The organism is Nocardia sp. NPDC004151 (assembly GCF_042874235.1).
GTDB lineage: Bacteria > Actinomycetota > Actinomycetes > Mycobacteriales > Mycobacteriaceae > Nocardia.
In genome coordinates this window covers 113,593-171,263 of record NZ_JBIAMR010000017.1, presented here as the reverse complement: position 1 = coordinate 171,263, position 57,671 = coordinate 113,593, and the positions used below count along the sequence as shown (strand labels likewise).

Sequence of the window (57,671 nt, the reverse complement as noted above, 5' to 3'; positions counted from 1 at the left end):
TGGAACACGCCGGGGGAGTTGGCGCCGCCGGTGGCAGGGATGTTCGGGTTGCAGTGGCCCGCGGTGATGTTCACGACATTGCCGTTGCCGTCCACGCCGTTGAAGCCCAGCGAGCAGCGCAGCGACATGCGACCGGCCACCGAGGCGAAGGCGTCACCGGCGGCCATGGTGCGCGGGCCGGCTCCGGCGATCTCCGCGGCCTTCGGGACGTCCTGGCCCTCGCCGCCGACCGGCGGGGCGGTCATGACGATGACGCGCGCCGGGTCCACGAAACCGGGCAGCGGGATGTCGGCCTTGTCCACGCGGACCGCGATGCTGTTGTTCAGGGTGTCGACGGCCACGCCACGGATCGACTTGGACACCGACTCCGGCTGGTCCTTGAGCCACTGCTGGAAGGCGTTCTTCTCGCCGCGCAGGGTGGTCTCGCTCTTGGCGACGTCCTTGGCGGTGAAACCGGCGTCCTGCACGGCCTTGCGAGCCTGCTCGTGCGCGTCGCCGGGGGCGAGCGCCACGATCGCCTTGCCGGTCTCGTCCAGCCAGGCGCCACCGAAGACATCCGGGAACTGGCGCTGCGCGGTGGTGGCGAAGGTGGCCACCTTCTGCGCGACGTCGGCGCGGTTCAGGTAGTCCTGCGGGGAGATCTTGAGGTCGCGGGTGATCGCGGTGATCAGCTCGGCCGGCAGGTTCGGGGTCGCGGGGGTCTCGGGCTCCGCGTGTGCGCTCGCCGCCAAGGGTCCGGCGACGAGAACCGCGGTGGCCGCGATCGCCGCAGTTCGGACAAGGGACCGCGGGCGTCGGCCCGCGGCAGGCATGGAGGCGCGCATACGTGGCAGGAGCATGGCCCCGACTATATGGTGTCCGGCCCGTTATGCCTACTTATTGCCAGATGACGTTTCGGTATTCGCCGAGCAAACGGCAGGCATGGGAGATTGACCCCCAATGCGGGGGATGTCCGATTTTCGCGGCCCGTCGCACCGGGCCGCGAATCCGTCACTCGGCGTGAATCGCTGACGGGTGAATCACTCACGTGTGCGAGCGAGTCCGCACCTGAATTCCGCTGCCGACGCCGCCGCCCGAATTGGCGTCGATTTCGTTCAGAATCGGGCGCAGCGGGATGCCCAGCGACGCGGTGCCGCCGTACTGCGCGAGCTGCGTGTTGGCCTCGTTGCAGTTCGGTGCGTCCGCCGCGTTGGAACCGCTGGTGATGCCCAGCGCCAGGGTGCCGGTGACGATGGCGCCGCCGCTGTCACCGCCCAGGGTGCAGGCGCTGGAGGCGAAGCCGCGGATCGTCTTCGAATTGCCCTCGGTGGTGTAGAGCTGGGTCTCGACCCGGTCCGCCACCACGAAACCGCAGGTGAACGTGGACGACTGGCCCGACTTGCAGACCGGCGCGCCGGTGATCGGGTCGGCCACACCGGTAATGGTGAGAGTGGTGCCGTTGGCGCCGCGCACCGACGGCTGATCCATGCCCGCCTTCACCGCGTCGTCATTGAGCTTGATGACCGAATAGTCCAGTGCACTGCTGCCGCCCAGGTTCGAGGTGACGAAAGTGCCGACCTTCGGACTGGACAACAGGTTTTTGACATTCGGCAGGTACACCTCGGCGCTGGTGCCCTTGTCCACATTCGGATTGCAATGCCCCGCGCTGATGTTCAGCGCATTGCCCGCGGAATCGACGCTGTTGAATCCGAACGAGCACACATCCACCCCGTGCAGCGAGGTGTCGAGCGGAGTCGGCGCGGTGATGTAGGTGTCGCCGCCCATCGGCCGCCGCTCCACCGGGCCGCCGGAGTTCGGCGACAGGATCACCTTGATATTGGCGATCAGGGTGGGCAGATTCAGCAAATGGCCGCCCGGGGTGTTGGCGACGCTGAGCACCAGCTGGCTGTTGAGGAAGTCGATGGCCACCGAATTGATCGCGCCCGAGATCTCCCGCGGCAGCGTGGTGATCCACTGGTTCAGCTGATCGACCGAGTTCTCCAGGCCGTCCGCGCTGATCGGGGCCAGCCGGGTCTGGTACCCGGCGGCCGCGGCGACCTTGGCGGCGTCGAGGGAGGTGACGGCCAGCACCGGCTTGCCGTCGGTCCCGATCCAGGCGCCGGCGAAGTCGTCGGGGCGCTGGGTGCGGAATTCGCTGGCGTAGTCCCGCAACTGCTGGGCCTTGGCCGCGCGGTCCAGGTATTCGGCCGGAGTCATCTTCAGATCGCGCTGGATGGCGGTCACCAGTTCGGCCGGAAGGCTCTCGGCGGCAAGCTGATCCGGGGAGGCCGGGTCTGCCGTGGCGGTGCTCAGAAGGGGCCCGATGAGAACGGTCGAGGCAACGGCGACGGTGGCTGCTCGGACCGCGGCGCGGCGCGCCATGAACTTGCGCATGGAGTCCCTTCGTAGTGCACCAGCAGACCGGCTTCGGCGGTGAAAGGTTCCCGGGTTACCTTCCGGAAGGTCGGTCAGCGCACCACTTTAGGGCACAAACCTCGGATGGTCGCTACGAAATCAGCGCTGACTCTGTCCCCACGGGTCCTGCAGCACCGGAGCAGGCGGCAGGCCGAATGTCGGTACCGGCGGGATCTGATAGATCGGCGGATACGGGCGGGTGGTGGTCGGCACCGTGGTCGCCGGAACCGGCGGCAGAGTGGTCGTCGGCTCCGGAGTGGTGGTGGTCGGCGGCGGCGTCGTCGTGGTCGGCGCCTCGGAGGTCACCGGGGCGTCGGCCGGATCGACGGGCGCGGCCGCGGTCGGATGCAGCGAACCGGTGGGCGGTAGCAGCGGCGGCGCCACTCCCGCGGTGGCGTCCGGTTCGTTGCGGACCTCGCCGCGCGGCGGGCCGGGGGTGGAGTCGTCCTGGCGCAACACCGCCGCCACTCCGACGCCAACGAGCAGCAAACCGATCAGCGCGGCCGCCCCGGCGATGATGTACGGGCCCCGGGAAGCGCGGGGCGCGTGCGTGACCGCGGCCGCCGGAATCGATCGGGTGACCACCGGCTCGGCGGCGGTGGCGGCCGGAACCGCCGCGACCGCGGCCGAATAGGCCTGCGCCAGCGGCTCGGACGACTTCAGCGCGGGCAGCACATCGGTGACGTCGGCGGCGTTCACGGCGGACGCGGTGGCATCGGGCGGGGTCAGCCCGGCCGGAGTGGACAGCACCGCCGCCAGGGCCGCACGGGCCGCGTTGTAGGCGAGGGTCTTGCCGGTCTCCGCGTCCGCCTGCGGTAGGTCGCGCTCACTGACCAGCACCACCGACTTCAGGCCCAGGTAGTCCAGGGCCTCGCGCAGCGAGCGCACGTGCGGGTCGGTCCAGCCGGTCGGGTGTGCGAGATAGAACTCGGCGGGCCCGTTGAGGTGTTCGGCGGCCTGACTGATCAGGCAGAACACCGCCGTGGCCATCAGGTCCTCGGCCCGGTACGCCTCCCCGTCGTCCACCGCCAGCCCGGCCGGGTCGCCGACCGCGCCGACGAAGCCGCGAATGGAGTGCGAATAGCCCTCCGGCGCGTCCCCGCCCAGCACGGCGTCCCCGTCGTCGGACATGTGCAGCACCGATTCACGCACGGTGTAATGCACCGGGAGCGTGGCGTCGTCGCCGGTCACCACGGCTACGACGGATTCGTCGTCCGCGATCCGCAGGCCCACGCCAGTGGCCATTCTCGTTACCTCACTCGGTGCGTCCGGTCTCTCCGCGTCCGGATCAGACCAGGAGTGAACCGTGACCCATGGCGCGGAGCATTGACAATAACTCCGAACGCGACCCCGCACCGATTCGACGTCTCATCCGGGCCACGTGATGTTCCACGGTTTTGGCCGAGATGTAGAGCCGGGCCCCGATCTCCCGGTACGTCAAACCCAGCAGCACCAGTTCGGCCACCTCGCGTTCGCGTTCGCTCAGCACGGTATCGGTGACCGGTTCCGGGCGTGCCTGCGGGGCCGCGGGCTCGGGCACCCGGACCGGCGATTCCGGCGGCCGGGACTGCGCCCGCACCGTGCGGGCCAGCTTCAGCAGGGCGGTCGCGGTGGCGGCGTCGCTCGCCGCCAGCGCGGCCTCACTGGCCAGACGGGCGGCGTCCCAGCGCAGGCCGAGCCCGGCCAGTCGCGCCACCGCGCCCTCGACCCGATCCCGCACCACCTGTCCGCGCAGCACCAGCACCCAGGTGCGGCCCGCGTCGGCCAGCACGGCGGCCTGCGGATCGCCCGCCGAGGCGGCCGTCTTCAGCCGATGGGCATGCGGCAGCAGCGCTTCCGGGCTCTCCTGGGCGATGGCGGCCTGAATCGCGTACCAGTGGAAGGCATTCGACCAGACCGGCGGTTCGCCGAGGCGGCGCAGCAGTTCGTCGGCGCCGGTCACCAGGGCGGTCATCCGCGCCTCGTCGCGCAAACGGATGCCGGCCAGCCACAGTTCGCCGATGGGCAGCAGCGCCAGCAGGTCCGCGCCGACCTCGTCGAACAGCGGGTAGGCCTGCTGCCAGGCCAGGGCCAGCGCGGCGTGGTCGCCGCTGCGGCGGGCCAGGCCGACGATCACGCCGTGCGCGAGCAGGCGATCACGCGGATCCAGTTCCGCCACCGGCACTTCCGACATGAGGGTGGCGGCCGAATGCTCGTCGCCGCCCAGCATGGCCACCCAGGCGCCGAGCACCAGGCTCTGCGGCGTGGGGCTCGCGCCGCGCAGGGCGTCGGCGGCGCGGCGGGGGTCACCCATGCTCAGGCACAGCAGCACCGCGATCGACACCGCCGAGCACGGCAGGAAGCGATCGCCGCCGTCGTCGGCCGGGGCCGGACCGGAGTGCGCCGCGTGGATCAGCGCCGACGCCGCCGACACGGCCGCACCGCGGCGAGCCTGCGCCGGATTGGCGAAACGCTGCCCGGCGAGGGTCGCCGGGGGGACAGCCCGCATCTCCGCGGTGAAACCGGTTGGGGCCGAGTCGGTTCCGAAGTCGCTGACCTGCGCCGGCGAATGCGGTCGGGCGCCCGTGACGGTGTGGCCGCGGTGGTCACCGGCGGCGAGCGCACCCGCACCGCCGGGTCCGCCGTTGCGCCCGGCGACCCCGTCGTGCGCGCCGCGGGCCGGGTCGGTCCCCGGCGCAGGGCGGTGGAAAGACGCGGGCGCCGAGGAGTATTCGGTTCCGGTGCGACCGTTGCCGGCCGCGCCGGGCGACGGTTGTCCGGTCCCGGAACGCCCGCCGCCGAGCGTTCCGGACGCGGTCACTCCGCGCTGCGCGGCACCGGGGCGGTGGGCCGGCTGGGCTCCGGGCGATCCGATCGAATCGGACAGGGCATGCGCGATGGACGCGGCCCGTGAGGTCGCCTCGGTGGGCGGCCACTGCCCGGCATTGACCGAGAGGGCCCGGGCGCCTCGGACATCGCCGGACAGGTACAGCACGGTGGCCGCCACCGCCCAGTCCGCGCCCACCCGGGCGGGCCCGAGCCACGTGTAGAGCTGCGCCGCTCGATCCGCCAGACCGCGCCGGGTCCAGACGCCCGCGCAGACACGGACCGCGACGGCCAGATCGGCGAGCGGGATCGCCGGATTCGCCAGGCTGGGCTCGGCCAGGCGCAGCGCGGTGTCGCCGTCGCCGCTGCGGGCCGCGGCGTCGGCCCAGCGGACCGCCAGCGCCTCCGGGTCCGCACCGGCGGCGGCCGCTGACGCGTAGTAGCGGACGGCCTCGTCACCGGCGCGTTCCGCGGCGACGCACAGGAACGCGGCCAGCCGCTCGTCGCGGAGTCCGGATTCGGCGAGCAGCAGCGCGGTGTGGTCGCGCAGCAGTCCGGCCTCCAGGCGGGCGTGCAGCAGGCGGCGGGCGACGGTCAGGAAACGGCGGTCGCCGACGAGGGTGCGCAGCGGCGCGACCGCCGGGGCCAGCAGGAGATCGGCATCGGTGACCAGGGCGCTGCCCCGGGCCCGGTCCACCAGGCTCTGGGCGTCGGCGGGGGAGAGGTCGAGGACCTCGGTCAGTTCGCCGGTATCCAGGCCCGCGCCGATGGCGGCCACCACCAGGGCGTCGAGCAGGTCCGGGTCGGAGTCGTCGAGCCGGGTCCGGGCCCACGCGGTCACCGCTTGATCGACGGCCGTCACGCCCGCGTCCAGGCGGGTCGCGCAGGCGGCGGTCAGGGCGGCCACCACGCCGCCGTGGATGCCGCCGGTCTGGCGATGGATGTGCTGGGCCAGGCCGCGCGGCACCATCATGCCCAATTCCCGTGCGAACGGGGCGATCTCGGTCGCACCCAGGGCGCGCAGATCGATCACGCGGCCGCGGCGGGCCACCAGATCGGTGAGCCCGCGCAGCCGGGCGTCGTGCGGCCGCGACCGCAGCGCGATGACGACCGGGTACTCCCCGGATTCGGCCGCGGCGCGGAGCAGATCGAACTCGGCCGCGCCGAGGGTGTGCGCGTCGTCGACGACCAGGGCGGTCCGGGGGCGGCCGGTCTCCGCGCCGCCGGGACGCGGGGCCTGTGCCGGATGGTCGGTGAGCGCGACGCCGCGGGCGCGTAGCCGCGCCCGGATCGCGCCCAGCAGGGTGGACTTACCGGTGCCGGAACGGCCGCGGATGAGGTACAGCACCGCGCCGGAATCGCCGGAATCCAAGTCCCGGAATATCTCTCGCGCGCCCGGAAGTGAATCGAGCGCGACTGGGGTAACGCCTGTCACGAGGAACCAACTCTCAGCCGTGCGTACCGGGAATTTTCCCGAGTCCGTCGACGGCGTTGTTCAAGGCTCCCGTCGGGAGCTGGGGCGCCGGCACCTGCACGGGGGCGGGCACGGGAGGCTGCGGCAACTGCATGGTCTGCACCGGCGGCTGCTGCTGCGCCGGGGCGGGCTGCGGCTGGGTCTGCGGTGCGGGTTGCGGCTGCGCCTGCTGGGTCTGCGGCGACTGCTCCGGCACCGGATTCTGTTGCTGGGCAGGGGTATCCGACTGGCCGCCCGGGGCGGCCGGAGCGCCCACGGGGGCGCCGGAGGCCGGTGTGCCGGGCTGGGCGCCGCCCGGCTGGGTGGCGCCGGGCTGCTGGGGCGAGTTCACCGCGGCGATCGGACTGCCCGGCACGGTCGCGGCGGGCGCGCCGGAGGGGGTGGCCCCGCCGTTCGGCGCGGCCTTGTCCAGGGCCACCGCCGAGGTCGAAGGGGTCGGCGTCCCCGCGGGATTCGCGGGGGTGGACCGGTCGCCGGTGCCCATGGCCAGCGTGCCGGTCGCCACGGCGGCCACCGCGATGGCGGCCGCGCCGAACACGGCCAGCCGCTTCCAGTGCCGGAAGCCGCTCCGGGGTTCCTCGACGGGCAGTTCGGGCAGCAGCGGAATACGCGGAGCCGCGGCGGATTCCGTCGTCTCGAGTCCGGCGGCTGCCGCCGGGGCGGCGTCGGCGGATTCGGGTAGGGAGCCGCCGCCGATGCGGCGGGGCATGCCCGCGGCGGTCCGGGGCGGAATGAGTGCGGTGCTGCCGTCGGCCTCGGCGTAGGTCGGGCCGCCGATCGCGATGGCCGGGTGGGCCTCGGTCTCGGTGATGTCGGCGAGCAGGTCGGCGGCCAGCAGGGCCGCGCCGTGCGCGCTCAGGTGGGCCGGGTCGGCGGCGGCCGCGACCGGGACGCCGAACTCGGTGGACAACAGCTCGGTTACCAGCGGGATGCTCGCGCCGCCGCCGATGAGCAGGAAGCCGTCCAGATCGGCGGCGGTCAGTCCGGCACGGCGCAGCGCCTCACGGACCAGGTCGGTCGAACCGAGGAGCGGACCCCGCAGCAGCTCCTCGATATCGTCGCGAACCAGTCGCACATCGGCGACGCCGAGCATGGGTAAACGTACCGGCACCATGGTGGCGGTATTTGTGGAGAGAGTTTCTTTCGCAATTTTGCAGCGTTCCCGGAGCGCCGCCAATTCTTGTTCCACTACCGGGTCGAAAGGATCGAAATCTTTTTCGCCGACCGCATAGGCGAGGACATATCTCATCGTCAGCAGATCGAATTCCGAACCCGCCACCGCGGTGCTGCGGACCGGTTCGCCGAGCAGGCCCGACATAGCGCCCGTGCGGGCCACCGAGACGGTCAGTCCGGTGGCTCCGAGGTCGTACACCACCATCGCGCCGTCATGGCTGGAGCCGTTCACGTCCTGCAGCCAGCGCATGGCCGCCGCCGGTTCCGGGACCAGGGCGACCTCGCCCAGTCCGGCCGCGTCCAGCGCGGTCCGCTGCGTTTCCACGGTGTGCTGCGACCACCAGGCCGGGTAGCAGGCGACCGAGGCGCCCGCCGGGCCCATATCCGTCACCACGCGGCCGATGGCGGTCGCCACCAGGTCCGCGGCCCGGACGACGGAACCGTCGCGGGTGCGGATGTCCACGGGATCCCCGACCCGGGACAGGAAACTCTCCGGAACCTCCGTCTCCGCGCCCAGCGTGCTGGGCCGGGTATGGAGCTTGTGCTGTCCCCCCGAAGTTGTCACGGCAACCGTGTTCGACGACCCGACCGTGATGCCGAGCGCCAGCCCCTGACTCATTCGAGTTCCCCTGTCATTACCGGACACGCGGTGGGTGTTGCGCGTGCCGCTCGAAAGCTCTTGGTCCGATATGTCTGAAAACCCTCTGTTAGGCCGGGCGGCCCACCGAGCCTGTCGGTTGCTGGGGGGTTCTCGTTACCGATTCCCCGGCAGGTTTGGGGAAATTCCCCTAATGGTCGCCGGACCCCCAAGGTGATCGATGGGGAAACCGGGGGAGTTCACCCCACACGCGTAACAAGTCGTCTTCCCAACGTGAAAGTCAATTCGAGCAGTGCGGGTCAACGGGGCCCGCCCCACCAGGGAGACGATTCATCATGAGCCCCAACGCAATTCTCGAGTTCATCCTCAACCTGCTGCGCGACCACGAGGCCGCCGTCAGTTATTGCACCAATCCGGGCGCGGCCCTCGCCGCCGCCGGCCTGGACACCGTGACCCCGGAGGACATCGCGGCCGTGGCGCCGATGGTGGCGGAATCCGCGCTGGTTGCCGGAGGTTCGCAGCTGTCGAGCATCATCGCCGCGGGCGGCGGGGCCGCCGGCCTCGGCGCCGCCACCGGTCTGGACGCCGGCCTCGGCGCGGACGCGGGTCTCGGCGCGAACGCCGGCGTCGGCGCGGTCACCGGAGTCGGTGCGAACGTGGGCATCGGTCTCGTCGACAACGCGGCTCTGAACCTCGGGGTCGCCACCCTCGCCGCCACCCAGGTCAACCTCGGCCCCGAGGTCGGCACCGGCCTGGAGCTGGGTCTCGCCAACAGCGTCGGCGCGGCCGTGGACGCGGCCGCCGGACTCGGTGCGGGCCTGACCGCCGGACTCGGCGGTGCGCTCGGCGCGGCCGCCGACGTCGCGGCCGGTGTCGAAGCCAATCTGGGCGGCGTCCTCGGCGCCCAGGCCGCCGCCGACCTGACCTCCGCCCTCACCGGCGGCCTGGCGGCGGGCGCGGGCCTGGAAACCGGCCTGCAGGGCGCGCTCGACGCGGTCGCCCACGGTGGCGCGGATCTCACCACCGGACTGACCGGAGCGATCACCACCGCCGCCGACCTGGAGGCCGGGCTCGGCGCGGGGCTCTCCACCGCCATCACCGCGGGCGCGGGCCTGCAGACGGGCCTGAACGGCGCCCTCGACACCGGCGCCGGTCTGCAGACCGGCCTCAATGCCGCGGTGACCACCGGTGCCGCCCTCGGCACCCAGCTCGGCACCGGCCTGGAGACCGGCCTCTCCGGCACCGCCGACGCCCTCCTCGGCGCGGGCACCCAGCTCGGCGCGGGCCTGGACACCGGCCTGCACGCGGGCGCGGACCTCGGCACCCAGCTGGGCGGAAACCTGGGCGCGGGCGTCGACACCGCTGTCGGTGCCGGCACCCAGCTGGGCGCGGGGCTGAACACCGGACTCCAGGCGGGCGCGGATCTCGGCACCCAGCTGGGCGGCGGTCTCGGCGCGGGGCTGAACACCGCGGTCGGCGCGGGCACGCAGCTGGGCGCGGGTCTCGGGACCGGCCTGAACACGGGAGCGCAGCTGGGTACGGGTCTCGACGCCGGGTTGCACACCGGTGCGGACCTCGGGACGCAGCTGGGTGCGGGCCTGGGTACCGGGTTGCACACCGGTGCGGACCTCGGGACGCAGCTGGGCTCGGGCCTGGACACCGGGCTGCACACGGGTGCGCAGCTGGGTACCGGTCTCGATGCCGGGCTGAACACCGCGGTCGGTGCGGGTACGCAGGTCGGTGCGGGGCTCGAGACCGGGCTCAATAGCGCGGCGAATGGGGGTACCGGGCTCGGCGCGCAGGTCGGAAGTGGTTTGGAGACGGGCATTTCCGGCGTGGGCGGTGCGGCGACCGGAATCGGCACCGGCGTGCAGGGCGTGCTCGACACCGGCCTCCACGGCGCTGTTGGTGCCGGGACCCAGGCCGGGACCGGTCTGGATGCCGGGGTGCACTCGGCGGTCGGCGCGGGTTCGCAGGTCGGCGCGGGTCTCGGCACCGGTCTGACCGGGGTCGGGAACGCGGTGGCCGGGCTCGACACCGGGGTCACCGGGGCGACGCAGGTCGGCGGCGGGGCCCAGGTCGGGACCGGTCTGGATGCCGGGATGCACGGCGGCGGCGCGGTGGACGCCGGGCTGCACGGCGCGGGTGCGAATCCCTGGGCCGGAGTGGATGTTTCGCAGGCCTTCGGTGGCGGAGTGCACACCACCGGTCCGGATGCGTCGCTGTTCGGCGACGGCGGCGCGCACACCGGGGTGGATCTCGGGGCCCACGCGGGCGGCGATATCGTCGGCGACATCCTGCACTCGTGACGCGAGGGGTCGCTCACCGCGGGTTCGCCGCGGTCAGCGACAGTCTCTCGAAGGTGCACTCGGAACACGGATGGCTGGAGCAGGTCGGTGAGCAAGCTGTGACAGGCATGGTGGCGGCGAATCCGCTGTTGACGATGGTCTCGGAGACCATTGCGGTGGCGCGGGCCGCGGAACGCGGCGACCTGGTCGCGCGGCTGGAGACGGTGGCGGGCAAGGTGCGCGATCCGCGCCGCCGGATCCTGGTGGCGGGCTTGGGGAATCAGGGCAAGAGCCGATTCGTCAACGCGCTGGTCAATCTGGATGTGTGCCCGGTCGCCGACGATATCGCCACCGCGGTCACCACCGTCCTGTCCTACGGTCCGCAACCGCGCGCGACGGTGGTCGCGGCGGGCGCGGACGGCGGCGAGAACACTCGGGAGGCGGTGCCGTTCGAGGCCGTCCCTGCGCTCACCGCCCGCGGCCCGCAGGGCCGCGCCGTGCTCCGCGTCGAACTCGAGGCCCCGAGTCAGCTGCTCGCCGACGGCATCGTGGTGGTGGACACGCCCGGGCTGGGCGCGCACGGAACCACCGGCGCGGCAGGCGTTCTCGCGCAGGCCCCGGCCGCCGACGCCGTCCTGGTGCTCACCGACGCCTCCACCGAGCTGACCGATCCCGAGGTGGATTTCCTGCGGCAGGTGCGGGAGTTGTGCCCGGCCGTCGCGGTGCTGGTCACCAAGATCGATCTGTACCCGCACTGGCGGCAGGTGTTCGAGGCGAACCGGAAGCACCTGCGTGCCCATGAGATCGAGATGCCGATCCTGCCGGTCTCGGCGGTGCTGCGCTCCCACGCCATGCGCCTGCAGGACGAGGGGCTCGGCCGCGAGTCCGGGTTCGGTCCGGTTTTCCAGTTCCTGCGGGAGCAGGTGGTGGCGCGGGATCAGGCGGCCATGCAACGCGCGGTCGCCCTCGACATTTCCTCCGCCGCGGAGCATCTCGCGCTGGCGTTGGGCAGTGAGCTGGTCGCCTTGCGGGATCCGGCGCGCGGCGCGGCCGCCATCCGGGAACTGCACGCCGCCAAGGCCGAGGCGGAGAAGCTGCACCGCCACACCGCGGCCTGGCAGCAGACCCTCGGCGACGGCATCACCGATCTGGCGGGCGATATCGACCACGATCTGCGCAACCGGCTGCGGGACATCTCCCGCACCGCCGAGGACTGGATCGACGACCACGATCCCGGCAAGCACTGGGACAGCATGGACGAATGGCTCACGGCCACCGTCGGTTCCGCGGTCGGGGACAACCTGGTGTGGACCGGCACCCGGGCGGTGAAGCTGGCCGAGCGGGTCGCCACCCATTTCACCGATCTGGGCGCGGTGGATCTGCCCGAGGTCCGCGACACCCTCGACGACGACTCCCGCACCGGGTCCTGCACTCTCGCCGATCTGGAACCGGATCTCGGCTTGAGTCACAAGCTGCTGGTGGGCGTGCGCGGCTCGTACGGCGGCGTGATCATGGCGGGCATGGTCGGCACCATGGCGGGGATGGCGCTGATCAATCCGCTCTCCCTGGGCGCGGGAGTTCTGCTGGGCGGCAAGGCGTTCAGCGACGACAAGAAGGCCCGCCTGGCCAAGCGCCGCGTCGACGCCAAGATGGCGGTGCGCCGCTATCTCGACGACATCGCCTTCCACAGCGGCAAGGAGACCAAGGACCGCCTGCACCGTATTCACCGGTTGCTGCGCGACCATTTCACCGCCATCGCCGACCGCACCCTGCGCTCCATCGACGAGTCCCTGCGCGCCGCCCAGGAGGCCGCCAATGTGGAGGCCGCGCGTCGCACCGAACGGGCCGCCGAATTGGAACGCCGCCTGCACGTCGTGGGGGAACTCCGCCGCCACGCGGGCGCGCTCCTCGGCCCGGAGTCGCCCGGCGCACTGCCGCCGGGCAATCACCCCCAGCTCCCGCCCGCCGCGCGCTGAACCCGTCGCGCGCGCCGAGCCTCAGGGGGCTTGGCGCGCACGGGGAGGCACCGGCGCCGGCCGGTGCGGCACACCGAGGCCGGGTCGGGGGATTCGCTCGGGGCCGGGCAAGATCAGGGTGTGGCGGACGGAGTCGTGTCCCCGGGCGGCGCGGGCCGATGCCCGGGCCTGGGAATCGGCTGTGAGACCCGGCGGGGTCTGATAACGATTCCGCGTGTCCCGGCGAATGCCTTGCGGATGCGTGGAGGTGCGGTGTGCTTCGGAATCGGGAGCCTATGAGGGACGACGCGAGCGGTGTCGGATACGGGCTGGTACCGGAGACGCGCGGGCTGCTGGCCGCGGCCCGGCGGGCGCTCGGCGAGCAGCCGCGGGTACGGGCTCAACTGGACGAGTGCGCGCGGCGGTTGGACGAGCCGCTGCGGGTGGCCCTGGCAGGTCAGCTCAAGGCGGGCAAGTCGACCCTGTTGAACGCTCTGGTCGGGCAGGACATCGCGCCCACCGACGCCACCGAGTGCACCCGCCTGGTCACCTGGTACCGCAATGGGACCGCGCCCCGGGTCACCGCGTACAGCGTGGACGGCGCCCGCGCCGATGTGGTGGTGCGCCGTGGCCGTGGGGCCGAGGGGCTGCCCGGCGCGCACGGTCTCACCTTCGATCTGTCGGCGCTGCGCTGGAATTCGCCGACCCCGCGCGAGGTGGATCAGCTGGCGGTGGAGTGGCCGTCGGCCGAGCTGGCGCAGACCACCATCATCGACACCCCCGGGATCTCGTCGCTGTCGCGGGAGGTGTCGGCCCGCACGTCGCGGCTGCTGACCCCCGGCGGCCCTGGCCCGGCGCTGCCGCCCGCCGACGCCGTGCTCTACCTCCTGCGCCGGCTGGACGCCGCCGATGTCGATTTCCTGGAGCGGATCGGCGGCGGTCACAACGGTAGTAGCGTTGCACCGCAGGGTTTCTCGGGGCCACTGGGTGTGGTCGGCGTGGTGTCGCGGGCCGATGAGATCGGTGCGGGCCGCATCGACGCCCTGCATTCGGCGCGCGACGTGGCCTCCCGTTTCGCGACGGAACTGGAGCGAACGGGCCTGTGCCAGTCGGTGATTCCGGTGGCGGGTCTGCTGGCCTTCGCGGCCGCCACCCTCCGGCAGCGGGAGTACGACGCCTTCGAGGCGCTGGCCGCCATCCCCGTCGACGACCTCACCACCGCCCTTCTCTCGGCCGACCGTTTCGCCCACCCCGACCTGCCCCTCCCGGTCCCCGCCGACCTCCGCGCCCACCTGGCCGCGCGATTCGGCCTGTTCGGTATCCGACTGGCCGTCACCCTGGTCCGCCTGGGCGTCCGCGGCTCGCAGGCGCTGGCCGCCGAACTCTCCAGCCGCAGCGGCCTCGACGAACTGCGCACCGTCCTGGATGTTCAATTCGCCCAGCGTGCGGACGAATTGAAGGCCCACTCGGCACTGACCGCGCTGGCCCGCATTCTCGCCGCCAACCAAGGCTCCCCGGCCGACGCCCTGCTCCCGCGCGTCCGCACCCTGCTGGCCGACGTCCACGGCTTCGCCGAACTACGTCTGCTGTCGCACCTCCGCTCCGACGAACTCCCTTTGCCCCCGGAGGATCTCGCGGAACTCAACCGCCTGATCGGCGGCACCGGCGTGGCCCCCACCCTCCGCCTGGGCCTGCCCGCCCACACCGACGTCCCCACCCAGCGCGAAGCGGCCTTGGCCGCGGTTCAGAAGTGGCGAAACCGGGCCCGCCACCCCTTGGCCGATCAGTTCACCGCGAATGCCTGCCTCACCGCCGCGCGCAGCGCCGAGGGCCTGCTGGAGATCCTCCACGAGCCCCCGACGACCCCGTTCCCGGCCCTGCGCCCCGGCCGATAACGTCCCCGGTCAGGGCGCGGTGCGGTCGCTGCGCGGGTCGATGAGGATCTTGGCGTGGTGCTCGGGGGAGGCGAGGGTGGTGAAAGCGGTGTCGATACCGTCGAGGCCCACGGTGCCCGTGATCAGCGGTGACGGGTCGACCTTGCCGTCGGCGATCATGTGCAGGGTGTCGCGGAATTCGCCGGGGTCGTAGCCGAGCACGAAGCGCAGCTCGATCTCCTTGTTGATCGCGGTGGCGGGATGGAACGCGTCCTGCTGCATGCACACGCCGACGACCACGACCCGGGTCAACGGCGGTGCGGCCGTGAGGATCTGGTCGATGATGCCGGGGACGCCGACGCATTCGAAGACGACCGGACCGGAGGGCCCGCGTTGGAGCGTGTGGGCCGCACGGAACAGGTACCACCACGGAATATTGGGGATGCGCCGCAGGCGTTCCATGGCGTCGAAGCCGAGGTTGAGAATGTCGGCGGCGCCCGTGATGCGGGACTTCTTCGGAGTCGACTCCCACGGGGATTCGGTGGCGGGGTCGACCACCACATCTGCTCCACAGGCCGCGGCCAGTTCCCGGCGGCGGGGGGAGAAGTCGCTGGCGACGACGGTGTGGACGCCCGCGGCCTTCAACATGGAGATGACGGCCAGGCCGATCGGCCCGCAGCCGATGACGAAAGCGGTCTGGCCCTTGGTGATCCGGCTCTTGCGGACCGCGTGCCAGGCCACGGCCATGGGTTCGGTGAGGGCCGCGTGGTCGGGGGAGAGGCCGTTGGGGACCGGGAAGGTCATGGGTTCCTGGATCAGGACCTGTTCGGCGTAGCCGCCCGGCGCGTGCGCGGACAGTCCCGTCAGTTCGGGCTGCCGCCCGGTGCGCAGGATCGGCAGGGCGACCACCGGGGTGCCCGGCTTCCAGCGCCGCCGGGTGCCGGGACCGTATTCCAGGATCTCCCCGGTGAATTCGTGCCCCATGACGATGCGCTGTTCCGACCGCATGAACCGGTCGTAGCCGGTGGCGGCGGCCAAGTCGGCGAGTTCGTCGCAGTGCAGGCGGGCGTGCAGGTCGGAGCCGCAGATGCCGCAGCGGGTGACGGAGATGAGCACTTGGCCCGGCCCCGGCACGGGAGTCGGGAGGTCCTCGACCTGGAATTCGCCCTTACTGACCACGGCCGCGCGCATGACTGGCTCCTGTCGGAAGTCGATGATTCGTCTGGATTCTTCCCCGGAAGCGGCCGCCGGTCAGAGGAATTCCCCGAACCGGCGGCCGTCGCGCGTGGCGGTCAGACCCCGAGGAGGTCCTCCTCGGCCGCCATCTCGTGCTGTTCGAGCCGGGTGTCGCGCGGCAGCGCCAGGAATCCGACGCAGACCAGGGCGATCAGCCCGATACCCCACCACAGCGTGTACTCGAAGGTGTGCGCGAAGTTGACCGCGTTGGCGTCTTCGCCCGCCCGCGTCAGGATCCCGCCGATCGCGGGGTCCGCGGGAGCCGACTCACAGCTGGGCGGAACCACCGATGGGTCCACCGCACCGGAGCGGTCCCGCACGCAGGCGGAGAAGCCCGCGAGAATCTGCTCCCGCGCGCCGTCCGGCACCCCGGCGGCGGCCAACTCCGTGCGGGTCTGTGCCGCGACGGAATCCACGCCGCGTGCCGAGTCGTGATCCAGCTGCCCGAAGAACAGGATCCCGACCAGCGCCACGCCCAGCGCCAGCCCCAGCTGCTGTCCGGTGTTCAGCAGCCCCGACGCGGCCCCGGCCTCACGGTCGGGAATCTGCCCGAGCAGCATGTCGATGGTCGGCGCGACCACGATGCCGAATCCGATACCGGTCACCACCAGCGGGAACACCATTTGCCAGGAGGCGAAATCGGATTCGTAGCGGGTGGCGAGCACACCGTATAAGGCGAATCCGCCCGCGGTGATCAGCCCGCCGACCAGCAGCACCCACTTGCCGAACCGCGGCGCGAGGGCGCTCACCGAGACGCCCGCCCCGATGCCCGCGCCGACCGCGAAGAATGCCGAGGTGAGTCCGGCCCGCATGGGCGACCAGCCGAGACCGGCCTGCATGAACAGGGTCCAGATCAGGAAGAACCCGCCGAAGCCGATCCAGAACAGCAGCCAGCTGGCCAAGCCGACCGTGAACGGCCGCGACCGGAACAGCTCCAGGTCGATCAGCGGCGACCCGGTGGTGCGGGCCCGCCACCGCTCGTAGACCAGGAAGGCCGCGAAGGTCACCGCCGCCGCCCCGATCATGACGAAAGTCCAGGCGGGCCAATCCAATCGGCGGCCCTCGGTGAGCGGGTACACCAGCAGTAGCACCGCGGAGATGGCCAGCACCATGCCGGCGATGTCCAGCCGCGGCGCGTGCGTGGACCGCGAATCCCGCATGACGACGGCGGCCGCACCCAGCGCGAGCAGCCCGACCGGCACGTTCACCAGGAAGATCGGCCGCCAGTCCAGGTCGAACAGATTCCACTCGACGAGCAGCCCGCCCAGTGACAGACCGACCGCCGACGCGGACCCGCCGACCCCGCTGTACACGGCGATCGCCTTGGCGCGCTCGTCCTTCGGGAAGGTAACCCGGATGATGGCCAGGATCTGCGGCACCATGAGCCCGGCCATCGCGCCCTGCACGAACCGGGAGCCGATGAGCATGCCGGGCGAAGTCGCCAGGCCGCAGGCCAGCGAGGCCGCGGTGAATCCCGCGACGCCGATCAGGAACAGGCGTTTGCGGCCGTAGATGTCGCCGAGCCGGCCGCCGGTGATGAGCACCGCCGCGAAGGACAGCACGTACGCGGCGATGATCCATTCGATCTGCGAGTAGGCCGCGCCCAGGTCCTTCTGGATGCTGGGGACGGCGACATTGACGATGGTGACGTCGAGCAGGTCCATGAATCCCGCGGCCAGCACGACGGCGAAGGCGATCCAGCGGCGTGGATCGAGGGTGGGGGTGTTGTCGGTATCCACTGCGAACTCTCTTCGATTCGGTGTGGGTGGAGGTCTGCCTCAAACTATGCACCTGAAGTGATTATCAATCAAGAGGGCAATCATGGATCGGGCATTGCTGTAGTCTGTGCCGGTGACCGATGCCGATCCCCAGCACTCGCCGCTGTTCGAAAGTCCCGCATTCCTCTTGGGGCAGTTGGGGTCGCATTCCGCGTACCGGTTCGATCAGCTGCTCGCGCCCCTGGGGATCAAGCCCCCGCAATACGGCACGCTGCGGCTGCTCGAGGCCAATGACGGCCGCACCCAGCAGCAGTTGTGCGACACGCTCGGAATCCACCGCAATGTCATGGTCAGCCTGATCGACGCACTGGAGCAGCGGGGTCTGGTCGAGCGCCGCCGCCACCCCGTCGACCGTCGCGCCCACGCCGTGCATCTGCTGCCCGCCGGCCGCGAGGCCATCGCCCGCGCGGCCGAGCTCGCCGAACAGCTGAACGCCGAGCTGCTGGCCCCGCTGGAACCGGAGGATCGGCCGCGGATGCTGGCGCTGCTGCAGCGCCTGGCCGTCGGCAATGGCCTCACTCCGGGCGTCCACCCGGGTCTGACGCTGAAGCCGGGCGCGATGTATGACCCAGGTCACAGCTGAGGGCTGTCACAAGCCGTCCGGGCGTGTGTCCAACCAGGTGTAGGCAACTCACCCGGAAGGACACCACGATGGCCACCATCGACGTTCTGGACTCGTTCATCAACTACACCGACACCGGCAGCGGGCCCGTCGCGGCCGGTACCGTCCCCGTCGTCTTCCTGCACGGCAACCCCACCTCGTCCTACATCTGGCGCGATGTGATCCCGCACGTGAGCGGTGAAACCCGCGTCTTCGCACCGGATCTCATCGGCATGGGCGCCTCCGGCAAGCCGGACAGCGACTACCGCTTCGTCGATCACGCCCGCTACCTGGACGCCTGGTTCGAGGCCCTGGGTCTGGACCAGGTCGTCATCGTCGGTCACGACTGGGGCGGCGCGCTCGGAATGGACTGGGCGGCAAGGCATCCCGAACGGGTGCGCGGCATCGCCGTGGTGGAGACCTTCCTGCGCCCCATGAGCTGGTCGGACATGCCGCCGCAGGGCGCGGAACTGTTCCGCCGCTTCCGTTCTCCCGAGGGTGAGGAGATGGTGCTGGAAAAGAACATGTTCATCGAGTTCAACCTGCCGGCCTCGACCCGCACCCTCACCCTGGAGGCGCTCGACGCCTATCGCGCGCCGTACCCGACGCCGGAGTCGCGCAAGCCGATGCTGGTGTGGCCCAGGGAGTTCCCGCTCGACGGCGAGCCCGCCGACGTGGTCGCCATCATCGAGAACTACGACGCCTGGATGGCGGCCAGCCCGGAGGTGCCCAAGCTGCTCATGCACGTCGAGGACGGGGTCGGCCTGGGTTCGCCGGAGGCGATGGAGTGGGCGGTGCGCACCTTCGCGTCCGCCGAGCTCGCCGACATCGGCCCGGCCGGACACCACTGCCCGGAGGATCAGCCCGACGCCATCGGCCTGGCTGTCGCCGGCTGGCTGCGCGAGCACGCCCTGCTCACCGCGCCCGTTGTCGCCTGAGTGGCGGCCGGCCTGACGGCCCCGCGATGTCGGACCCGGTCCCTATGCTGGCGGTATGGAGACCGGATCGGAGATCGACGAGCGCGATCTCGTCGCGCGGGCCGTCGGCGGTGATCGCGCCGCCGTCGCGGATGTGGTTCGGCTGCTGCAGGATCCGATCTACCGGCTGGCGCTGCGCATGGTGTGGCGGCCCGCCGACGCCGAGGATGCCACCCAGGAGATTCTGCTGCGCGTGGTCGGCAATCTGGCCAGCTGGCGGGGCGAGGCCAAGCTCACCACCTGGGCGTACCGCATCGGCGTCAACTATCTGCTGAATCTGAAGCGGCAGACGCCGCAGGAGCAGCGGCAGCTCAGCCTGGACGAGTTCGGCGAGGGACTGCGGGAGGGCTTGGCGGAGGAGGACTATCGCGGTCCGGAGGCCACGCTGCTCACCCACGAGGTCCGCCTCAATTGCAGTCAGGCGATGCTGCAATGCCTGGGGCGTGACGAACGAGTCGCGTACGTGCTCTCCGATGTGTTCGAGGTGAACTCGGAGGAGGCGGCCTGGATCGTCGGCGCGACACCGGCCGCGTATCGGAAACGGGTGGAGCGGGCCAAGAAACGGCTCGGCAACTTCCTGCGGTCGACGTGCGGCCTGGCGAATCCGCAGGCGTTCTGCCGGTGCTCACGGCGGGTGGAGAAGGCCGTCGAACTGGGGCGGGTGGATCCGAAGCGCCCGGCCTTCGCCGCACACGCGGTGACGCCGGGCGGCCGGAGTGTGGCGGAGGCGGAGCGGCAGATGATCCGGCTGCACGACGCCGCGGCCGTGCTGGGCGCGCACCCGGATTACGCTGCGCCGCAGTCGAAGATGGAGGCCATCGCCGGGTTGCTGGCCTCGGGCCGGTTCCCGCTCCTGGAGTGAGGTTCGCTGCGGGATGAGGCTCCGTCAGGAGCGCGACGCCGAGGTCCCGTACTTCAGTTCGTACGCCCACGGCGCGAGTTCCCCGGTCACGTCCGACAGCTCGGGTGTGGCATCGCAGTCCGAACATTCCAGGCGCAGGGCGACTTTCCCGCCGCAGCCGGTGTGCCGGTAGGTGACCGGCGGCCCGTCCGGCGCGGCCCAGCGGTCGCCCCATTCGGTGAGCGCGAGGATGGCCGGTTTCAGGTCGAGTCCCTTGGCGGTGAGCAGGTATTCGGGATGGCCGCCGGTGCTGCGCTGCTCGAAGATCCCGGCCTCGACGAATTCGGCGAGCCGTTTGGTCAGGATGTTCGGTGCGATGCCGAGCGCGCGCTGGAACTCGGTGAACCGGGTCATGCCCGCGAACATGGCATTGCGCACGATCAGCAGGCTCCAGCGCTCGCCGACCAGCTCCAGCGTGCGTGCCGCCGAGCAGACCTCCCCGTCGTACATGCGTCCCAACATGACTCCAGGGTGACTTATCCGCTTGTGTGATGCAAGCAACGCCGCTATCGTGATGCAAGTAAGTTCTCGCGAGACAGTCCCCCATCAACCCGCCGACCCCTGAGAGAAGAGCCGGGACCTGCCATGACTGATCAGAACTTCACCACCTCCATCACCGTTGACCGCACCCCCGCCGAGGTCTTCGCGGCCGTCCTGAACGCCCGCGGCTGGTGGTCGCCCGGTATCAAGGGCGGCACCGAACGGGCGGGTGACCGTTTCGTCTTCGAGGCTCCCGGCGTGCACCGCAGCGAGATCGAATTGACCGAGGTGGTGCCGGACGAGCGCGTGGTCTGGCTGGTGAAGGACAACTTCATGTCCTTCATCGAGGACCAGACCGAATGGGTGAACACCGAGATGCGCTTCGATATCGCCGCGACCGACGGCGGCACCGAACTCACCTTCACCCACGTCGGCCTGGTGCCGGACTACGAGTGCTACGACGCGTGCTCCCCGGCCTGGACCTTCTACATCACCGAGAGCCTGCGCGACCTGGTCACCACCGGCGTCGGCCAGCCCAGCGAGTTCCCGGGCCAGATCGAGGCCGAGGCCGCCGCCGCGGCCGCGGCCGCGCAGAACTGATTCGTCGCCGAGCGGAGCCGGATCAGAGCTCCGCCAACAGCTTTCGCGCGAGGGGCACCACCTGTCGCGCGAAGCGCTGCACCTGGTCGACATCGAATCCGGGCGGCCAGTAGATGAAGGTGTCGAATCCGCCCGTGTGCGCGAGGTTCGCGATGATGCTCGCCCATTCTTCGGGCGATCCGTGAATCGGGTCGGTGCCCTGCGGATTCGGGTGCAGCGCGCGGTCGCTGACCACTCCGGGCAGCGCGGCCAGCCGGGCGATGGAGCGGGGGTCGCGATCGTGTGCGCGGGCGGCGGCGTCGATGCGAGCATTGGCCGCGGCCCACTGCTCCCACGGCATCCAATTCGGCAATGGCGCGACCCATCCGTCGGCGGTCGCCCCGATCAGGTCGAGGGCGTGCGGGCCCATGGCGCCCAGCCAGATCCCGATCCGGTGTCTGGGCGCGGGCCCGCCCTCGATCCCCTGCACCGTGTATTCGGTGCCGACCACCGACACCGGCTGTCCGGGCCGCCATTCGGCCCGGATGATGGCGATGCCCTCGGCAATGGCCATGAGCGCGGCCCGGCCCTTGCGGGCGGGACCGCCCATGGCCACCACGCCGCTCTCGAAAGCGCCCGCCCCCAAACCCAATTCGAAGCGTCCGCCGCTGAGGATGTCGAAGGTGGCGGCCTGTTTGGCGAGCATGGCGGGTGTCCGCAGCGGCAGGTTCGCGACCCCGGGATAGAGGCTGACCCGCCCGGTCGCGGCGAGGCAGGCCCCGATGACCGCGAAGGCGTCGCCGAACTGCGCGTTGTACGGGTGGTCCTGGATGCCGACCAGATCGAGTCCCTCGGCGTCGGCGGCGAGGGCCATGTCGATGACGTCCGGCAGCGCGGACGCGACGGGCGGGATCGAGATACCGAACCGGGCCTGCATAGAACCTCCTCTACCAGGGGAAATCCATACTTCTGATCTTCGTGGGCCACAGAGCGCAACCCCGGCATTTCGGACCTCGACACGCATCCCGGGCGTGTCCGTGGGTATGCCGGGGGAAGAGAGGAGGCGATGCCGATGACCGCGCAGGACACCGTGCGCACGCTGCTGGCCCGGGCCGGGACCGGTTATGCCGCCGAGGCCGGAATCCGGCTGGCCGACAAGCCCGCGCCGCTCTACCAACTCCTGATGCTGGCCCAGCTGCTCAGTACCCGGATCTCGGCCCGCATCGCGGTGGCCGCCGCCCGGGAACTCCGCGAGTCCGGCTACACCACTCCGCACCACGTCGCCGAGGCCGAGTGGTCCGATCTGGTCGCCGCGCTGGGCCGGGCGCATTACGTCCGCTACGACGAATCCACCGCCACCCGGCTGATCGCCAATGCCGCCGAGCTGATCGAGCGGTGGCACGGCGATATGCGCGGGCTCGCAATCGAATCCGGGCACAACCCCGCCGCTCTGGCCGAGCTGCTGCAGGGTTTCCGCGGCATCGGCCCGGTCGGCGCGGACATCTTCCTGCGCGAGGTGCAGGACACCTGGACCTGGCTGCGTCCCTACTTCGACGAGCGGGCCCGTCGCGGCGCGCGTGACCTGGGCCTGCCCACCGATCCGGCCGCCCTCGCCGCCCTGGCTCCGGCCGGCCGCGACGCCGAACTGGCCGCGGCCCTGGTGCGCGTGACACTGGACCACGGCCTGAAGGACGATCTCCGCATCGGATGAGCCACATCTTCGGGCGTGGATAAGGCGCGCGACCGGACCGGAATCCGTCTACGATCCCCGCGTGAGCTCGAAAACGTCCGGATCGGCCGGGGATTCGCCCGCGGCCGGGCGTATGCGGGCGCGCGACATCGACCGCGTCAACGCGCGGACGCTGCTCGACGCCGCTTACGCGGAGGGCGAGCTCGGGGCCGACGAGTATCACCAGCGGTCCGATCAGGCCCAGTCCGCGCAGACCCTCGGTGAATTGCAACGGCTCATCGCCGATCTGCAGCCGAGCACCAAGACCGCCGATCTCACCCCCGCGCGCAAGTGGTCGCGGCGGCCCGCCTCGGGCGGTTACCCGCCGCGGACGCGGGCCCGCGACGCCGATCGGCAGGCCACCTGCGCCCTGCTCGACGCCGCGCTCGCGGACGGCCAGCTGACCACCGCCGACCACCGCACCCTCACCGAGCTGGCCGGCGAGGCCCGGACTCTGGGCGACCTGTCCCAGCTCACCGACGATCTGCAGCGGCACGCCGACGCCGCCCCCGACCCGATCCCGCCGAAGTCGCGGCGCGAGAACTGGTTCGCCGCCGGCGTCGCGGCGATGAGCATCGCGGTGGCGGTGGGCACCTTCATGGCCGTGGCCCGCCCGGCCACCCCGCCCGCCGGGCCGCCCGCGGTGGACCTCGGCATCATCCAGCCGCTGGTGCTCCCGCGGCCGAAACTCACCGAGGCCGAGGGCATCTCCTACTTCCGTGACGTCTACAAAGCGAAGTTCGGCGACACCCTGCTCGACGAGGTGGACTTCTACCCCGGCTACGCGGTGTTCACGCGCGCGACGCAGGCCAATCGGAAGGTGCACTACAACTACTTCGGCGGTTTCGACCAGACCGACCAACCCCAGACCCGGGACCCGAAGACCCCGACCGTGGACCTGGCGGCCTTGAACGTGCAGGCCGTCGCGGCGCTGGCGGCTCAGGCTCCCGCCCTCACCAAGGTCGATCAGGGCGTGGTCAACTACATCGATATCCAGGGCAGCGGCGCCGGGCCGGTGGTCCGGATCTATGTCGGCAACCAGGCCAAGGAGACTGGCTACATCGAGGCCGCCCTCGACGGCCGGGTCACGCGCACCGTGGCGTTCGGGGGATAGGCGAGACCATGTCTGACGCACGCTCCCGGGGAGTCCGGGCCCGCGACACCGATCGCGTGGACGCATGCACCCTGCTCGATTCGGCGCGCGACGCGGGCGAGCTCACCGAGGCCGAACACGCGAACCGGACCGCGAAGGCCATGGCGGCCAAGACCTTCGGCGATCTGGACGCGGTGCTCGACGATCTGCAGATCCCGGCCAATCTGGTGAATTCGCCGGTGGTGCGGGCGAATCGGCGCGGGCCGTCCACCCGCTGGAAGGTGGCGGCCGCGATCGTGGTGGCGGCCGCCCTGCTGGGCGCGTTCGCGGGCTGCGTGTCCCGGGTCGCCGCACCGAAGCCGGACCTGCCGGACCCGACCACGGGTCAGGGCCTGGCCAGTTTCGTCGAGGCCTACAAGGATCATTTCGGCGACACCAAGGCCGACGAGGTCACCCTGTTCCCCACCTACGCGGTCATCGAGCGGCGTCCAGCGGATCCGAACGCGCCGCGGGACGACTACTACCGCTATGACGGTAGTTTCCGCAGTACCGGCGACATTCCGAGGTCGCCTGGCACCGACATCATCGACCTGTCGGTCCTGGATCTGAAGAAGCTCGCGGGCCTGCTCGCGGGCGCGCCGAAGTCGGCGGGCGTGCCGAACGGCCGGATCAGTCACATCATCATCGGGCGCGGCGAGGACGGCGGGCCGATGGTGACCGTGTACGCCGTGGACGGCGCCAAGTCCGGCTACATCAAGGTCACCGCCACCGGTGAGCCGATCATGCTCAACTGGCCCTCCTGATCGGTCACGATCCGGATCCATCCGTGGTTCCAGACCGGCCGGTATGGACACAATGGCAGCGCCCGCGCCTCGGTCGCGGGCGTCGGGCCGCGCCCGCCCGCGAAGAAATTTTCTGCGACTCGTGGAATAGATGACGCGCGCCGCCCGTTGGGACAGGTCAGCAAGGTTGAGCGAGTTGGACTCAAGTTAAAGTTGCGCACCGCCGCCGGCGGAGGCAAGATTGAGCCGACCACGCTCAGTGTCACTGAGATGTAGTTCCAACTAGGAGGAATCACCATGGCTCGTGCGGTCGGTATCGACCTCGGGACCACGAACTCTGTCATCGCCGTTCTCGAAGGCGGCGAGCCGGTCGTCGTGGCCAACTCGGAAGGATCGCGGACCACCCCCTCGGTCGTCGCGTTCGCCAAGAACGGTGAGGTGCTCGTCGGGCAGCCCGCCAAGAACCAGGCCGTCACCAATGTCGACCGCACCATCAAGTCCGTCAAGCGCCACATGGGCGAGGACTGGTCGGTCGAGATCGACGGCAAGAAGTACACCCCGCAGGAGATCTCCGCGCGCACGCTGATGAAGCTGAAGCGCGACGCCGAGGCCTACCTGGGTGAAGAGATCACCGACGCCGTGATCACCGTCCCCGCCTACTTCGAGGACGCGCAGCGCCAGGCCACCAAGGAGGCCGGCCAGATCGCGGGCCTGAACGTCCTGCGCATCGTCAACGAGCCGACCGCGGCCGCGCTGGCCTACGGCCTCGACAAGGGCGACAAGGAACAGACCATCCTGGTCTTCGACCTCGGTGGCGGTACCTTCGACGTCTCGCTGCTGGAGATCGGCGAGGGCGTCGTCGAGGTTCGCGCCACCTCCGGTGACAACCACCTCGGTGGCGACGACTGGGACGAGCGCATCGTCGGCTGGCTGGTCGACAAGTTCAAGGGCACCTCGGGCATCGACCTGACCAAGGACAAGATGGCCATGCAGCGTCTGCGTGAGGCTGCCGAGAAGGCCAAGATCGAACTGTCGTCCTCGCAGTCGACCTCGATCAACCTGCCCTACATCACCGTGGACGCGGACAAGAACCCGCTGTTCCTCGACGAGCAGCTGACCCGCTCGGAGTTCCAGAAGATCACCTCCGATCTGCTGGACCGCACCCGCAAGCCGTTCCAGTCGGTCATCAAGGACGCCGGCATCTCGGTCGGCGACATCGACCACGTGGTGCTCGTCGGTGGCTCGACCCGTATGCCCGCCGTCTCCGATCTGGTCAAGGAACTGACCGGTGGCCAGGAGCCGAACAAGGGCGTGAACCCGGACGAGGTCGTCGCCGTCGGCGCCGCCCTGCAGGCCGGTGTGCTCAAGGGTGAGGTCAAGGACGTCCTGCTGCTCGATGTCACCCCGCTGTCGCTGGGCATCGAGACCAAGGGCGGCGTGATGACCAAGCTCATCGAGCGCAACACGACGATCCCGACCAAGCGCTCGGAGACCTTCACCACGGCCGACGACAACCAGCCGTCGGTGCAGATCCAGGTCTTCCAGGGTGAGCGTGAGATCGCCTCGCACAACAAGCTGCTCGGATCGTTCGAGCTGACCGGCATCCCGCCGGCCCCGCGCGGCGTGCCGCAGATCGAGGTCACCTTCGACATCGACGCCAACGGCATCGTCCACGTGACGGCCAAGGACAAGGGCACCGGCAAGGAGAACACGATCAAGATCCAGGACGGCTCCGGCCTGTCCAAGGAGGAGATCGACCGGATGGTGAAGGACGCCGAGGCGCACGCCGCCGAGGACAAGGCGCGTCGCGAGGAGGCGGAGACCCGCAACCAGGCCGAGTCGCTGGTGCACCAGACCGAGAAGTTCATCAAGGACAACGAGGACAAGGTCCCGGCCGACGTCAAGACCAAGGTCGAGGCGGCCATCGTCGAAGCCAACGACGCGCTGAAGGGCACCGACATCGGGGTCATCAAGACCGCGGTGGAGAAGCTCGCCACCGAGTCGCAGGCGCTGGGCCAGGCCATCTACGAGGCCTCGGCCGCCGACCAGGCCGCGCAGGGCAACGGCGCGGGCGCGCCCGAGTCCGATGACACCGTCGTCGACGCCGAGGTGGTCGAGGAGCCGGAGAAGAAGTGACGAACCAGAACCCGGACAACATGGTCGATCCGGCCACGGGTGAGGTCTTCGAGGCCGCGGCGGACGCCGCCGCGGCCGCGGGGGCCGAGGGGACTCCCGAGGTCAGCGAGGACGCCCTCGCCGACACGATCACGGCCGAACTGGCCGAGCGCACCTCCGATCTGCAGCGCCTGACCGCGGAATACGCCAACTACCGCCGCCGGGTCGAGCGGGACCGCAAGGTCACCATCGACACCGCCAAGGCCGCGGTGGTCAGCGAACTGCTGCCGGTGCTCGACGATCTGGACCGCGCCCGCGCGCACGGTGACCTGGACAACGGCCCGCTCAAGTCGGTCGCCGACAAGCTGGTCACCGCCCTGCAGAAGCAGGGCCTCGAGGAGTTCGGTTCGGAGGGTGAGCCTTTCGACCCGACCCTGCACGAGGCCGTGCAGCACGAGGGCAGCGGTGCGGACCCCGTGCTGGGCATGGTGATGCGCAAGGGTTACCGCTTCGGCGATCGCGTGCTGCGGCACGCGCTGGTCGGCGTCACCGACGGTGTGGCGGATCTGTCTGCGGCGCAGCCGGATTCGCAGAACGCTGGCACCGATGCCGCTGGCACTGATTAACAGCAATCGGACGCACCCCGCGTCCTCGACAACACCGACGCCTCCGGCGTCACCGACAACACGGAAAGGAGGAGATGCCCGGTGAATCGAGAGTGGCTCGAGAAGGACTTCTACAAGGATCTGGGTGTTTCCTCCGGCGCCAGCCAGGACGAGATCAAGAAGGCCTACCGCAAGCTGGCCCGAGACCTGCACCCGGACAAGAACCCCGGGGACAGCAAGGCCGAGGAGCGGTTCAAGGCCGTCAGCGAGGCGAACGCCGTGCTGTCGGATCCGGAGAAGCGCAAGGAGTACGACGAGGCCCGCAAGCTGTTCGCGGGCGGCGGTTTCGGCCGCGGCGGATTCCCGCCCGGGGGCGGCTACGGCCAGCCCGGCGGCGGGTTCTCCGGTGGCGAGTTCAACCTGGGTGACATCTTCGGGGCCGGCGCCGGTGGCGCGGGCGGCGCGGATGGCGGCCTGGGCGACCTGCTGGGCGGACTGTTCAATCGCGGCGGCACGCGGGCGTCCTCGCGTCCCCGGCGCGGTTCGGACGTGGAGACCGAGACGACCCTCGGCTTCCGCGAGGCCGCCCAGGGCGTGACCGTCCCGCTGCGCATGACCAGCCCGGCCGCCTGCACCACCTGCCACGGCAGTGGTGCCAAGCCCGGCACCAGTCCGCGGGTCTGCCCGCACTGCAATGGGACCGGCGTGGTCAGCCGGAACCAGGGCGCGTTCGGCTTCAGCGAGCCGTGCGAGGACTGCCGGGGCACCGGGTCGATCATCGACGACCCGTGCGTCGACTGCCGCGGCTCGGGCATCCAGAATCGGACCCGCACCATCACCGTGCGCATTCCCCCGGGCGTGCGCGACGGGCAGCGGATCCGGCTGGCCGGTCAGGGCGAGGCGGGCCTGCGCGGCGCGCCTCCGGGCGACCTGTACGTCACCGTGCACGTCAGTCAGGACAAGGTCTTCGGCCGCAATGGCGACGACCTGACCCTGGTGCTGCCGGTCTCCTACGCCGAACTGGTGCTGGGCACCACGGTGTCGGTGCCGACCCTGGACGGCCGCGTGGGCGTCAAGGTGCCGCCGGGCACCGCTGACGGCCGCACCCTGCGGGTGCGCGGGCGCGGTGTGCCCAAGCGTGACGGCGGCGCGGGTGACCTGCTGGTCACCGTGAAGGTCGCGGTCCCCCAGAAACTGGACGACGATGCCACCGAGGCGCTGCGGCGCTACGCGGAGGCGGAGAAGACCAGTGGATTCGATCCCCGTGCGGGATGGGCGGGTGCGTAATGAGTTCCGATCCGAAGCAGACCGAGGCCCAGTACTTCCTGATCTCGGTGGCCGCGCAGCTGGCGGGCATGCACGCCCAGACGCTGCGCACCTATGACCGGCTGGGTCTGGTTACGCCGCAACGCACGTCGGGCGGCGGGCGGCGCTATTCGAACCGGGATGTGGAGCTGCTCCGCGAGGTGCAGCGCCTGTCCCAGGACGAGGGCGTGAACCTGGCCGGCATCAAACGGATCATCGAACTCACCAACCTGGTGGACGAGCTGCAGCAGCGGGTGAGCGAGCTGACCGCCGAGGCGGAAAGGCTGCGGGCCGGGTACCGGCCCACGCACCTGACCCCTCAGCCCAGCACCGCTCTCGTGGTGTGGCAGCCCCGAAACCGGCGTAAGCCGCAGTAGGGCAAGACAAGCCGGAAGGCGGTGTCCCGAATGGGCACCGCCTTTCTGCTGTCTGGATACCGCCTGGGCACGTTCACCCGGTTGCGATTGTTGCGGCCGATGTGCTGAGTTGCGGCAGCGGGCTGTGTGATTGTTGAAGCCCGGTGGGACTGTTTATAACAAACGGACCGGTAGGTTATTAATTGCTGCCGATCGTGAGTTTTGTCCGTATGCTGCAGGGGAATTCATGGCCTGACGTAGTTGCGGCGGGATCGCTGTTTTCCTGAGCCTTGCAAAACGGATCAGCCAGAATCGACGACTGAAAACCCGTGTCGCGCGGCGTTTTCCAGTTGATCAGTCGGTTTTCTGCTCGGAAGGCCCGCAACGTTCACGTTTTCGAGGAATAAAGAGCCCGTTATTGAAACGTCCCGTTCCGTTGCTGACTAACCTCGCTTACACTTGCTTGGCAACGGCTGCTGTCGAGTGTCCCGCAGCACTTCACTCGCCGGTCACGCCTGCGTTCGATTGCGAAATGGGGTTGTGGCACAAATGGATTCGCGGACCGTCGCATTGATAAGAACAACGTTCAAGGCGGTTGCTGCGGAAGAAGGTGGCCCCGAGAAACTCGCGCGATCGTTCTACGCCATCCTCTTCACGGAGTACCCCCACGTGCGGGACTTCTTCCCCGCCGCCCTGGACGCCCAGCGCGACCGGCTGGTGAAGGCCATCGCCTACGTGGTCGACCGGCTGGAGGAACCCGACCGGCTGCTGCCCTTCCTCGCCCAGCTCGGCCGCGACCACCGCAAGTACGGCGTGGTGGCCGATCACTATGAGGCCGTGGGGAAATCGCTCAAGAGCGCGCTCGAGGCCTACGCGGGCACCGAGATCTGGACCGACGAGGTCGGCCACGCCTGGGACGAGGGCATCGGCATCATCGCCGGCACCATGATCAAGGCCGCCGACGGCGAGACCACCCCGCCGGTGTGGACCGGCACCGTCATCGAGCACCGCGAAGTGCTGCGCAACCTGGCGGTGGTGCGCCTGAAGCTGGACCAGCCCATGCAGTACGCGGCCGGTCAGTACATGAGCGTGCAGATCCCGTCCCGCCCGCGCATGTGGCGCTACCTGTCCCCGGCCATCCCCGCCAATGCCGACGGCGAACTGGAATTCCACATCCGCGGCGTCACCGGCGGCTGGGTCAGCCCGGCCATGGTCGGACACAGCCGGGTCGGCGAGCAGTGGCTGATCGGATCGCCGCTGGGCGGTCTCGGCGTGCCCCGCAACACCCGCCGCAAGATGCTGATGATCGGCTGCGGCACCGGCATCGCGCCGCTGCGCGCCCAGCTCATGGCCATGACAACGCGGCGGTCCAACCCCAAAGTGGACGTGTTCGTCGGCGGCCACTACCCGTGCGACCTCTACGACCTCGAGGTGCTCAGCCAATTGGCCTGTGCCAACAAGTGGCTCACCGTGCACCCGGTCACCGAGTCCACCGAGAACCCGTGGTGGCATTTCAACAATTCCGAGGAGACCCGCGAATACCCGGGCCTGCAGCCGCGTATGGTCGGTCAGATCGGCAAGATCGTGGCGAGCCATGGTTCCTGGGAGGATCGCGACGTGCAGATCGTCGGAGCCCCGGCCATGGTGCAGACCACCAAGTTCCGGCTCATGGCGGCCGGCACCTCCACCGAGAACATCCGCCACGACCCGCTGTTCTGACCCGCCGCTGCGGGACTACAGCGGGCGGCGAAGAGCCGTGGCCGTTTTCGAGTCGCCGCGTCGGCAACTGTCAAAAACCCTCATAGCGAATGGATTCGGCCGGCGCGCCGATCGCGACGAGCTGGTCGATGGTGTTGCGCACCATGGCCGCGCCGCCGCACACCAGGATCTGGTGGTGGTCCAGCGGGCCGAATCGCTCCGGGATGTCGGCGATGGTGCCCGGCATCATCTCCTCCGGGCGGAAGCCGATGTCGACGCGGCACTGCTCGTACCAGGTGTCGACGAAATCCGGGTCGTACTCGTCCTGCACCACGGGAACCACGGTGAGCCAGGGCATTTCGCCGGTCAGCAGGTAGAGCATGTCGGAGGCGTACAGGTCGCGCGGGTAGCGCGCCCCGACGAACAGGTGGGTGCGCGGCGGCTGCTCGCGGCGCGCGAGATCCAGCAGCAGCGCGCGCATCGGCGCCAGCCCGACCCCGTCGGCGATCATGACCACCTCGGTGGCGTCCGGCTCCACCGCCAGCCAGCCGCCGGGCGCGCTGATCCGCCATTCGTCACCGGGATGGGAGTCGGCCACGATGGAACCGCTGCACCACCCGCCCGGCAGAGTCCGCACATGGAACTCCAGCTTGCCGTCCAGCGACGGCGGCAGCGCGGAATACATGCGGCGCACCATGTTCGGATGCTGCGGCGTGCGCACCTCCACCGACTGTCCCGCCGCGAACGGCACGAACTCGCCGATCAACCGCACCACCGTGGTGTCCTCGCGCAACCGGTGCGCACCGACTACCGTAGCGGTCCACTCGGTCTGCGCGTCCACAGGAATAGCACCGGTCTCATCAGGGCCGATCGTCAAAACAACTCCTCATCGAAACACTTTGCGCCCCTGCGGACTCGATCCGCATCGCCCACCGGCTCGCCCCAAGGTTCATGGCCGTCCCGATTCCGGACTGCGGCTTGATCGACCTCCGCCTGGGAGCGGGGGAGCGAAGCGGAGGAGGGAGAATCGGGACCAGGGGCCGCGAACCCGCCCGGAGCGGGCGTAGGGCAAATCAAACGGGGTCTGAGCTTATTGCGGACTCGGGGGCTCCCACCGCGAGCAGGGCTCGCTTGGTGTCGGCGATCATGCGGGCCGAACCGGCGATCTGGATCTGCCGATCCGCCCAGGCGCCGAAGCTGGCCACTACCGCACCAAGGTTCCCGATCAGCCGACGGTGCATGCCGAAGGGTGGATCGGCGGGCGGGTAGGGGTGCCACCAGGGGTTGGTCTCGTTCTCGCAGACCGGGATCACCGTGAGCCACGGATTGGACTGCGAGAGCTGCCACATGTTCTCCACGTCGTAGAGGTCACACGGGTAGCGGCCGCCCATGAACAGGTGCACGCGCGGGTTGATGCCGCGCCGTCCCATCTCGATGAGCTGGGCCCGCAGCGGGGCGATGCCGGTGCCCGCGCCGATCATGAGCACGTCCTTGCGGCGGCTCAGGTCGACGTGCAGGCCGCCGAGCGGGGCGGCGATCATCCAGCGGTCGCCGACCTGGGTCTCGTTCACGATGCCGGGGCTGACCCAGCCGGTCCGGACCTTGCGCACGTGGAATTCGATCTCGCCGTACGGGTTGGTGGGGATGGCGGGGGACAGGTAGCGCCACATCTTGGGCCGCTGCGGGATGGCGACCGGCACGTACTGCCCGGCCTGGTAGGGGATCGGGGTGTCGGTCTGCAGGCGCACGATGGCCAGATCGTCCACCACCCGCCGGTGCCCGACCACGGTCGCCTCCCAATAGGGCTGCGACTTATCGGAATTCGCTCCGATGGCCATGGACGCCGAGATCAGGATGGTGATGTCGCGCCAGCCCGCCTCGAGCGGCCGCGACCAGTTCGCAACCCCGTTGTAGCTCCGGAAAGCATGCAGCAGGGCGCGCCCGGCGATGTCGTAGTGCGCCGCCTCCACCCCGTACTTGCGGTGGTCGCGGGCGAGTTGCTCCAGGAAGCGCTGGGCGCGATCCCAGTCCTCCAGGTTGTCGAGGACGAACGAGATGGCCGTGACCAACCGTTTCGCCTGCATGTCCATGGCGGAGGGGAAAAGTTCCCGCAAAGCGGGGATCTCCGCGAAAAGATGACCGTAGAACGCGCTGATCAGCCGTTCCGGCCCGTTGGGGGCCTCAACGACTGTCCGAAAGTTTGCGCGGACCAGCGCTGCCGAACGCGCATCCACGACGTCGAGCTTTCCTTCCTGTCCAACTACCCCGAACCGCCTGCTGCCAGGCGGCCCTCCGCGTCAAGTATCCCTTAAAACCCGGTGGTCGCACGGATATAGCCGGAGGTGGATCGATTTCCGTAACCCGGGGTTCAGATCACCAGCACCGTCTTGCCGCGCGCACCCGACGCGCCGATCATGGCGGGCGCGTCGGCCAGCGGCGGCAGATTGCGGATCGGCACCACCAGATCGCCGGTCGCGACCAGGCGCAGCAGTTCGCTCAATTCGGCCGTGCCGCCGCGGGATTCGAGGTTGCCGCCGGCGATGCCACGGGTCTTCAGATCCGCCTCGTCGGCCGATCCGATGGTCGAGTAGGCATGGCCGCCCGGCTGCACCAGGCTCGCGTTGTCGGCGAACACCGGCGGCGGGCTGACCAGATCGAAGACCGCGTCGATGCCTCCCGGATCGGTGATCCGCACCGAATCGGCGACCGACAGCCGTGCGGCCTCGGCATGGGTGGGCGAGTCGGTGACGGTCGTGCGGCCGTAGTTCACCACCTCGGTCGCGCCGAGCCGGATCATGCGGTCGGTGTCGTCGGGCCGGGCGGTCGCGATGACGTGCGCCCCGGCCATGGCCGCCAGTTGCACCAGGTAGGAGCCGACGCCGCCGGACGCGCCGACGATCAGCACCCGCTGCCCGCGCTGGACCCCGGCCGCGTGCAGCAGGTCCAGGGCGGTGATGCCGGCGGTCGGCAGCGCGGCCGCACGCACCGCGGTGACCTCGTCGGGGAGCTTGACCAGGGTGCCGCCGTCGGCGGCGACCACGTATTCGGCGAAGGTGCCGTGCCCGAGCGGCGGCGACAGGAACTTGCCGACCACCCGGTCGCCGATGTCGAAGTCGTCGACGCCCGCGCCCACCGCGCTGACGGTGCCGGCGCCGTCGACGCCGGGGATCATCGGAAAGTCGTGGGGCAGTTGGCCGTCCAGGAAGCCGTCGATGATCCGCTGGTCGACGGGGTTCACCCCGGCCGCCTCCAGATGGATCTGTATCTGTCCCGGTCCGGCCTCCGGGACCGGCATGTCGGCGGGTTCGGGGGTGCCACCGAATTCTCGGACGACGATCGCGCGCATTGCTGCTCCATTCGTTCGGGCGAGCCGGGATGGATGAGCTGGTGTGATGCGTCAACGAATGGGGCCATCGTACGCGTAGCGTGTGGAGGGGCCGCTGGTCGTGAGAGAAAGGGCCTTGGTCCCTGGTGCCGTCGCCGGAAATTGGTCAGACTTGAGCGGAACAGACTCAACTTCTACCGCGTTGTAGACAGCAACGACTAGTAGGAAGGTGACAGTGGACTCGTTCAATCCCACCACCAAGACCCAGGCGGCCCTGACCGCCGCGCAACAGGCGGCCTCGGTCGCCGGTAACCCGGAGATCCGTCCGGCTCACTTGCTGGTGGCGTTGCTGGATCAGACCGACGGCATCGCCGCACCCTTGCTCAAGGCCGTCGCCGTCGACCCGGCCACGGTCCGGCGTGAGGCCCAGGAGATCGTGGATCGCCTGCCGCGCGCCACGGGGGCCACCACCACACCCAACTTCGGCCGCGAAGCCATCGCCGCGCTCACCTCGGCGCAGCACCTGGCCACCGAGCTCGGCGACGAGTACGTCTCCACCGAGCACCTCGTCTACGGCTTGGCCGCAGGCGATTCCGATGTCCAGCAGCTGCTGCTGAAGTACGGCGCGACCGCGGACGCGCTGCGCGAGGCGTTCACCGCCGTGCGCGGCAACGCCCGCGTCACCTCGCCCGATCCCGAGGGCTCCTACCAGGCGCTGGAGAAGTACTCCACCGACCTGACCGCCGCCGCCCGCGAGGGCAAGCTGGACCCGGTCATCGGGCGCGACACCGAGATTCGCCGCGTCGTGCAGGTGCTGAGCCGCCGCACCAAGAACAACCCGGTGCTGATCGGCGAGCCCGGCGTCGGCAAGACCGCCATCGTCGAGGGCCTGGCCCAGCGCATCGTCGCGGGCGACGTCCCCGAATCGCTGCGCGGCAAGAAGCTGGTGTCGCTGGACCTCGGCGCGATGGTCGCGGGCGCGAAGTACCGCGGTGAGTTCGAGGAGCGGTTGAAGGCCGTGCTCGAGGAGATCAAATCCTCGGCGGGGCAGATCATCACGTTCATCGACGAGCTGCACACCATCGTGGGCGCGGGCGCGACCGGCGAATCCGCCATGGACGCCGGCAACATGATCAAGCCCATGCTGGCTCGCGGCGAACTGCGTCTCGTCGGCGCCACCACCCTCGACGAGTACCGCCAGCACATCGAGAAGGACCCGGCCCTGGAGCGCCGGTTCCAGCAGGTGCTGGTCGGCGAGCCGTCGGTGGAGGACACCGTCGGCATCCTGCGCGGGCTCAAGGAGCGCTACGAGAACCACCACCACGTGCGGATCACCGACTCCGCGCTGGTGGCGGCGGCGACCCTGTCCGACCGCTACATCACCTCCCGGTTCCTGCCGGACAAGGCGATCGACCTGGTCGACGAGTCGGCCTCGCGGCTGCGCATGGAAATCGATTCCCGCCCGGTGGAAATCGACGAGATCGAGCGCGTGGTGCGACGGCTCGAGATCGAGGAAGTGGCCCTGGCCAAGGAGACCGACGACGCGTCCAAGGCGCGCCTGGAGAAGCTGCGCTCCGAACTCGCCGACGACCGCGAGAAGCTCAACCAGTTGATGACCCGCTGGCAGAACGAGAAGCAGGCCATCGACGCGGTGTCGGTGCTGAAGGAGGAGCTGGAGTCGCTCAAGGGCGAGTCCGAACGGGCCGAGCGCGACGGCGACTACAACAAGGCCGCCGAACTCCGGTACGGGCGAATCCCCAAGCTGGAGAAGGAACTCGCCGAAGCCGAGGCCAAGGCGAAGACCGCCGCCGACGGTGACGTCATGCTCAAGGAGGAGGTCGGGCCGGACGATATCGCCGAGGTGGTGTCGTCGTGGACCGGTGTCCCCGTGGGTCGCATGATGGAGGGCGAGACCCAGAAGCTGCTGCGCATGGAGGACGAGCTGGGCCGCCGGGTCGTGGGGCAGAAGGAAGCCGTGCAAGCGGTGTCGGATGCCGTGCGCCGGGCGCGGGCCGGGGTCGCCGACCCCAACCGGCCCACCGGTTCCTTCATGTTCGTCGGCCCGACCGGCACCGGTAAGACCGAGCTGGCGAAGGCGTTGGCGGACTTCCTGTTCGACGACGAACGCGCCATGGTCCGCATCGACATGAGCGAGTACGGCGAGAAGCACTCGGTGGCCCGTCTGGTGGGCGCGCCCCCCGGCTACGTCGGCTACGACCAGGGCGGCCAGCTCACCGAGGCGGTGCGGCGACGCCCGTACACGGTGGTCCTCTTCGACGAGATCGAGAAGGCCCACCCGGACGTCTTCGACATCCTGCTGCAGGTGCTCGACGAAGGTCGGCTCACCGACAGCCAGGGCCGCACCGTCGACTTCCGCAACACCATCCTCATCCTGACCTCGAATCTGGGTGCGGGCGGTGATCGGGACACGGTCATGAACGCGGTGCGCCGCGCTTTCAAGCCGGAGTTCCTGAACCGGCTCGACGACGTGGTCATGTTCCACGCCCTCGACGAGGAACAGCTGGAGCGGATCGTCGACATCCAGCTGAACCAGCTGCAGAAGCGGCTCGCCCAGCGCCGCCTCACCCTGGACGTGTCCGACTCGGCCCGCTTCTGGCTGGCCGTGCGCGGCTACGACCCGGCCTACGGCGCCCGCCCGCTGCGCCGGCTGATCCAGCAGTCCATCGGCGATTCGCTCGCCAAGGAGCTGCTGGCCGGGGAGGTGCAGGACGGCGACACGGTGAAGGTGAACGTCACCCCGGACGGTGACGCCCTCATCGTCGGCCGCTGAGGTACCGAGATGAATGGCCCCGAGACAAGAGTCTCGGGGCCATTCGCACAAGGTTCGCGGCCCGCCTCGATTCCGGACCGCGGCTTGATCGACCTCCGCCGTGGAGCGAGGGAGCGAAACGGAGGAGCGGAGGAGGGAAGAATCGGGGCCGAAAGGGCCGCGAACAGCCGAAGCGAAGCGGAGACAAATCAAACACCGCTCGAGTTCGCGGCTGGGTAGCCGTACTCCGCCTACCCTGGAGGCCATGACTGATCCGAGCGATCCGTGGTCGCGGCGGCCGGAACCGGGCTCCGGGGAGGGGCCCGCCGAGCAGGCCGTCCCCGGCGGCCACACCTCGGACAGCGCCGCGGCGTACGGGCCCACCGAGTCCATACCCGCCGGTCCGACCGACTATTTCGGGCAGCAGCCCGGGCCCGAGGCGACCCGGGTGTTCCCGCCCGCCGACGCCGGGTGGGGTGGGTACGACACCGGCGGCGGCTACGAGCCGACCGCTGTCTACCCGGGGCAACAGGGGTACGCGCCCGCGGGGGCCTACGGCGCTCCGGGCTATCCGCCCGCGCCCGGTGCACCCGGCTATCCGGGTGGTGCGGGCATGCCGCCGCCGGGCGGCTATCAGCCCGCGGGTTTCCCGCAGAATCCGGCGCCGCCCCCGCCGCCGCGCAAGACCACCATGTGGATCGCGCTGGGTCTGGCCGCGATCATCGCGGTCGCCATCGTCGGGGTGATCGTGGGAACGCTGCTGAGCAACAACAACTCGTCCGACAGCGCCGCCGGACCCAGCACCTCCGGTCTCGGCCTGCCCGCCTTCCCGGGCAATACCTCCGCCCTGCCGCTGCCCAGCGGCGTGCCCACGATTCCGGGCCTGGGGGATCTGGACCAGCTCGGCGCGGACATGGGCACCATCGCCTCCAACGACGGCTCGACGCTCACCATCACGGCGCTGTCCGGCAGCACGGTGACCGTGAAGACCGACGACAAGACGCAGGTAATCTCCCTGGGCAGCACCAAAGTCGCGGACCTGCCGGTCGGCGAAGTGGTGATGGTGCAGGGCGACAAGAACTCCGATGGATCCATTCAGGCGAAGTTGATCTTCAGCACGTCCCTGCCGAGCGGGACTCGATGAGCAAGAATGCTGTGGGCGTGCCGGGCAAGACGCCCTCACTCTGGATAGGGTAGGCGGCGATGACGGCTATATGGTTCGGGCTGGCGGCGATCGCGCTCGTGGGTGCGATCGTGCTCCTCTATTTCGATCGGCTGCAGCGGCAGCGCACCGGGCATGTGCGACAGGTCTGGGCGAAATCCCAGGGCTATACCTATGTTTCGGTGGAGCCCGCGCTCGCCTCCACCTGGCGGCGCGGCGCGCTCGCCAAACTGGGCTACCTGTCCGCGGTGGACGTGGTGTCGGGTAACCGCAAGGGCGAGAAGTTCGTGCTCTTCGATCTGGAGGACGCCGCCACCCTGGTCGCGGTGCGCCGTCAGATCGGCTCGGACATCGATATCGACCTGCGGCTGAAAACGGCGGCGCCGCCGAAGGATCACGATCTCGAACTACTCGGCGCCATCGGCGACCGGGTTGTCTTCGCGACCAATCCCGATGTCGCGCGGCACGCGGTGGATCAGCGCATGGTGGCGTTCATCGAGTCGCTGCCCGACGAGGTGCAGCAGCTGTGGTCCGAGGGCAACTGGACGCTCGGCATGCTGCCGGTCGGCGCGGTCGCCAAGGACTGGGAGACCGCCATCGACGCGGTGCTGCGGCTGTCCGGCCTGCTGCACGTGCTGCCGCCGGTCATCAATGCCGAGCGTGGCCGCGACGAACTGCCCGAACCCGGTCGCTCGCAAGCGGTTCCCGGAGACGACGACTACGACGGCCACGACGAGTTCGGCGACTACGGTGACCAGGAGCGCGACCCGCGCGCCCAGCGTCCCGCCCGCGACGACCGCCCCCGTGACGACGCCGGCGATTACGACTCCCCGCTGGTCAGCGATATCGCCGGGGGTGGGGAACCGGACGGCGAGCCCGAAAGCTGGCGCCCCGCACTGAAAGTCGTGCCGGATCCGCGCAATCGCCCGCGCCGCAACTGGCCGCCCGCCCCCGAGGGCGAGCAGGACGGCTACGACGTCGACGGCCCCGACCACGAGGACCGTTGGGACGAGCCGGAATCCGGCGACCGGCGCGCCGAATCGGATCCGGACCGCGAGCCCGAGGAGGGCTGGCGCCGGGATCAGGGCCGTAGCGCCCCGCCCGGCGGACCCTTCCATCCGGGCTTCCGCCCCTACCAGGGACCCGCGCCGAGGTGACGCCTGGCCGTGTCTACGCGCGGCGCGCCGCAGCCACAGAGTGTCTGCGCGAATTCGCCGCGTGTGGGTCGGCCAGGGACCAGAATGAGGGCGCAGTTCAGGTCATCGCCGACCACTCCCCGATCGTGCGAGTGATGGGCCGTCGATGACCGAGAGTTTCCCTGATCAGGTGCGCCTGCCGGGCGCCCGCCGTCCGGTGGCCTTGGTCACCGGGCCGACTTCCGGCATCGGCAAGGCGTACGCCACCAGGCTCGCCGCCCTCGGCTACGACCTGGTGCTGGTGGCGCGGGATGAGGAGCGGCTGGCCGCGCTGGCCCACGACCTGCGGGTGCGGTTCGCCGCGCGCGCCGAGACGCTGCCCGCCGATCTGAGCCGGGCCGCGGATCGCGACCGGGTGGCCACGCGCCTGGCCGAGGGCGTCGAATTCCTGGTCAACAATGCCGGATTCGGCATGTCGGGTGAGTTCTGGACGCAGGACGCCGACGCCCTGCAGCATCAACTTGATGTGAACGTCACCGCTGTCGTGCAGCTCACCCGGGCGGCCCTGCCGCCCATGCTGCACGCGGCCAAGGGCACCGTGGTGAATGTGGCCAGCGTCGCGGGTCTGATCTCCGGGCGGGGATCGACCTATTCGGCCTCCAAGGCCTACGTCGTATCCTTTTCCCAGGGGCTGGCCGGCGGGCTGGCCGGAACCGGAGTCCGGGTGCAGGCCTTGTGCCCGGGATTCGTCCGCACCGAATTCCATGAGCGGGCCGGCATCGAGATGGCCTCGCTACCGCGACCCCTGTGGTTGAGCGTGGACGAGGTGGTGGCCGGTTCGCTGCATGATCTGGAGAGAGACCGGGTGATCAGCGTGCCCGGAAGGCAGTACAAAGCGATCGTCGCGATCGCCGGGCTCATCCCACGAACCCTGGTGACCCGCCTGAACCGGGGCCTGTTCAACGCACGCGGAAGGACATAGACACAGCAATGCAGGTAACGACGACCGACCGGGACAGACTCGCGGCTCTGGTGCGCGAACTCGCTGTCGTGCACGGGCGGGTGACCCTGTCCTCGGGCAAGGAAGCCGACTACTACGTGGACCTGCGCCGCGCCACCCTGCACCACGAGGCGGCCCCGCTGATCGGCAAGCTGCTGCGCGAGCTCGTGGCGGACTGGGACTTCGACGCGGTGGGCGGGCTCACCATGGGCGCCGACCCGGTGGCGGCCGCGGTCCTGCACGCGCCGGGCCGGCCGATCGACGCCTTCGTGGTGCGCAAGGCCGCCAAGACCCACGGCATGCAGCGCCAGATCGAGGGCCCCGACATCGTGGGCAAGCGGGTGCTGGTGGTCGAGGACACCACCACCACCGGTAACTCCCCGATCACCGCGGTGCGCGCGCTGCGCGAGGCGGGCGCGATCGTGGTCGGCGTGGCCACCGTGGTGGACCGCGAGACCGGCGCGGACGGCATCATCGCCGCCGAAGGTTTGGAGTATCGATCGATTCTGGGCCTGAAAGACCTCGCATTGGGGTAGGACTTATGGCCCTGGCGCCAGGGCATGTCCTTACTGGACGGTTAACAAGACTTGGCTCTGGGCTGAAACCTTGCTCTGGGTTAGCCTGTGTCCTGGTCTTACGTCCGACAACGGTGTCGACAATGATTGTGCGAAGGGTCGTGTGAGTCACCTGTGGTGAGCATTGCAATCAACAAGGGTCAGCAGAATATTGCGATGCTCGGCATCGGTGCCTACCGGCCCCAGCGCGTCGTCAGCAATGCCGAGGTGTGCGAGGTCCTCGACTCCACCCCGGAGTGGATCTTCGAGCGGACCGGCATCCACAACCGGCGCTGGATCTCCGGCGACGAGACGCTGCGCAGCATGGCGGTCGCCGCGGGCGAGCGGGCGCTGAAGAACACCGGCATCGACCGATCCAAGATCGGCGCCCTGATCCTGGCCTCCTCCAGCTGGCTCAAGCTGACCCCGCACGGCGCGCCGACCGTCGCCTCGGACCTGGGCATGAACGGCATCCCGGCCTTCGACCTGGTCTCCGGCTGCGGCGGCTTCGGCTACGGCCTCGGCGTGGCCGCCGACATGATCCGTTCCGGCTCGGCCGAGTACATCCTGCTCATCGGCGCCGAGACGATGACCGTCGGTCTCGACCCGACCGACCGCGGCACCGCCATGATCTTCGGTGACGGCGCGGGCGCGGTCGTGATCGGTCCCGCCGAGGAGAACGGCATCTCCCCGACCGTGTGGGGCTCCGACGGCGAGAACGCCGAGGCCATCGCGCAGGACGTGGACTTCCTGGAGTTCATGAACAAGGCGCAGCGCCTGCAGGGCACCGACCCGGCCGTGGAGTCCGTGGGCCGGATGTCGCTGCACATGGAGGGCCCCAAGGTCTTCCGCTGGGCCGCCGTCACCCTGCCGCGCGCGCTGTCCAGCGCGATCGAGCTGTCGGGCGTGGCCAAGGACGACATCGAGGTGTTCGTCCCGCACCAGGCCAACGCCCGCATCAACGAGCTCATGAAGAAGAACCTCGGCCTTCCCGACGATCTGCCGATGGCCAATGACATCGAGAACACCGGCAACACCTCCGCCGCCTCGATCCCGCTGGCCATCGAGGAGATGCTGGTGACCGGCAAGGCCAAGGGCGGTCAGCTGGCGCTGCTGCTCGGCTTCGGCGCGGGCCTGTCCTACGCCGGCCAGGTCGCGGTGCTGCCGCCCGCCCCGGCCGAGCCCAGCTTCTGATGGCGAGCCCGTTCCGTGCCGCCTTCGTCGGCGCGGCGGCGGTGACCGTCTACGGTGCGGTCACCGGTCGCGAGAAGCTGCAGTGGGTCGCGAAGCCGTTGCTGATGCCGCTGCTCGCCGCCGACGTGGCCGTCAACGGCAAGCGCCTGCATCCCACCGACCGCACCGTGCTGCTCGGCTCGCTGGCCGCGGCCACGGTCGGCGACGTGCTGCTCATCGAACCCGACGACGACCGCCGATTGATCGCGGGCGCTTCGTCTTTCGCGGTCATGCAGACCGGCTACTCGTGGCTGTGGTGGCGGCGCGGGGCCCGGCCCCGGCCCGCCATCGCGGGCCAGCGGCTGGGCGCCTGGCTGGGCGCGGCGACGCTCATGCGGTTCAAGGCCCCCACGGTGGCGGTGCCGCTCACCGTGTACGGCGCGACGCTGGGCACCGCGGCCACCCTGGCCTCGGATCCGGAACTCGCCCGCGACGCGAAGAACATTGCGGGCGTGAACGTTCCCAACGCCGATCCGCGCAGCCGATTGGGTCTGGGCGCGCTGCTGTTCACCGTGTCGGACGGATTGATCGTGCTGCGCCGCATTTTCGCGCGCGGTGAGAAGTCGCGCCGGATCACCGAGGGTGTCATTCTCGGCACATATGCCGCCGCGCAATATCTGCTCGCGGATCCGCGCGCGCATCGGTAGGCAAATCGGTAGGTGTATCGGTAACCGAATAGGTCACCGTATCCGTCACCCGGAATTCGATACGAAAGAACCATCCGGAAATATCTGGATGGGGTTCTTCGTATCTACGATGTCCGGGGGATCAGGGCAGGATCTGCGGAACGGAATTCGGGGCGATCGCTCCGACGAGCAGGCCGACCAGCGCGAGCTGCAGGCCCGGGCCGACCGCGCAGAGCGGGATCAGCGGAATTCCGATGATGGTGACGCCACAGATCACGGCGCCGGTCGCGGCCCCGATCACGAAGCCGAGGGCGGCGGCATTGGCCATCGGATCGTGGTTCTGGGCATTCGGGTCGGTGGCGATGTCCTGCGGCTGCGAGACCTCGGCCGCGGCGGGGGTGACATCCGAGGTCACGGGCTGTGCGGCCGCGGGAGCCATGGGCTGCGAGACCTCGGCCGCGACCGGGACCACCGGGGTGAACGCGGCGAGCTGCACGACCGGGGCCGCCTGCGGGGCCTCGGTCGGCGCGGTGGCGGAAGCCGTTCCCGCGCTCGCGAAGGTGGCGGCCACCGCCAGCGGCAGAGCCGCGACAACTGCCTTACGACCGAAATTACGAAGAGTGCGACGCATGATTATTCCTATCCTCCCGGACCCCCGATGCACGCTGAACTCAGATGGCGTGCAGAACGATTCGCGTTGCCAGAAAAGCAACAGAACAAGTTCTAGCGGATCGCGGTCGCGGAATCAAGTTCACTTCGCGTTCACTTCGCGGCGGCTATGGCGGCCCGCAGTTCTCGGCCGGAAACGGATTCCCACCATTCGGTGTGGCCGAGAAAGTAATCGGTGTAGGCGATTTCGGCATTCTCCGGATTACCGCCCGGTACCACCCCGAGGAAGTAATCGATCTCGGACAGTTCGTATTCGCAGTGCACCAGGGGCAGCAGGGCGGGGAGGGCCCGGCGTTCGGCGGGCGTGCGGGGCCGGACCGATTCGTAGGCTTCGAGCAGGGCGCGGATCTGATCGAAGCGCACGTGCGCGGGGCCGCCCGCACGGACCGAAATCCAATCCACCGCAGCGCGTTCGATGGCGGTGGCCAGGTCGTGGACGGCCGTGGTGCGGTCGCACAGCCCGAAGTCGATGACCGAGGTGACGGCGTGGTCGCGCCACAGCAGGTTGGTGCCGTGCCAATCATTGTGCGTCCACAGCGGTTCCAGGTCGGCGAGCAGCGGGTGCAGGCGCTCGCAGGCGGGGAGCTGGACGCGGGTCATGTCGGCGCGCCACTCGCGGCCGGCCAGGAACGCACCGAGCGCGGGGCGCAGGGCCGCGCGACACGCCACGGCCGCAAGGGGATCGGCGGCGGAGAACAGGGTGAATCCTGCCTGGAGGGGCCGGCCCGGGCGGGCCGGGGCGTCGTATCCGGTGGCGGCCAGGTGCAGGCGGGCCAGCATGCGACCGGCCGCGGCGGCGTCGGCGAGTGAACGGTACGGGGACCAGGAGAAGACGCCGGCGTAGGCGTCGTCGCCGGGGCCGAGTTCCTGTACCTCGTAGGCGAATTCGTCGAGCTCGGCAGTGCGCAGGACACTCGGCACCGGAATTCCGTGCGCGCGTAGGTGGTCCATGAAGGCGTGTTCCTCGCCGAGCGCGGCGGCGTCGCGCAGCGCCCGGGGCAGGCGTTTGAGGATGACCTCGCGGTGGTCCGGCAGCCGGATCCGCGCGGTGGCCGAGAGCGGTCGCGGACTGCGCCAGGCGATCCGGGCGTCCGCGCCGAGCACGGCTTCCACCTCGGCGGAGGTGAGTGCGGGCCAATCGGGTTCGACCAGTGGGTCGAGCCCCATGCCGTAGACCCGGCCGTCGGTCATCCCCGGCGCAGCCGCACCAGGATCGCCGTCACGGCGGCGGCCGCCAGGAACGAGTACAGCGAGGCCGAGGCCCACCAGCCCGGATGGATGCCGAGCGCGTTCTGCGCCTTGGTCCAGAAGTCGCTCCACCAGGTGATCGAACCGGGGTTGAAGAGCTGGTAGACGACGAATCCGAGCGCCCACGGCAGCAGCATGAGCGGACGGGTGGGGGCGTACTCGGTGAGGTCCCAGCCGGTGCGGCCGCGGCCGAAGAAGTAGTCGACGACCAGGACCGCGCACAGCGGCACGAAGACCGACCCGATCAGGTACAGGAAGTTGGCGTAATTGCCGAAGTCGCGCACGGGCAGCGCGAGCAGCGTCACCAGCGCGCCGACCAGGGTCGCCAGCAGCCGCCGATCCACCCGGGGCAGCAGGTTCTGGATGGACATGGCCGTCGAATAGATATTGGCGAAGGACTGATCCGATTCGCGCAGCACCAGCACCGCGAAGAACAGCCACCCGGCGGTGACGCCGAGGAAGGTGTCGAAGATGTGGTCGGCGCTGCCCGCCTGCAGGATCGCGAGGATGCCGAGCAGATAGCACCAGACCTGCGCGACCGAGTAGCCGATCACCGTGGCCCCGGCGGCGGTTCGAGCCGATCGCGAGTGCCGGGTGTAGTCGGCGGCCAGTGGCACGAAGGAGATGGAGACCGCGAGGGTGGCGTCGACTGCGGGCCAGAACCCGCTCCAGCTGGTGTCGACCGGCATCGGAACCGGTTGCCGCAGTAGCTGAATCGTGAAGTAGACCAGGGCGATGCCGACCGCCACGGAGACGTATTTGCGCAGCGCGCGCACCGCGGACAGTGGCCACACGGCCATTACGGTGGACAGCACACCCGCGCCGACGATGACGATCCAGTGCGGCACCCGGTCATGGGTGAGCGCGGAGACGCCGAGCGTGATGACGGTGAGCTCGTACACGCCCCAGCCGATGCACTGCACGATATTGGCGACCGTCGGCACATACGACAGCCGGGTGCCGAACAGTCCGCGCAGCACCGCCATGGCCGGCGCGCCGGTGCGGGCGCCGATGGCGGCGGGCCCGGCCACCATGGCCGCGCCGACCACGGTGCCGAGCACGGTGGCCAGTAGCGCTCCGGTCAGCGGCAGGTTCGCGCCGGCGGGGGTGAGCACGACCGCGGCGCCGCTGAACCCGATCAGGCTGACGCCGAGATTCAGCCAGAACGCCGCCTGATCGGTGAAGCCGAGGGTGCGCGGCGGCTCGGTGTCGAGTACCAGCGGCGCTTCCCGGCGGTCCGGTGTGTCGGCGATCGTCATGGTCAGGATGCTACGGCCCGGATCGGGCGAATCCGGCAGACCGTCCCGGCGAGCGCACCCGGCCCGGGCGCGGTGCCACCCCGTGCGGGCGGTCCGGTGAGCGCCGGGTCACCGGCCCGCCGGGACGCGGCTCACAGCACAGCGGAGCGCGGCTCACAGCAGAGCGAGACGCGGGTCACACGCACGGCGGGATGCGGTTCACAGGTACAGCGGGATGCGGTTCACAGGCACAGCGGGACGCGGTTCACAGGCACAGCGGGACGCGGTTCACAGGCACAGTATGATGCGGTCGCGGTTGCGCGGATCGACGCGGATCGAAATCGTGCCGCCCACAGCGATTCTCGGCTTGACCACGGGTTCGACGTCGAACACGATGCTGCCGTAATAGGTTTCCGACCCCGGCACCACCAGCTCGAGGTCGAGTTCGGTGAGCTCGGTGCAGTGGTCGGTGCGCTGCAGCGGGTGCACGCCTTCGATATTCGCCCAGCCTTCGAGACCGTGCCGCAGCAGCTTCCGGTCCGAGCGGGTGGGGCGCTGGGCGAGCAGCATGCCGAGTCCGAGGAAGGTTCCGTACAGGCCGACCAGTGTGACGACCTGGACCGGGATGGTTCCGGGCGGGGTGAGCGGGACCAGCCAGCCCAGCCAGAGGCCGAGTGCGACGAGATATGCCGCCGTCACTCCGAGCACGGTTCTGGCTATGCGCGCGTGGTCCATAGCACCCTCCAACCACGGCCTCCGGGACTCCAGGATAGTCCCGAATTTTGTCCCGTGTGGACCGATCAGGCGAGGTCAGAGGGTATGCGCGGCAAATCGAGAACTGTCCGGGATCACACCGAGACGCCAGCGGGGCGGAGCGCGGTGAGCGCGTCCAGGTCCAGGGGCAGGCCGAGGTCGTCGAGCTCCAGGGTCACCTGTCCGACATGCTCACCGGTCGGTATGTACCGGCCATCCTGCAGTCGAAAGGTATACAGCCGCAACGCATCCTCGGTCTCCAGCAGCCAGTAGTGTCCGATTCCGGCCGCCGCGTACTCCGCGAACTTCATCACCCGGTCCACCCGCCGCGACCCCGGCGCCACGATCTCGATGGCCGCCAGCACATCCGGGGGCCGTACCCGGGTGGCGTGCTCGGCTCCGGCCGCACCGCCGACGATCAGCACGTCCGGCACCCGCACCGTCGGCGGTGTGCCCTCGTCGATCAGCAATTCGATGCGCGCCATGGCGGCCATGCGCCGCGGCAGCGCGCGCTCGAGCTGAGCTGCCAAGCGCCACACCGCGAGTTGATGCCGCGGCGGTTGCGGCGCCACGACCAGCACGCCGTCCACCAGCTCCCGGCAGTGCCGGTTGTTCTCGGGGAGCAGCGACCACTCCGCGATGGACAGCAGGTGATTCGGCCAGTATTCAACCGATTTCAGCAATTCCGCGGAACTCGACCGAGTCATGGTTCCAGTCTTCCACGCCCGGCAACCGCGCAGCGATGTTTCAAACCTTCGACCGCGGAAGCGTCCGCACCCGTTGTGGCGCACCACCACCTAGGCTTGCGCGCATGACCTACGACGCGCCCCCGCCGGGCTGGGATCCGCAGTCCCAGGGCCAGCAACCGGGCTACTACCAGCAGCCCGGTTACAACCCCGGCTATCAGCCGCCGGTCCCCGGCTACTACCCGCCGGGCTATTACGGCGCGCCCGCCCCGGACCATCCGCAGGCCGTCGTGGTGCTGATCCTCGGCGTGATGAGCCTGGTGTTCTGCCAGCTGCTGGGTCCGGTGGCCTGGATCATGGGCGGCAAGGCCCGCCGCGAGATCCGCGACTCCCACGGCGCCATCGGCGGGGCCGGGATGGTGACGGCGGGCTGGATCTGCGGGATCGCCGCCACCGCGCTGATGCTGATGCTGATCCTGTTGGTCGTGTTCGCGATCATCGTGGGTGGGGTCGGGGCGTCCCAGTACTGATTCGCCCGGCAACTACCATCGCCGGGTGAGCTTCACCCCGATCGCCGACGAATCCGGCGCCCCTGGCCAGGCCGAAGCAGAGGCCCCCGGTCCGACCGAGTGGGGCGAGCATCCGCACGGCGTCGGACCGTGGCGGGACGAGTTCGGCACCGAGCCGCCCGCCGATCCGCGACTGGATCCGGAGTTGCTCGCGCACGGCGACCGCCGCAATGTGGTGGACGCGTACCGGTATTGGCGGCGTGAGGCGATCGTCGCCGACATCGACAGCCGAAGGCATCCGCTGCACGTGGCCATCGAGAACTTCGGCCACGACGCCAATATCGGCACCGTGGTGCGCACCGCCAACGCCTTCGCCGCGGCGGCCGTGCACATTGTCGGGCGCAAGCGCTGGAATCGGCGCGGCGCCATGGTCACCGATCGCTACCAGCACATTCGCCATCACCACGACACCGCCGAGCTGCTCGGCTTCGCGGCGGAGGCCGGGCTGACCGTGGTCGCGGTCGACAATGTGCCCGGCGCGGTGCCGCTGGAAACGGTGGAGCTGCCGCGTGATTGCCTGCTGTTGTTCGGTCAGGAGGGGCCGGGGGTGACCGAGGCCGCGAAAGCGGGCGCGTTGCTGACCGTTTCGATCGCGCAGTTCGGTTCCACCCGCAGCATCAATGCTGGGGTGGCCGCGGGCATCGCCATGCACGCCTGGATCCGGCAGCACGCGGACCTCGCGCGGGCGTGGTGAGGCGTACGACTCTCGGTAACAAATAAGCCACGAACACTGTTGTCCGATTGGCATTATTAGTCCCATGACATCGCGGACCGGACGCAATATCGAGCCGACGGCTGCCCTCTGGTCGCAGCGGGCCGATCTCGCCGAATCCGCGATTCTGTCCCGTCACCTGCGCAAACTCTGGGGCTGCCCGGGCACGCAGCTCGGGGTGGTGGGCTGGCCCGCCACCAAACGCGAGCGCACCTTCGCGTTCTGGCACTACTGGTGGCAGGCCCACCTGATCGACTGCGCGGTCGACGCCGCCAATCGCGCGCCGACCCCCGGACGACAGCGTCGGCTGTGGTCCATCGCGCACGGCATGCGGCTGCGCAATATCACCGGCTGGACCAACAACTACTACGACGACATGGCCTGGCTGACCATCTCGCTGGAGCGGGCCGAGCGCACCCAGGGCGTCGAAGAGGTCCGGGGCGCGCTGCTGATTCTGGAGAAGACGCTGGTCAACGGGTTCGAGCCGGAGTTCGGCGCGGTGCCGTGGCGGAAGGGCTCGGATTTCTACAACACCCCCGCCAACGGACCGGTCGGGATTGCCATGGCGCGGCTGGGCCGCTACACCCGCGCCCAGGAACTGGCCGACTTCCTCGACGCGAACCTGCGCGACCAGGAGACCGGTCTCATTTTCGATGGCATCCACTTACCGTCCGGCGAGGTGGAGAAGCCCGTCTACAGCTACTGCCAGGGTGTCGCCCTCGGGCTCGAGACCGAACTCGCGGTGCACACCGGCGAACACCGGCACGCCGACCGCGCGGTCCGGCTGATCGACGCCATCGACGAGCACCTGACCGAGGACGGCATCGTGGTCGGTGACGGCGGCGGCGACGGCGGCCTGTTCAACGGCATCCTCATTCGCTACCTCGCGCTGGCCGCGCTCATGCTGCCCGGCGACGAACCCGACCGGGTGACCGCCCGCCGCAAGGCCGCCGCCATCGTCCGCGCCTGCGCGACCGCGGCCTGGGAGCACCGCCTCGATGTCGAGGGCGAACCGCTGTTCGGCGCGGACTGGCGGCAACCCGCCCGGCTGCCCGGCATCGCGGGCGCCGGCGCCTTCGAGGGCGGATCGGTGAGCGCCTCCCAGAGCCCGGAACGCGATCTGTCGGTGCAGCTCTCGGGCTGGAAACTGATGGAGGCCGCGCACACGATCACGGCCGCGGGACTCTAGCGGCGGATCACGCCGGGATCAGGCGTGGTGCTGCCGGGGGAGCGGAATAGTCGCGGGATCGTCGATATCGACGTCGAAATCCTCGGCGGGCCGCGCCATTTCGGCCCGATACTGCCGTACGCCGATCACGGTTCCTAGAACCAACCCGACGACCAGGGTCCCGATGACCGCGGGCATCAGCCAGGAGATGTCCTCGATGAAGCTGCCCGCGTAATAGCTGGCCAGCAGGATCACCGGCGCCCAGATCACCGCCCCGATCGACGAGGCGATGGTGTACTTGCGGTGATCCATCCCGGCCGCGCCCGCGACCAGCGGGCACAGCGTGCGCACCCAGGGAATCCAGCGGGCCACCAGCACCGCCAGGAATCCGTGCTTGTGCAGCAGTTCCGAGACCCGCGCCAGATTGCGGGTGTTGATGTACTTGCCGTTCTTGCGCGCGACCAGGTGATGCCCGGTGCGCTGCCCGAACACGTATCCCACCTGATTGCCCGCGATCGCGGCGATCATGGTGCCCACCGACAGCGCCCACACGTGGCCCTCGCCATTGACCTGGGAGGCCAGCACCACGCCCGCGGTGATGAGCATGGAGTCACCGGGCAGGAACAGTCCGATGATGAGCGCGCACTCCAGGAACACGAACGTGAGGACGATGGTCCACACGAGCACCGGTCCGGCCGTCTCGAGCGGTCCGAACCCGCCGGAGGCGAGGGTTGTCGTTAGCGGGGTGGTCGTCGGCACCGAATGGCTCAGCGGGTCGACTCGTTCGACGAGGTGGCGAGCTCGGCCTGCTCCGGGTGCTGACCGCGGTGCAGCAGATTCTTACCGACCGCGATGATGCCCGGGAGAATGGACACGAACACGATCAGCAGGAAGATCGCCTCGACGTTCTTGCGAATGAATTCGACATTGCCCAGGAAGTACCCGAGCACGGTGACGCCGCCGCCCCACAGGACCGCGCCGATGATGTCGACGGTCGCGAACTTGCGGTAGTCCATCTTCGAGACACCGGCCAGCACCGGCATGAAGGTGCGCACGATGGGCACGAAGCGGGCCAGGATGATGGTCTTGGGGCCGTGCTTCTCGAAGAAGGCGTGCGTCTCGGTGATGTAGCGCTGCTTGAAGAAGCGGGTGTCCTCCTTCTTGAACAGCGCCGGGCCGATGCTTCGCCCGATCCAGTAGCCGCTCTGGTCACCCAGCCAGGCCACGAACGCGGTGGCCGGTACCAGCCACCAGATGTTCATGCCGGCCGGTGGGTGCGCCTGGGCCGCCAGCAGACCGCCAGTGAACAGCAGCGAGTCGCCGGGGAGGATGGGGAACAGCAGGCCGGTCTCGATGAAGACGATGGCCAAGATCGCCGGGAGCACCGCGTGGGACAACCACGTCTCCGTGAGGAGGTGCATGGGGTCCAAGATCGCGGGCAGCGCGGCGTTGGTCGTCACGGCATCGGATACGGCCAGCAAGGTCACGGCCACCACAGTACCGGTACCCCGGACATCACACCGAACGTCGAAGCAACCTCACAAAGTTGTCGAGTATCCGAGGCCCCGGGCCGGGGAAAAAGGCGCTCCCCTATGGTGTGGGCTGACAGAATTTTGTTGTATCGCAGCACACACCCCACGGAGGTCCACGTGCCCATCGCGACTCCGGAGATCTACGCCGAGATGATTGCTCGGGCAAAGCAGAACTCCTTCGCGTTCCCCGCCATCAACTGCACGTCCTCGGAGACGATCAACGCGGCCATCAAGGGCTTCGCGGACGCCGGTTCCGACGGCATCATCCAGTTCTCCACCGGTGGTGCGGAATTCGGTTCCGGCCTGGGCGTGAAGGACATGGTCACCGGCGCGGTCGCGCTCGCGGAGTTCGCGAACGTGGTGGCGGCCAAGTACGACGTCACCATCGCGCTGCACACCGACCACTGCCCGAAGGACAAGCTGGACACCTTCGTGCGCCCGCTGCTGGCCATCTCGGCCGAGCGCGTGAAGAACGGCCTGAACCCGCTGTTCCAGTCGCACATGTGGGACGGTTCCGCGATCCCGATCGACGAGAATCTCGAGATCGCCAAGGAACTGCTGAAGCAGGCGCACGCCGCCAACATCATCCTCGAGGTCGAGATCGGCGTCGTCGGCGGTGAAGAGGACGGTGTCGAGGCCGAGATCAACGAGAAGCTCTACACCTCGCCCGAGGACTTCGAGAAGACCATCGACGCGCTCGGCGCCGGCGAGAACGGCAAGTACCTGCTGGCCGCCACCTTCGGCAACGTGCACGGCGTCTACAAGCCGGGCAACGTGGTGCTCAAGCCCGAGGTGCTGGCCGAGGGCCAGCGCGTGGCGGCCGCCAAGCTGGGCCTGGGCGCGGACGCGCAGCCCTTCGACTTCGTCTTCCACGGCGGTTCGGGCTCGCTGAAGTCGGAGATCGAGGACTCGCTGCGCTTCGGTGTGGTGAAGATGAACGTCGACACCGACACCCAGTACGCCTTCACCCGTCCGGTCGCCGGCCACATGTTCGGCAACTACGACGGCGTCCTGAAGATCGACGGCGAGGTCGGCAACAAGAAGGTCTACGACCCGCGCAGCTACCTCAAGAAGGCCGAGACCTCGATGGCCGCGCGCGTGGTCGAGGCCTGCAACGACCTGAACTCGGCGGGACGCTCGATCAGCGCCAAGTAAGCTCAACGCTCGGGATTCCGCGCAGCGCAGCGGAATCCCGGGCAATTTTCGAGCGGCGGGCGCGCCGCGGTCTCTATCGAGGCAGGTGGCATGACTGTCGATGTACGGGTCCTGGGCCCCGTGCAGCTGTTGGTCGCCGGCCGGTCCATACCGGTCGGCGGTCCCAAGCCCCGCGCACTGCTGGCGGCGCTGGCCGTGAACCGGCGGCGTGCCGTGTCCTCGCAGGCCCTGGCCGACATCGTCTGGAACGATGATCCGCCGGACTCCTATCAGGCCAGTCTCCAGGTGTTCGTCTCGAACATCCGCAAGACGCTGCGCACCGCCGGGATCGACCCGGTGGCGTTGCTGCGCACCGAATCCTCCGGCTACCGCCTCGAAATCGAGGACGACGAGTGCGATCTCGGGCGTTTCGAGACGCTGCGCCGCGAAGGCTCCGAGGCCGCCGCGATCGGCGACCCGGCCAGCGCATCGCGGCTCTTCGGCGAGGCCCTCGCCGAATGGAGCGGGCGCGCGCTGGACGACCTGTCGGGTCTCGGTTTCGCGGAGAGCTTCGCCACCGCCATGGACGAGGAGCGGCTGCTGGTCGCCTCCGCCCGCATCGACTCCGAAATCGCCCTGGGCCGTGCGTCTTCCGTGGTCGGCGAACTGGTGTCGATGACCAACGCCCATCCGCTGCGGGAACCGTTGTGGGCGCAGCTCATCACCGCGCTCTATCTGTCCGGCCGTCAGGCCGACGCGCTCGACGCCTGCCGCCGGGTGCGGACCGTGCTCGCCGACGAGCTCGGCATCGATCCGGGGCCCGCGCTGATCGCGCTGGAACAGAAGGTGCTGCGCCAGGAACCGTTGAGCACCGGGCAGATTCACGAGGTCGAGCGGATGGCGAAGGCCATGACCGAGACCGTCACCGAGATGCCGCGCGCGGTGCGTGCCGGGCAGCTGCGCCTGGCCGACGGACGCGTGGTGCCGATCGGCGCCAATGGTGTGAAGATCGGTCGCATGACCGACAACGATCTGGTGCTCGATGATCCGAAGGCCAGCCGGTACCACGCGCAGATCACGCCGAGCCGGGCCGGGCTGCTGATCAAGGATCTGCACTCCGCCAACGGGATCTACATCAACGAGCAGACCATCGAGTCGGCCGCGGTGCTCGCCGACGGCGATGCCATCCGGATCGGCACGACCGTGATCACCTTCCAGGCCCTGCGCTGATCTGTGGGGTAGGGTCCTTGCCCGGATGATGTCCGGATAACCCTAATGTCGAGAGGGTTGAACGCATGGCCAAGCGGCTCGTGGCGGCTGCGGGAGCGGTGATCTTCGGGGCGGGAGTACTGGTCGGTATGGGCCGACCGGTGGCGTCGGCGGATTCGGAAACCGGTGCGACACCGGCGGTTCCGGGCATCGGCGCCTGCAAGACCGATCCCAGACCCGAACACGAGTCGTTGGTGCCCAAGACCGTCGAGGTGCCGATGGCCTACCCGGTCGTCACGGTCGACACCGGGCCGCTGCCGGAGAACACCAAGCGCGTGACGATGGAACTGCCGCCGGACCCGTGCGTGAACCCGTGCCCGGACCTCACCGACGCACCCGCCGGGCCACCGGGACTCGCCGAACAACTCGGCATCCCGAAACTCATCGTGCGGCCGCAGCCGTTCAATTTCGCACTGCCCAACCCGAATCCGCCCACGCTGCCGCCCGGGCCCGAACCCGCGCATCCGTCCAGCGAGCCCGCCGAGCGCACCCCCGCCCGGCCCACGCCGCAGGTCTCCGACGTGCGCGAGGTGTCCAAACTGACCGGCGCCAACTCGATCAACCGCACCGACAAGCGCTGGCAGGTGCAGGGCACCGACCTCGGCATCATGTGGCAGAGCGCGCCCGACGAGATCGCCATCGCCTTCGGCGACACCGTCGGCCGCGACTTCCATCCGCCCGGCGGCATGGGTGAGGACTGGCGCTCGAACCTGCTGGCGTTCAGCAAGAATCGCGACCTCGCCAATGGCGTCGTCTTCGACCGCATGGTCACCGACGACCGCTGCCACGCCGTGGAACTGCTGAGCAGCCGCAAGCTGGACAATATCGAGATCACCACCATCCCCACCTCGGGGTTCGCGCTCGGCGACCGGCAGTACATGAGTTACATGTCGATCCGCACCTGGAACAGCCTGCCGGGCACCTGGTTCACCAACTACGGCGGGCTCGCCTACTCCGACGACCACGGCGAACATTGGACCAAGGACCCGTACGCCAAGTGGGAGAACATCTTCGGCGTCTCCAGCTTCCAGGTCGCGTCCATGGTGCCGCAGGGCGACTGGGTGTACATGTTCGGCATCCCGAACACCCGGTTGGGCGGGGTCGGGCTGGCGCGGGCGCCCAAGGAACAGGTGCTCAACCCGACCGCCTACCAGTACTGGCAGAACGGCTCCTGGGGGCCCGCCGTGAACGGAAATGTCAGCGCCACACCGATCGTCGACGCGCCCGCGGGGGAACTGTCGGTCCGCTACGACGAGAACCGCAAGGTGTGGCAGATGAGCTACCTGGACACCGCGAAGGCGGCTCTGGTTGTGCGGGAATCGGATTCACCGCAGGGCGCGTGGTCCGACAGCGCGGTCACGGTCAGCGCGCTGCAATTCCCGGAACTGTACGGCGGTTTCATCCACCCGTGGTCGACCGGTCAGGACCTGTACTTCACCATGTCGACCTGGAACGACTACAACGTCTACCTGATGCACGCCACACTGAACTGAGTGGACGAAAAGAGCGGGCCCGCACGGATTGTGCGGGCCCGCTCTCGTCAGGTTCCGAGGCTCAGCTGAGGCGCACTTCGGCGATGGCGCGACCGAAGAGCTTCTTGCCCTCCGAGGTCGCGCCCAGCACGACGGTGGCAGCACCGGTGGCCGCGTCCACCGACTTCACCTTGCCGGTGAATTCGACGTAGGTCGGGGCGGTCGGCTCGACCGGCACGAAACCGGAGAAGCGGACGCTGAACTTGCCCAGCGCCGACGGGTCGCCCAGCCAGTCCACCAGGTAGCCGGCGGTCAGGCCCATGGTGAGCATGCCGTGCGCCACCACGGTCGGCAGGCCGACCAGGGTGGCGGCGGTGTCGCTGAAGTGGATCGGGTTCGGGTCGCCGGAGACGCCGGCGTAGTTGACCAGGTCGCCCCGGGTGACCGGCACCTTCGCGGCGGGCAGTTCGGCGCCCGCGGCCACGCCCGCGGCGGTCGGGACGGTGTTGACCGGCAGCGGCGCGGCGGGGGCGGCGGGCTCGGCCACCTCTTCCGGGGCCAGCAGGATCAGACCGTTCGGGTCGGTGTCGAACTGGCCGGGCTCGACGACATGGCCGTGCATGACCACGCCCGACACCGTCTCGACCGCGACCGGGTCGATCTCGACGCCCTTGCGGGCCACGATGGTGGTGGTGGCGACCAGCACCGGCCGCACGTCGGCATCGGTCAGGGTGACCTTGACGGTAATGAAGTCGTTGTCGCCGAAGCCGCGGATGTTCTCCACCACCACGTCCACGCCCAGCCGGTCCCCGGCCAGGATCGGGCGGTGGTACTCGAAGACCTGGTCGGTCTGGAGGATCTGCGAGACGTCGTACTCGGTGAGCACCGAGCCGATCAGCGAGCGGGTGGTGGCCGCGCCGATCACCGAGGCGAAGGTCGGCGAGGCCAGCAGACCGCCGTAACCGAGCTCGGCGGCGACGGTCTCGCGGTGGTGGGCGGCGTGGTCGTTGCGCACGGCGCGCGCGAATTCGCGGATCTTCTCGCGGCCCACGTCGTAGTGATCGCGCACCCGGAAGTGACGGCCGACCAGTTCGGCGGCGGTGGCCTTGGTCGGTTCCACGATGGTCTCCGCTTCCAGAACCGCCAGGGTCTCTGCCGTATCCGGCACGATGTGCTCAGCCGTATCCGGCATCCGTACTCAGCTCCTGCATTCGTAACTTTATGGACGGTGTACAACACCGCTGAAGTGCCGGAATGCCGAAATGGCCAGCCCAGACAACCCAGACACCCTACCGACGTGCAGGTCTATTGACCAGGTGTATGTGATGTTCATCGCGAGCACGAGCGAGAACGTGTCAGGCCATTTCGCCGAAGCTGTCGATACCGGTTTTCGCGCCGGTCAGTGCGCGTTCTTGGGCTCACACACCTTCCACGAACCACCCTCGTTGCGCAGGTCGAAGGTCCGCGAGGAGAGCTTCGCCGGATCCGCCTCGGTGAACACCGTCGCCTGCGCCAGCGCGGCATCGCCGGTGATCTGGATGGCGTCCACGCTCTTCACCTGCGGGATGCTCTTCTGCTCCTTGGAGGTCTTGTACACGCTCGCGAACTGGTCGGCCGAGATCTTCTGATAGAAGTCGTGCTGCGCACCGCAGGTCACCGTCCGCAGCGTGTCCAGGTTCCCGCTGTCCAGAGCATCGGTGTACGACGTGATCGTCTGCTGCACCAGCGCTTCCGGCGAATTGTCATCGTTGTGCTTCTTCACGCCGAGCACCACGCCGACGATCGCGACCACCGCGACCACCGCCGCGGCCACGCCGATCCATAGCTTCTTCGACCCGCCACCGGACTTCGCGGCGCCGTCGACCGGCTCGGCCGCCGGAACCCGCTGCGGCTGCGCCAGCCCGCCGATCCCGGGCACACCCTGCGATCCGCCGATCCCGGGCTGCGGCGCACCGAGACCCGGCCGGCCACCCGGTCCCTGCGGAGCACCCGAACCCGGCTGCCCCTGCGGCGCATTCGGCCCGTGCGGAGCGTTCGGTCCCTGCGCACCCGGTCCCTGCGGTGCGTTCGGGCCGTTCAGCGACTGGGGTCCCTGCGGCCCACCCGGTCCCTGCGGACCCTTGGGCGCGTTCGGTCCCTGCGGTCCGCGCGGACCCTGCGGCGCACCGGCCCCGACCCGCTGCGGCGACGCGATCCTCGGCCCGCCGATCGGCTGACCCGGCATGGTCGACTGGGTGTCCGCCGGAGACGGCGCGGTCGCGGGCCGGCGCGGGCCCATCGGAGGAGCCATCGGCGGCCGCGGCGGCGACGGCCGCGTCTCCTCGACGGGCGCGTCCGGAGCGGTCCCCTTCGGCCCGATATTCCGCGGCCCCGCGTTCAACCGAGGCGTCTGCGGCGGCTTGCTGACCGCCCGACCCTGCGGCCCCGAAACCCGAATCTTCTCGGTCCCGGTCTCACCCGACACCACCGGCAGCGCCGTCGTGGCGTCATCGGCCGGATTCGGCACCCGCTTGATCACCACGGTCGCCGCGTCCCCGGAGCCCTCGGCCCCGGACCCGCCGTCCTTCGCATCGGCGGGGGTCCCGGAATCACCTGTGCCACCGGACTTCTCACCGGCCG

At 69.6% G+C, this 57,671-nt stretch carries 49 protein-coding genes (2 of these 49 only partly in view); 28 read left to right on the top strand and 21 right to left on the bottom strand.

Translation table 11 applies throughout. The features are described from left to right. From ACFYTS_RS30490 to ACFYTS_RS30470, 5 genes are all read right to left on the bottom strand, one after another. A protein-coding gene (locus ACFYTS_RS30490; RefSeq protein ID WP_357284969.1) for a S1 family peptidase crosses the window boundary here: on the bottom strand, positions 1–839 show its 5' portion. The gene continues 505 nt to the left of window position 1, outside the view; only the first 839 of its 1,344 coding nucleotides appear in the window; it begins with the start codon at positions 837–839; the stop codon falls past the left edge of the window. Positions 840–1,023: 184 nt separating this feature from the next. Next, complete coding sequence (locus tag ACFYTS_RS30485) at positions 1,024–2,373, bottom strand: S1 family peptidase (protein WP_357284966.1); 1,350 nt, start codon at positions 2,371–2,373, stop codon at positions 1,024–1,026. Positions 2,374–2,493: 120 nt separating this feature from the next. Continuing rightward, positions 2,494–3,639 (bottom strand): hypothetical protein, encoded by a 1,146-nt coding sequence (locus tag ACFYTS_RS30480; protein ID WP_357284964.1) that lies wholly within the window; start codon positions 3,637–3,639, stop codon positions 2,494–2,496. A 43-nt stretch (positions 3,640–3,682) separates the two neighbouring features. Further along, positions 3,683–6,571, bottom strand: coding sequence for a LuxR C-terminal-related transcriptional regulator (locus tag ACFYTS_RS30475; protein ID WP_387308975.1), 2,889 nt, complete (start codon positions 6,569–6,571; stop codon positions 3,683–3,685). Between the two features lie 76 nt (positions 6,572–6,647). Next, the gene (locus tag ACFYTS_RS30470; RefSeq protein ID WP_387308974.1) at positions 6,648–8,465 is read right to left on the bottom strand and encodes an Hsp70 family protein; all 1,818 of its coding nucleotides are present in this window, start codon (positions 8,463–8,465) and stop codon (positions 6,648–6,650) included. Positions 8,466–8,779: 314 nt separating this feature from the next. On the opposite strand from ACFYTS_RS30470, the gene ACFYTS_RS30465 reads away from it, so the two are divergent. The 3 genes from ACFYTS_RS30465 to ACFYTS_RS30455 all read left to right on the top strand — a co-directional run bounded on the left by ACFYTS_RS30465 (position 8,780) and on the right by ACFYTS_RS30455 (position 14,582). Further along, positions 8,780–10,753 carry an IniB N-terminal domain-containing protein gene (locus tag ACFYTS_RS30465; RefSeq protein ID WP_387308973.1) on the top strand — a complete coding sequence of 658 codons (1,974 nt, stop codon included), beginning with the start codon at positions 8,780–8,782 and terminating at the stop codon, positions 10,751–10,753. Positions 10,754–10,860: 107 nt separating this feature from the next. Beyond that, complete coding sequence (locus tag ACFYTS_RS30460; protein WP_387308981.1) at positions 10,861–12,708, top strand: dynamin family protein; 1,848 nt, start codon at positions 10,861–10,863, stop codon at positions 12,706–12,708. A 275-nt stretch (positions 12,709–12,983) separates the two neighbouring features. Beyond that, positions 12,984–14,582, top strand: coding sequence for a dynamin family protein (locus tag ACFYTS_RS30455; RefSeq protein ID WP_387308972.1), 1,599 nt, complete (start codon positions 12,984–12,986; stop codon positions 14,580–14,582). Between the two features lie 9 nt (positions 14,583–14,591). On the opposite strand, the gene ACFYTS_RS30450 is transcribed toward ACFYTS_RS30455, so the two are convergent. Beyond that, complete coding sequence (locus ACFYTS_RS30450; RefSeq protein WP_387308971.1) at positions 14,592–15,752, bottom strand: zinc-binding dehydrogenase; 1,161 nt, start codon at positions 15,750–15,752, stop codon at positions 14,592–14,594. Between the two features lie 101 nt (positions 15,753–15,853). Then, positions 15,854–17,536: a DHA2 family efflux MFS transporter permease subunit gene (locus tag ACFYTS_RS30445; protein ID WP_387308970.1), complete on the bottom strand. Its 1,683-nt coding sequence runs from the start codon at positions 17,534–17,536 to the stop codon at positions 15,854–15,856. Positions 17,537–17,648: 112 nt separating this feature from the next. Here ACFYTS_RS30445 and ACFYTS_RS30440 point away from each other — a divergent pair, with 112 nt between their 5' ends. From ACFYTS_RS30440 to ACFYTS_RS30430, 3 genes are read left to right on the top strand one after another with little or no spacing between them, the layout of a single operon-like run. Then, on the top strand, positions 17,649–18,158 hold the full coding sequence (locus ACFYTS_RS30440) for a MarR family winged helix-turn-helix transcriptional regulator (RefSeq protein WP_357284945.1): 510 nt from the start codon (positions 17,649–17,651) through the stop codon (positions 18,156–18,158). 23 nt (positions 18,159–18,181) lie between these two features. Continuing rightward, a complete protein-coding gene (locus ACFYTS_RS30435) occupies positions 18,182–19,114 on the top strand; it encodes a haloalkane dehalogenase (RefSeq protein WP_387308969.1) in 933 nt (310 codons plus the stop codon). 55 nt (positions 19,115–19,169) lie between these two features. Further along, complete coding sequence (locus tag ACFYTS_RS30430) at positions 19,170–20,015, top strand: RNA polymerase sigma factor (RefSeq protein WP_387308968.1); 846 nt, start codon at positions 19,170–19,172, stop codon at positions 20,013–20,015. A 24-nt stretch (positions 20,016–20,039) separates the two neighbouring features. Here the strand turns inward: ACFYTS_RS30430 and ACFYTS_RS30425 are convergent, their stop codons facing one another. After that, positions 20,040–20,516 carry a winged helix-turn-helix transcriptional regulator gene (locus ACFYTS_RS30425; protein WP_387308967.1) on the bottom strand — a complete coding sequence of 159 codons (477 nt, stop codon included), beginning with the start codon at positions 20,514–20,516 and terminating at the stop codon, positions 20,040–20,042. A 123-nt stretch (positions 20,517–20,639) separates the two neighbouring features. Between ACFYTS_RS30425 and ACFYTS_RS30420 the strand changes: the two genes are divergently transcribed. Beyond that, positions 20,640–21,134: an SRPBCC domain-containing protein gene (locus ACFYTS_RS30420; RefSeq protein ID WP_387308966.1), complete on the top strand. Its 495-nt coding sequence runs from the start codon at positions 20,640–20,642 to the stop codon at positions 21,132–21,134. A gap of 22 nt (positions 21,135–21,156) precedes the next feature. Here ACFYTS_RS30420 and ACFYTS_RS30415 read toward each other — a convergent pair whose 3' ends face one another. Next, complete coding sequence (locus ACFYTS_RS30415) at positions 21,157–22,050, bottom strand: LLM class flavin-dependent oxidoreductase (protein ID WP_357284932.1); 894 nt, start codon at positions 22,048–22,050, stop codon at positions 21,157–21,159. Between the two features lie 135 nt (positions 22,051–22,185). Here ACFYTS_RS30415 and ACFYTS_RS30410 point away from each other — a divergent pair, with 135 nt between their 5' ends. The 8 genes from ACFYTS_RS30410 (at position 22,186) to ACFYTS_RS30375 (ending at position 30,817) form a co-directional block, all read left to right on the top strand. Then, the gene (locus ACFYTS_RS30410; protein WP_387308965.1) at positions 22,186–22,824 is read left to right on the top strand and encodes an endonuclease; all 639 of its coding nucleotides are present in this window, start codon (positions 22,186–22,188) and stop codon (positions 22,822–22,824) included. A gap of 61 nt (positions 22,825–22,885) precedes the next feature. After that, positions 22,886–23,956 (top strand): DUF1707 domain-containing protein, encoded by a 1,071-nt coding sequence (locus ACFYTS_RS30405; RefSeq protein WP_387308964.1) that lies wholly within the window; start codon positions 22,886–22,888, stop codon positions 23,954–23,956. 8 nt (positions 23,957–23,964) lie between these two features. Next, positions 23,965–24,738 carry a DUF1707 domain-containing protein gene (locus tag ACFYTS_RS30400; protein ID WP_387308963.1) on the top strand — a complete coding sequence of 258 codons (774 nt, stop codon included), beginning with the start codon at positions 23,965–23,967 and terminating at the stop codon, positions 24,736–24,738. A 276-nt stretch (positions 24,739–25,014) separates the two neighbouring features. After that, positions 25,015–26,853 (top strand): molecular chaperone DnaK, encoded by a 1,839-nt coding sequence (gene dnaK, locus ACFYTS_RS30395; protein ID WP_357094292.1) that lies wholly within the window; start codon positions 25,015–25,017, stop codon positions 26,851–26,853. Between the two features lie 20 nt (positions 26,854–26,873). Beyond that, the gene (gene grpE, locus ACFYTS_RS30390) at positions 26,874–27,458 is read left to right on the top strand and encodes a nucleotide exchange factor GrpE (RefSeq protein WP_387308980.1); all 585 of its coding nucleotides are present in this window, start codon (positions 26,874–26,876) and stop codon (positions 27,456–27,458) included. Positions 27,459–27,539: 81 nt separating this feature from the next. Continuing rightward, positions 27,540–28,724 carry a molecular chaperone DnaJ gene (gene dnaJ, locus ACFYTS_RS30385; protein WP_387308962.1) on the top strand — a complete coding sequence of 395 codons (1,185 nt, stop codon included), beginning with the start codon at positions 27,540–27,542 and terminating at the stop codon, positions 28,722–28,724. Then, a complete protein-coding gene (locus ACFYTS_RS30380) occupies positions 28,724–29,119 on the top strand; it encodes a heat shock protein transcriptional repressor HspR (protein WP_357284916.1) in 396 nt (131 codons plus the stop codon). The genes dnaJ and ACFYTS_RS30380 overlap by 1 nt, the downstream gene beginning before the upstream one ends. Positions 29,120–29,647: 528 nt before the next feature. After that, positions 29,648–30,817 (top strand): globin domain-containing protein, encoded by a 1,170-nt coding sequence (locus tag ACFYTS_RS30375; RefSeq protein WP_357284913.1) that lies wholly within the window; start codon positions 29,648–29,650, stop codon positions 30,815–30,817. 70 nt (positions 30,818–30,887) lie between these two features. Here the strand turns inward: ACFYTS_RS30375 and ACFYTS_RS30370 are convergent, their stop codons facing one another. The 3 genes from ACFYTS_RS30370 to ACFYTS_RS30360 form a co-directional block, all read right to left on the bottom strand. Continuing rightward, on the bottom strand, positions 30,888–31,637 hold the full coding sequence (locus ACFYTS_RS30370) for an FAD-binding oxidoreductase (RefSeq protein WP_357284910.1): 750 nt from the start codon (positions 31,635–31,637) through the stop codon (positions 30,888–30,890). A gap of 232 nt (positions 31,638–31,869) precedes the next feature. Further along, on the bottom strand, positions 31,870–33,030 hold the full coding sequence (locus ACFYTS_RS30365; RefSeq protein ID WP_357094304.1) for a globin domain-containing protein: 1,161 nt from the start codon (positions 33,028–33,030) through the stop codon (positions 31,870–31,872). Between the two features lie 134 nt (positions 33,031–33,164). Further along, positions 33,165–34,142, bottom strand: coding sequence for an NADP-dependent oxidoreductase (locus ACFYTS_RS30360; protein ID WP_357284907.1), 978 nt, complete (start codon positions 34,140–34,142; stop codon positions 33,165–33,167). Between the two features lie 214 nt (positions 34,143–34,356). Here ACFYTS_RS30360 and clpB point away from each other — a divergent pair, with 214 nt between their 5' ends. The 7 genes from clpB to ACFYTS_RS30325 all read left to right on the top strand — a co-directional run bounded on the left by clpB (position 34,357) and on the right by ACFYTS_RS30325 (position 42,623). Next, a complete protein-coding gene (clpB, locus tag ACFYTS_RS30355; protein ID WP_387308961.1) occupies positions 34,357–36,912 on the top strand; it encodes an ATP-dependent chaperone ClpB in 2,556 nt (851 codons plus the stop codon). Positions 36,913–37,156: 244 nt separating this feature from the next. Beyond that, positions 37,157–38,035 (top strand): DUF5666 domain-containing protein, encoded by an 879-nt coding sequence (locus ACFYTS_RS30350; protein ID WP_357284902.1) that lies wholly within the window; start codon positions 37,157–37,159, stop codon positions 38,033–38,035. A gap of 59 nt (positions 38,036–38,094) precedes the next feature. Continuing rightward, positions 38,095–39,210 carry a hypothetical protein gene (locus tag ACFYTS_RS30345; RefSeq protein ID WP_357284899.1) on the top strand — a complete coding sequence of 372 codons (1,116 nt, stop codon included), beginning with the start codon at positions 38,095–38,097 and terminating at the stop codon, positions 39,208–39,210. Positions 39,211–39,355: 145 nt separating this feature from the next. Then, positions 39,356–40,171 carry an SDR family NAD(P)-dependent oxidoreductase gene (locus ACFYTS_RS30340; RefSeq protein ID WP_387308960.1) on the top strand — a complete coding sequence of 272 codons (816 nt, stop codon included), beginning with the start codon at positions 39,356–39,358 and terminating at the stop codon, positions 40,169–40,171. Between the two features lie 8 nt (positions 40,172–40,179). Further along, positions 40,180–40,725 (top strand): orotate phosphoribosyltransferase, encoded by a 546-nt coding sequence (gene pyrE / locus ACFYTS_RS30335; protein WP_357284893.1) that lies wholly within the window; start codon positions 40,180–40,182, stop codon positions 40,723–40,725. Between the two features lie 153 nt (positions 40,726–40,878). After that, complete coding sequence (locus tag ACFYTS_RS30330; RefSeq protein ID WP_357284890.1) at positions 40,879–41,937, top strand: beta-ketoacyl-ACP synthase 3; 1,059 nt, start codon at positions 40,879–40,881, stop codon at positions 41,935–41,937. Further along, entirely contained in the window at positions 41,937–42,623 is a 687-nt protein-coding gene (locus tag ACFYTS_RS30325) for a lysoplasmalogenase (RefSeq protein WP_357284888.1), read from the top strand. The genes ACFYTS_RS30330 and ACFYTS_RS30325 overlap by 1 nt, the downstream gene beginning before the upstream one ends. 121 nt (positions 42,624–42,744) lie before the next feature. On the opposite strand, the gene ACFYTS_RS30320 is transcribed toward ACFYTS_RS30325, so the two are convergent. The 5 genes from ACFYTS_RS30320 to ACFYTS_RS30300 all read right to left on the bottom strand — a co-directional run bounded on the left by ACFYTS_RS30320 (position 42,745) and on the right by ACFYTS_RS30300 (position 47,217). Then, entirely contained in the window at positions 42,745–43,233 is a 489-nt protein-coding gene (locus ACFYTS_RS30320) for a hypothetical protein (RefSeq protein WP_387308959.1), read from the bottom strand. Between the two features lie 131 nt (positions 43,234–43,364). After that, on the bottom strand, positions 43,365–44,462 hold the full coding sequence (locus ACFYTS_RS30315) for a phosphotransferase enzyme family protein (protein ID WP_387308958.1): 1,098 nt from the start codon (positions 44,460–44,462) through the stop codon (positions 43,365–43,367). Continuing rightward, the gene (locus ACFYTS_RS30310) at positions 44,459–45,778 is read right to left on the bottom strand and encodes a purine-cytosine permease family protein (RefSeq protein WP_387308957.1); all 1,320 of its coding nucleotides are present in this window, start codon (positions 45,776–45,778) and stop codon (positions 44,459–44,461) included. The genes ACFYTS_RS30315 and ACFYTS_RS30310 overlap by 4 nt, the downstream gene beginning before the upstream one ends. A gap of 267 nt (positions 45,779–46,045) precedes the next feature. Further along, complete coding sequence (locus ACFYTS_RS30305) at positions 46,046–46,492, bottom strand: hypothetical protein (protein WP_357284876.1); 447 nt, start codon at positions 46,490–46,492, stop codon at positions 46,046–46,048. Positions 46,493–46,605: 113 nt separating this feature from the next. Then, entirely contained in the window at positions 46,606–47,217 is a 612-nt protein-coding gene (locus tag ACFYTS_RS30300) for a Uma2 family endonuclease (protein WP_387308956.1), read from the bottom strand. 104 nt (positions 47,218–47,321) lie between these two features. Here ACFYTS_RS30300 and ACFYTS_RS30295 point away from each other — a divergent pair, with 104 nt between their 5' ends. The 3 genes from ACFYTS_RS30295 (at position 47,322) to ACFYTS_RS30285 (ending at position 49,666) form a co-directional block, all read left to right on the top strand. Continuing rightward, positions 47,322–47,726: a DUF4190 domain-containing protein gene (locus ACFYTS_RS30295; RefSeq protein WP_387308955.1), complete on the top strand. Its 405-nt coding sequence runs from the start codon at positions 47,322–47,324 to the stop codon at positions 47,724–47,726. Positions 47,727–47,751: 25 nt separating this feature from the next. Then, positions 47,752–48,459, top strand: coding sequence for a TrmH family RNA methyltransferase (locus ACFYTS_RS30290; protein WP_387308954.1), 708 nt, complete (start codon positions 47,752–47,754; stop codon positions 48,457–48,459). A gap of 64 nt (positions 48,460–48,523) precedes the next feature. After that, a complete protein-coding gene (locus ACFYTS_RS30285) occupies positions 48,524–49,666 on the top strand; it encodes a glycoside hydrolase family 76 protein (RefSeq protein WP_387308953.1) in 1,143 nt (380 codons plus the stop codon). A gap of 18 nt (positions 49,667–49,684) precedes the next feature. On the opposite strand, the gene ACFYTS_RS30280 is transcribed toward ACFYTS_RS30285, so the two are convergent. Together ACFYTS_RS30280 and ACFYTS_RS30275 are read right to left on the bottom strand one after the other, a co-directional pair. Continuing rightward, positions 49,685–50,404: a DedA family protein gene (locus ACFYTS_RS30280; protein ID WP_357284864.1), complete on the bottom strand. Its 720-nt coding sequence runs from the start codon at positions 50,402–50,404 to the stop codon at positions 49,685–49,687. Between the two features lie 8 nt (positions 50,405–50,412). Beyond that, positions 50,413–51,066: a VTT domain-containing protein gene (locus ACFYTS_RS30275; RefSeq protein ID WP_357284985.1), complete on the bottom strand. Its 654-nt coding sequence runs from the start codon at positions 51,064–51,066 to the stop codon at positions 50,413–50,415. A 228-nt stretch (positions 51,067–51,294) separates the two neighbouring features. Here ACFYTS_RS30275 and fbaA point away from each other — a divergent pair, with 228 nt between their 5' ends. The 3 genes from fbaA (at position 51,295) to ACFYTS_RS30260 (ending at position 55,073) form a co-directional block, all read left to right on the top strand. Then, entirely contained in the window at positions 51,295–52,332 is a 1,038-nt protein-coding gene (gene fbaA, locus ACFYTS_RS30270; RefSeq protein ID WP_357284861.1) for a class II fructose-bisphosphate aldolase, read from the top strand. Positions 52,333–52,422: 90 nt separating this feature from the next. Further along, positions 52,423–53,541, top strand: a complete 1,119-nt coding sequence (locus ACFYTS_RS30265) for a BTAD domain-containing putative transcriptional regulator (RefSeq protein ID WP_387308952.1) — start codon at positions 52,423–52,425, stop codon at positions 53,539–53,541. A 65-nt stretch (positions 53,542–53,606) separates the two neighbouring features. Continuing rightward, complete coding sequence (locus tag ACFYTS_RS30260) at positions 53,607–55,073, top strand: DUF4185 domain-containing protein (protein WP_387308951.1); 1,467 nt, start codon at positions 53,607–53,609, stop codon at positions 55,071–55,073. A 61-nt stretch (positions 55,074–55,134) separates the two neighbouring features. On the opposite strand, the gene ACFYTS_RS30255 is transcribed toward ACFYTS_RS30260, so the two are convergent. Beyond that, positions 55,135–56,244 carry a fused (3R)-hydroxyacyl-ACP dehydratase subunits HadA/HadB gene (locus ACFYTS_RS30255; protein ID WP_387308950.1) on the bottom strand — a complete coding sequence of 370 codons (1,110 nt, stop codon included), beginning with the start codon at positions 56,242–56,244 and terminating at the stop codon, positions 55,135–55,137. Between the two features lie 207 nt (positions 56,245–56,451). Next, positions 56,452–57,671 carry the 3' portion of a hypothetical protein gene (locus tag ACFYTS_RS30250; protein ID WP_387308949.1) on the bottom strand. The gene runs 1,309 nt beyond the window's last position, so only the last 1,220 of its 2,529 coding nucleotides appear in the window; the start codon falls outside the window, past its right edge; the stop codon is at positions 56,452–56,454.

Excerpts from the sequence above, each read along its gene's own strand:
- ACFYTS_RS30485 (WP_357284966.1), bottom strand. The coding sequence starts at position 2,373 with ATGCGCAAGTTCATGGCGCGCCGCGCCGCGGTCCGAGCAGCCACCGTC.
- ACFYTS_RS30480 (WP_357284964.1), bottom strand. The coding sequence starts at position 3,639 with ATGGCCACTGGCGTGGGCCTGCGGATCGCGGACGACGAATCCGTCGTA.
- ACFYTS_RS30470 (WP_387308974.1), bottom strand. The coding sequence starts at position 8,465 with ATGAGTCAGGGGCTGGCGCTCGGCATCACGGTCGGGTCGTCGAACACG.
- ACFYTS_RS30465 (WP_387308973.1), top strand. The coding sequence starts at position 8,780 with ATGAGCCCCAACGCAATTCTCGAGTTCATCCTCAACCTGCTGCGCGAC.
- ACFYTS_RS30460 (WP_387308981.1), top strand. The coding sequence starts at position 10,861 with ATGGTGGCGGCGAATCCGCTGTTGACGATGGTCTCGGAGACCATTGCG.
- ACFYTS_RS30455 (WP_387308972.1), top strand. The coding sequence starts at position 12,984 with ATGAGGGACGACGCGAGCGGTGTCGGATACGGGCTGGTACCGGAGACG.
- ACFYTS_RS30450 (WP_387308971.1), bottom strand. The coding sequence starts at position 15,752 with ATGCGCGCGGCCGTGGTCAGTAAGGGCGAATTCCAGGTCGAGGACCTC.
- ACFYTS_RS30430 (WP_387308968.1), top strand. The coding sequence starts at position 19,170 with ATGGAGACCGGATCGGAGATCGACGAGCGCGATCTCGTCGCGCGGGCC.
- ACFYTS_RS30425 (WP_387308967.1), bottom strand. The coding sequence starts at position 20,516 with ATGTTGGGACGCATGTACGACGGGGAGGTCTGCTCGGCGGCACGCACG.
- ACFYTS_RS30420 (WP_387308966.1), top strand. The coding sequence starts at position 20,640 with ATGACTGATCAGAACTTCACCACCTCCATCACCGTTGACCGCACCCCC.
- ACFYTS_RS30415 (WP_357284932.1), bottom strand. The coding sequence starts at position 22,050 with ATGCAGGCCCGGTTCGGTATCTCGATCCCGCCCGTCGCGTCCGCGCTG.
- ACFYTS_RS30410 (WP_387308965.1), top strand. The coding sequence starts at position 22,186 with ATGACCGCGCAGGACACCGTGCGCACGCTGCTGGCCCGGGCCGGGACC.
- ACFYTS_RS30400 (WP_387308963.1), top strand. The coding sequence starts at position 23,965 with ATGTCTGACGCACGCTCCCGGGGAGTCCGGGCCCGCGACACCGATCGC.
- dnaK (WP_357094292.1), top strand. The coding sequence starts at position 25,015 with ATGGCTCGTGCGGTCGGTATCGACCTCGGGACCACGAACTCTGTCATC.
- grpE (WP_387308980.1), top strand. The coding sequence starts at position 26,874 with ATGGTCGATCCGGCCACGGGTGAGGTCTTCGAGGCCGCGGCGGACGCC.
- ACFYTS_RS30380 (WP_357284916.1), top strand. The coding sequence starts at position 28,724 with ATGAGTTCCGATCCGAAGCAGACCGAGGCCCAGTACTTCCTGATCTCG.
- ACFYTS_RS30375 (WP_357284913.1), top strand. The coding sequence starts at position 29,648 with ATGGATTCGCGGACCGTCGCATTGATAAGAACAACGTTCAAGGCGGTT.
- ACFYTS_RS30360 (WP_357284907.1), bottom strand. The coding sequence starts at position 34,142 with ATGCGCGCGATCGTCGTCCGAGAATTCGGTGGCACCCCCGAACCCGCC.
- ACFYTS_RS30350 (WP_357284902.1), top strand. The coding sequence starts at position 37,157 with ATGACTGATCCGAGCGATCCGTGGTCGCGGCGGCCGGAACCGGGCTCC.
- ACFYTS_RS30345 (WP_357284899.1), top strand. The coding sequence starts at position 38,095 with ATGACGGCTATATGGTTCGGGCTGGCGGCGATCGCGCTCGTGGGTGCG.
- ACFYTS_RS30340 (WP_387308960.1), top strand. The coding sequence starts at position 39,356 with ATGACCGAGAGTTTCCCTGATCAGGTGCGCCTGCCGGGCGCCCGCCGT.
- pyrE (WP_357284893.1), top strand. The coding sequence starts at position 40,180 with ATGCAGGTAACGACGACCGACCGGGACAGACTCGCGGCTCTGGTGCGC.
- ACFYTS_RS30325 (WP_357284888.1), top strand. The coding sequence starts at position 41,937 with ATGGCGAGCCCGTTCCGTGCCGCCTTCGTCGGCGCGGCGGCGGTGACC.
- ACFYTS_RS30320 (WP_387308959.1), bottom strand. The coding sequence starts at position 43,233 with ATGCGTCGCACTCTTCGTAATTTCGGTCGTAAGGCAGTTGTCGCGGCT.
- ACFYTS_RS30315 (WP_387308958.1), bottom strand. The coding sequence starts at position 44,462 with ATGACCGACGGCCGGGTCTACGGCATGGGGCTCGACCCACTGGTCGAA.
- ACFYTS_RS30310 (WP_387308957.1), bottom strand. The coding sequence starts at position 45,778 with ATGACGATCGCCGACACACCGGACCGCCGGGAAGCGCCGCTGGTACTC.
- ACFYTS_RS30305 (WP_357284876.1), bottom strand. The coding sequence starts at position 46,492 with ATGGACCACGCGCGCATAGCCAGAACCGTGCTCGGAGTGACGGCGGCA.
- ACFYTS_RS30300 (WP_387308956.1), bottom strand. The coding sequence starts at position 47,217 with ATGACTCGGTCGAGTTCCGCGGAATTGCTGAAATCGGTTGAATACTGG.
- ACFYTS_RS30295 (WP_387308955.1), top strand. The coding sequence starts at position 47,322 with ATGACCTACGACGCGCCCCCGCCGGGCTGGGATCCGCAGTCCCAGGGC.
- ACFYTS_RS30285 (WP_387308953.1), top strand. The coding sequence starts at position 48,524 with ATGACATCGCGGACCGGACGCAATATCGAGCCGACGGCTGCCCTCTGG.
- ACFYTS_RS30275 (WP_357284985.1), bottom strand. The coding sequence starts at position 51,066 with ATGCACCTCCTCACGGAGACGTGGTTGTCCCACGCGGTGCTCCCGGCG.
- ACFYTS_RS30265 (WP_387308952.1), top strand. The coding sequence starts at position 52,423 with ATGACTGTCGATGTACGGGTCCTGGGCCCCGTGCAGCTGTTGGTCGCC.
- ACFYTS_RS30260 (WP_387308951.1), top strand. The coding sequence starts at position 53,607 with ATGGCCAAGCGGCTCGTGGCGGCTGCGGGAGCGGTGATCTTCGGGGCG.
- ACFYTS_RS30255 (WP_387308950.1), bottom strand. The coding sequence starts at position 56,244 with ATGCCGGATACGGCTGAGCACATCGTGCCGGATACGGCAGAGACCCTG.